Source organism: Sphingobium sp. DEHP117 (genome assembly GCF_030867385.1).
In the GTDB taxonomy this organism is placed as follows: Bacteria; Pseudomonadota; Alphaproteobacteria; order Sphingomonadales; family Sphingomonadaceae; genus Sphingobium.
Map to the genome: position 1 here is coordinate 222,011 of NZ_JAPFBJ010000004.1, position 55,505 is coordinate 277,515.

The following is a 55,505-nucleotide window of genomic DNA, read 5'->3' on the forward strand; positions in this document are numbered from 1 at the left end:
ACGAGTGCGCATGGCTGCCTGGTGGGGCAAGCGCAGTTGGCGGGCGGCCAAGGTTGACAGGTCTTGGGTCCATGAACCCGCGAAGCTTGAATTGACGAAACCGCCCTGCGTTTGCCGATGAACCTGTGCGGCGCCAGTCGCGCGTCCGCAACCCAAAAGCAGCGGACCGTGAAGCCCTTGAACGGGCTTGCCGCACCACTCCTCGCTTTTCGGTTTCCCTCGCGCCCATTTCATTTGGCCGCTCGGTGCGGTCCCGCGCCTATCGGCGCCGCCTGTCTGGTTCATCGGCGGGCGGTTCCGCCGAACTCAAGCCACGGAGAAATTCCATGAAGAACCTCGTCATCCTTGTCGGCCGCATCGCTGCCGCGCCCGAAACCCGCCATGCCGGCGACACCGAGATCACTGGCTTCACCCTCGTTACCGACCGCCCCAGGCTGGTCGATGGCAAGACGGTCAAGAACGAAGCCGGCTACACCGAGACCCTCGCCGAATTCCACCGCGTCACCGCCTTCAACGGCCTCGGCACCTCGGTCGCCAAGCACAAGAGGAAGGGCGATGTTGTCGAGGTCCAGGGTCGGCTGCACTACTCGAAGTGGACCGATCGCGAGGGCGTCGAACGCTACGCGGTCGAGATCGTCGCCGAGGAAGTCCTTTTCATCTGATCCCAACCGGGAGGCGGCAGCGCCGCCTCCCTTTTTGGCATGCCCTTGCCAGCGCCTAATCAGACATCCGAACTCCAGCGTGATGCGGTTCCGAATGGGCGAGGGTCTCAATCGCGCTCCCATGTCGGTTTCATACAATACCGACCAAAGGTGAGGGCCTAGCCGGACATCGCGACCCGAAGGGCCTGTGCAGCGATGTATTGGGTTCTTGACTTCAGGCGGCCTGGGTACCCCGGGCCGCCTTTTTTTCCGCCTTCTGCCGCCTGTGACACTTTGCCCGCGCGGTAGAGTGTCATATTTCTATTGTCGGGCCCGATTAATTTCAAAGGTCTGTTCGGCTGACCGGTCTGGCATAGTGGGACCAGGAAAACGGCCGTTAGTTCTCCCTGGCCAGCTCATCCGGGCAAAGTGTCACGCGCGACAAACGACATCTTGCAAACAAAAGGGGATTCACAAGATTCACCATTTGTGCTCAATACTGATCCATGGAGCGACAGAAACGAATTTCGGGAATTGGCAGCATTTATGCCCTGCTTGCGGAAGTGTCGCGCCGTCCGCGTTATGCTTTTCTCGTTCTACAGCTTGTAGCGGAAATCGCCGATGCGTGCGGCAAGGCCGGACCGATCGTCAGCAACGCGGGTGAACCCATGCTGCTGCGCGACTGGCTTTGCACCCAGCTTCTTCCCTTGAGCGAGCAGCAGGGGCGCCGCGCGGCGCTGCGCGCGCGCGTCGCCGCATCGCTTAAGGCTGAAATGACCGGCGACGCTGCCCGCGATAGCGCACGGATCGACGAGGCGGTCGAGGAACAGGTCCTTGCCGTGGGCCGTGCCAATGTCAGCCGCGCAATCTCCGATCTGGCGCGGGCTGGGCTTGTTACGCGCCATTATGCCGGTTACGCAACCAACCACAGCAACCGTGGCGGCGGGCGTCATGCGGTCTATGTGGTACGCCCTGAAGTGTTGCGCCTGCTACGCAGACCTTCGCCGCTGCAGGCAGCCATGGCGCTGCCGGCCACAAGACAAGGCGACCTGTTCGCCGCCTGACGGGCAGCTTGACAAATTGCCTGTATGCCGCATATATTGCCCGAACATCAGTCATTTGGTGAGGCAATATGGCAAGTGCGGCATTTCTGAGCGAAGTCTCCGGTGACAAGGGTGTCTCGGTCGACCGGCTATCGGCTGCGCTTCATATCACCAAATCGGAACTCGCGCTCGCTGCAGGTCTGTCGCGCGATGCCGTCTCGAAGGCGACCCGCAGCAACAGCGTCGCGACCCAGTCGCGCCTGCGCGAGATGAGCGAGATCATAAACCGGGTCATACCCTGGGCGGGCAGCGAACTTGCCGCCTATGCGTGGTACCGCTCGCAGCCGCTGCCCTCGTTCGGCGATGCTACGGCCGAAGAACTTGTGCGCCAGGGGCAGGGCGAGAGGGTTCGCGCCTATCTCGGCCGGATCGCGGCCGGCGGCTTCGCCTGATCCCAGGCCCGGATCTTGGGTTCAACGCTTCCGTTCAGCCGGTACGACGGACTGGTCTATCGTGCGCATCACCCGGCCTGGGCCTATGATCCGGAATCCGGCGAGGGCGCGCGGACCCATGGCGGCCGCTTCAACCGCGTTGGCACAGCCTGCTTTTATGCCGCGCTCAGCCTCAAGACCGCCTGGCTCGAGGCCCAGCAGGGTTTTGCGTTCAAGGCGCAGCCGCTGACACTCTGCAGCTATCGCGCCGAGCTTTCCGATATCCTTGATCTGACCGATCCCGACGTGCGTCAGGCTGCGGATATGACTCTGGCGCAGCTCGGCTGCCCATGGGAACAGCTTGCAGGCGAGCGCAAGCCGGTTCCGACCTGGGAGCTGGCCGACCGGCTGATTGCCCAGGGCTGCGCCGGGGTGATTGTGCCAAGTTTCGCTTCGCGGGCTTCGGCCGATGATCGCAACCTGGTGCTATGGTCGTGGAGCCGTATTGCGCCGCATCGTCTCGAGGTGATCGATGACGAGCAGCGATTGCCGCGCGATCAGTCGTCATGGCGCTAGTGTGGTGGATTTGAAATACGCCTCATTATAGCGGTTGGGCGGCGAGCGGATTTCAAATCCGTAAACCACACTAGAATCATATAGTTGCTAGTGACCCTGATGAATCTGAAGTTCGTTCAGCGCCAGCCTGACAGTGTAGCGAACTTCAGATTCGGATCACTAGCGCACACCGAACTCTCAGCCAAGCATACTGACCATGAAACTGAGGTGTTTTGCCGTTAACCCCGAACGCCCACGCTTCTGCGAAACGGGGGTTCGGGGGCAAAACCTATCTACTCTCTCATCTCGGTGGCTGAGCGAAATCAGCATCGCCAAAGTATGACGCCTGGGAGATTGGCAGCGGTCAAGGATCGCGGGTGCCCCCCAATTTTGCTGCGCACCCTCGTGCCTCAGGAGCTTCACAAAATCGGTTCCCCCCGCGCCCGCACGCGCGGCGGCGCCGCTGCGCTTGCGCCGTCCTCTGACCGCCTGACTCCGGCGTCCTTCCAGATGCATCTTTCATCAGCGTGATGAGAGAGATGTTCCTTTGGAGGATATCATGACGGACCGTTTTTCGAACTTTGCCGATCTCGCCGAATATTATGCGCGCGAAATAGCGACGCCCGACTATGCCACCGCGTTCATGGAGCAGACCGAGATGGCCAAGCTCTCGATCGAGCATGAACCGAGCGCAGTGGAAATGCCCGATCCCGACGAAGCGCAGGCCGCGATCGAGATGATGCTCGCGACCGTATTCGACCTCTTCCGCGACACCCGCATGGAAGACATGGCCTCCGAGGTCGCCTGGGGTATCGCCAACAGCTTCCATATTGTGGCGAAGCGCCTCGATGACCGTGAAGATTCAATGGCCAATCGTCTCAAAGAGAAGCTCCGCGAATATGATCCGAGCGAGGTCTACGCCACCGATCTCGAAGATCTCACCATGCAGGCGCGCAGCCTTGCCGAATGCCGCGACGCGATGGAGTGTATGCGTGACCACGCGGCCCGTATCTACCTTGCAGAAACCGGACGGCCCTTTTCGCCGGTGCGCGGTTCCATGGTCTCGTCCAAGACCAATGCCTCGATGATCGAAGCGCGCGACTATCTCGCGGCACAGAAGGCGCAGCGGCGTGAGAAGTTCGCACCCTCGGGTCCGGTCGTGCTGTTCTCGGGCGGGCAACAGTTCACCGACATTGCCCTCGTCGAAGACTATCTCGATGCGATTCACGAGCGTGTGCCCTCGATGGCGCTCGCAACCACAGCGCAGAACAAGGGAGCGGACGTGATCGCGGCGGCCTGGGCCTCGCGCCACAATGTGCCGGTGATCCTGTGCAAGCCCGATGCCTCGCGGGGTCCCTCGGCGCCCTATCAGCGCAATGCGCGGATGCTCGCCTTCAAGCCGGTCGAAGCTGTGGTGTGCAGCGGCGGCGGCATCCAGGCGAACCTTGCTGACCGGCTGCGAGAAGCGCGCATTCCCCTGCACATCGTGCGCGACGCGAGCGCCCAGAACGAGGCGGCCGCGGTCCGCACAAGGCAAGCGGCGCCAGGCGGTCAGCAGGCCGGCAAGCGCGTCGCCAACGGCGACGATCTTCCGCCCTTCTGAGCGGCAGACACCGCGTTCCAAACGTATCGAAGGGTGTCCGGCCTCACCGCCGGATGCCCTTCTTTTTTGTCGCTGGGACAGTTGCAACTGCCCGGCTCGCTCGCTGGACCATGGGGACGGCCGCTGGCCTGCCCGACTTCAGCCTTCGCATCGACCGGGCGCCAAAGACCCCTTGGGGCCACCCGGTGGTGCAGGCCAACAAAGGTTAAAACTCTCGCAGAATTCTTGAGCATGATGGCCGCCATTGGCCCGCGTCAAGAAGGGCGGTTCCCCCAATTTTTCCTGCACTGCGTTTTCGAAAAAATCGGCTCCCCCACCCCCGCTGGGGCGGCGGGCCGCGATGCGGCCCGTTCTGTGACCCGGTCCAAGCCCGGCCATCCTTCGAGTGACCTCTTCAATGATTTGAATGGAGGTTCCCATGAACTTGGCTGTATCGCAAATCGACATACCGACCTTCGATCCCGTAAGCTATGACGCCGCCGTGCGCGCCGCTTGCGCGCGGGCCCAGCATAGCTTCTTCGACAGCCATGTCATTGAGGATGAGGACGGCAGCTTCCTCGCCATCGATGAAGGCGACTATAATGCGCTGCCCCAGGACCTGATCGACCGGATCGTCTATACCGTCCCGGGGATGATGGCCGATGACTTCGACGAAGCGAACATCGCCCGCGCCGCGAGCTTCATGAGCGTGGTGATGGATCCCGACTTCGACGCCGATTGTCTGTTCTGACGCCTGCCCGGCCGGGGAGCTCTCCGCACGAGGGCTCTCCGGCCCCCTTTTTGCTTCGAAACAAAGCGCCGCCGGGGTATCGAACCCCGTCTGCGCTGGTCTCATGGGATCCGGCTCACTTAGCGATAAATGGATCGGGGTCGATATAAGGCTTCATGTCATCGCGGCGAAACCAGATCGCCCGTGAACAGCGCAGTGGCGATTGGCCGGTCACGAAGATGATCTGTTCGTCCGTTCGCATATCGGCCAGCAGCTCATTGGGCTCGATCAGCGCTTTCCGCTGATAATTGATCGACCTTGATCGGGTGCGGGACGATCCGCCAGACAGTGCGCCGCCGCGACTATTGGACCCGCGCGAAATCGAGAGCTGATCGATTTCTATGGTGTAGTGACCGCACATTTCCGAGATTGTTTTCGCGAGATCGGGATCGTTGATGGCCGAGAAAGACCGGTAGGACGTTGCCTCGAACCATTTGCTTTGGGCATTGCGGCCCCAGATGTCGAGGAGCTGGCCGAGCGACTGATATATCATCAACAGGGTAATGCCATATTTGCGTCCTTCATCGCGGGCGGTCTCGATGATCTTGAGCCGCCCCAGCGTGATCGCCTCATCGGTCAGGAACAGGACCTTGCCATTGGTCCGAGGATCGCCGTCATAAACGGAATTGAGCAGGGCGCCGTAGATCACGCGTATGAGCCCCGGGTGCGCGGACAGCGTCTTGAGATCGATGTTGATGAACACATCGGTGTTCCCGTTTCGTAACTCCTGGCTTTTGAAACCGTCCGACGAAACGAGATCCGCATAGCGCTCGAAGGAGAGCCAGCGCGTCGCTTTGGCGGCGTTGGAATAGACGCCGGAGAATGTATCGGATGCGAGATTGACAAACGGCCCGAGCTTGTCGCGGATGAAGCTCGAGGGCGTTGTGGCGTGGACATTTTTGATATGCTCGCGCAGCTTCTTTTCCGGCAGCGCCAGGAGCTGTCGCAGTGTGCGCAGGTTTCTTTGCAGTGCATCATATTCCGGACTGAGAGCGACATCGGCAAGCAGCGCGGTAATTAATTCGCGGCCCTGTTCCCTGAAAAACTCGTCCGAGCCGCTCGACATTTCAGCCTCATCGGCGACGATCCACTCCGCGATGAAAGCGATGTTTTCTTCCGGTTGTCCATTGTCATGAATCCAGTCGAGAACATTGAACGATGTTGCCGGGTCGTCCGGATCGATGACATGGATCACATGCCCCAGCGATCGGCGATAGCGCTTGACCATCGGAAAGACCTGTGTCGACGGGTCGAGAATAACGGTCGAGCTGAGCCAGGTGAGAAGGTTCGGAATGACGACGCCTGTGGTCTTGAAACTGCCCGGTCCTGCAAAAACCAATCCATGACCTGATCCGATCGATCCGTCGAACGTCAGTAGCGGTTGTTCATGGCCTTTGCCCCATGTCGAACGATCGGTCGGATCGAATGTTGGGGTGATGCTCCTGTCGAGATCGGGACGATAGCGCTCTCCCAAGACTATGGGGCCGCCTGGAGGAAAGAGCTTTGCCGCTCTTGCCAAATCCATCCATTCCGCGTCCCCATGATAGGCGTGGAATGATCGTTTGGGTGACAAGCGCCCACGCCTCGTCGGCGCGCGCTGTTGTTTGAGGATCAGATATAGTATCCCGGCCATCATCATCGAAAGTCCGATGCCGGTTAAAGCAAAGCTGTCGATATAGGGCAGGGCGGCTATGGGCCATGCTGCAGTCTTGAAATAAGGGTGGAGCCGTTCCAGCTCGGCACCAATAAGCAGAATTGCGTTCGTAAAAGTGCCGAAGATGACGCCATAGGCCAATGATGGAAAGGCGGGGGACTTCAATGCCGAACGCGCCATCACCATCGCGATCGACGTCGCCAATAACGGCGCCATCAATGGACACGAACGGATCAGGATGGGATTGGTTGAGCGGACCACAAGTCCCGGCCAGGCATAAGCGATACCCGCCATGGTCGCGATGGTGCAGATCATGGTGATAGCGATAAGCAGCACTCTGTTCATGATCCGAAACCTGCTTTTCCAACGGCGATCCATTTTTCCCGCGTTGCCGGATCGGCGCTGCTTTCTCTCGCCAACAGGAGCGCCCCCAGGATCAAAGCGGGATCTTCGTCAGAAAAGCCCGCCTTGATAACGAGGCTGCCGAAAATGATCTTTTGCCGCGTATCGGCACGCCGCTTGTCGGATGGATTGCTTCGCGCCTCAGTCATGAGACGACGCAGCTCTCGCCGCCGCTTTGCTACCTCCTGTTGAAGCGGAGCTTTCCTGAAATCGCGCAACCAATTCCCGGAATGCGTCGCGAAGGACCTTGTCGCTCAAATCCAGTTCGGCGAGCCCTGTCGCCACCGCGATTTTTCCGATGCGCTGGCCTGATGCTTCCAGCACCGCTTCCAGTTCTGCCCTGCGGGCCTCGATTTCAGCACGAATTTTTCCGACCCTGGAGAGGGCGGCGGCTTTTCTGACTTCGCTCATGAGACTGTCGATCCTTCCATTGCACAAGAATTTTCAGATCATGATTGATCTGCCGGAATTGTCAAATATGATAATTTCGTATAAAAGGAACGCCAGCCCTACTGAAGCGAAGCGTTTCGGAGGGCGCACTTATACATCGCTGCGCGATGTCATGCTTCTTAGGGGGTGCAAGAATGGAAGAAGCAGTTGCCGTTCACCGTGATCACGCCTGGATAAGCAGTCTGCAGTGGCTCAGACCGTCTCCCAGCTTGGTTGCGCGGCAGTGATTGAGCGCTCATGGCGATCTACCATTTCTCAGCGAAGATCATCAGCCGGGGGCGGGGCCAGTCCGCGCTGTGCGCTGCCGCCTATCGCCATGGCGCGGAAATGATGTTCGAACGCGAAGGGCGGATCGTTGCCTACACTGGCAAACACGAGGTTGTTCACACGGAATTTCTCATTCCCGATACTGCGCCGCACTGGGTTTCGGAATTATCATCGCTTTCGGCGAGCCAGGCTTCTGGAAAATTCTGGAACAGGGTCGAAAGTCATGAGCGGCGCAACGACGCGCAGCTCGCGCGCGAGATCGAGCTGGCGCTGCCAAAAGAATTGTCACGCGAGCAGAATATCGCGCTCCTGAAGGAATTTCTGATCGAGCATTATGTTTCAAGGGGCATGATTGCCGACGTCGCCTATCACGATCTTGAGCATAATCCGCACGCGCATATCATGCTGTCGCTCCGGCCGCTTCATGAGGACGGGTTTTCCTCTTCCCGTGTTCCGGTGCTGAGTGAAAATGGTCAGCCATTGCGCAGTGCTCCAAGCAAAAGCCATCCCAAGGGCCAGATCGTCTATGCCGACATTTTCGGCGGCGACTGGACGAAGAAGGACGCGCTTGCGGGTTGGCGCGAAAGCTGGGGGCAAGCCGTCAACTATGCGCTCGCCAAGGCGGGATTTGGACAGAGCATCGATCACCGCACTCTTGAGGCCCAGGGTATCGAGCTCGCCCCGTCTCGTCATCAGGGCCCCAATTGTCGCGGGATGGAAAGGCGCGGGCTGGAAGCGCCGCGCGTCGTCGTCGATCAGGAATTGCAGGTACAGAATATCGCGCGAATAGCGGCGAGGCCCGAATGCGTGCTGGAAGTTATCACGGCGCAGGAGAGCGTGTTCGATCGGCGCGATATGGCAAGGGCGCTGCACCGTTATGTTGATGATGCAGCCGCTTTCGGATCGCTACTCGCGCGGATCGAAACCTGCGCCGAGCTGGTTCCGATTGCGGCAGCCAGCTATAATGAGGCGGGCCAGGAAATAGCCGCCGCCCGCTACACCACGCGCGCAATGCTCGACCTTGAGCGAGCAATGCTGGCGAATGCCAGGGCGCTTGCCGAGCGAGGAGGCGAGGGCATAGTCGAGCTGCTTTGCGAGCAGAGTTTTGCGCGCAGCGCTGCAAACGGACTGGTGCTGAGCGATGAGCAGAAAGCCGCTGTCCGCTACATAACAGGCGAGAGCCAGCTCGCCCTTGTTGTGGGTAGGGCAGGGGCTGGCAAATCGACCATGTTGCGCGCGGCCCATCAATCCTGGGCGGCAGCGGGCAAAAGGGTATTTGGCGCCGCGCTCGCCGGGAAAGCGGTCCAGGGTCTACAAGAGTCGAGCGGCATCACGCAAGCACGCACCCTTGCCTCGTGGGAAGCGCGATGGGCGCGGGGGATAGACCGCCTGCAAAAAGGTGATGTGCTTGTCATCGACGAGGCCGGAATGATCGGCTCCCGCCAGCTCGCCTCGTTCCTCGGCATGGCGCGGGCGCAGGGCGTGAAGCTTGTTCTGGTCGGCGATCCCGAGCAGCTTCAACCCATCGCGGCGGGCGCTGCCTATCGCGCCGTCGCGGGCGCCGCGGGATATGTCGAGCTGACGGAAGTCCGGCGTCAGAAGAGCGCGTGGATGCGCGAGGCGACCATAGCTCTGGCGCTAGGACAGGTGGACAAAGCGTTCGAAGCCTATGGCAAGCATGGAGCAGTCCATAGCTATGCGCTCAAGGATCATGCGATCGAGGACATGGCGCGCCAATGGGTTGCGGACCATGTGATGGGGCATGAGGCTTTTATGCTGGCCCATTCGCGCAACGAGGTCGCGGCGCTTAACGAGAGGGCGCGGGCCATGCTCGTCGAAGGAGGCCATCTGGGCGCGGCGGCTACATACAAGGTGGCGGGGAGGCAAGTCATATTTGCGGTGCGCGAGCGCGTGCTCTTCCTACAGAATGACGCCGGCCTCAATGTCAAGAACGGGCAGTTCGGCACGGTGGTCAAGGCGAGAGATGGCAGGCTCGACATCGAGATCGTCGACCCCGATGGCGCCAAGCGTGTGGTCCGTGCGAGGGAGCAGATCTACAGCGCGCTCCAGCATGGCTACGCGACGACCGTTCACAAATCCCAGGGCATGACGGCCGCGCGCATCCATATGCTCGCGAGCCGGAGCTGGAATAGCAATCTCGCTTATGTCGGGCTGACCCGCCATAGCGAGCGCGCCGACATTTATTATGGCCGCAAAAGTTTCGCGGAAATGGGAGGGATCGCAACGGCGCTGGCGCGATCGGGGGCGAAGGGGATCAGCACCGATCATGAGGCGAGCGACCTTTACGCGCGGGCGGTCGACTATGGCGATCGGCGCGGCCATTTCACTCCGGCGGCCTGGGCGCAGAATATTGGCAGGATCATCGCCGCACAGCGGGCGAAACTTGCCACGATGGCCGAAGCCTTGAGCGCCATTATGTCGCGGTTCGACGCCATGGGCCGCCGGTCTGCCCCAGAGGCGAGCGTTCTGGAGCTGGCGCCGCTGGTGCCGGCAGTCACGACATGGACGCAGACACCGCAGGCTGTGGGCGCCGGCGAGGCGATGAAGAGCCGGCAGGTGACCAGGAAAGTTGCCGAGATCGAAAAGGCGGCACTGCGGATCTGGGCCGAACCCAAAGCGATAGTGCAAAAATTGCTGCCGCTTGGAAGCCTCCCGGACGCGCAATTCGCCAGGGAAATGGCGGCGCTGCCCATGCGCGTATCGGAGCTGGGGGCCTTGCGACGCGCTGGTCTGCTCAGTCGACCTAAACAGCCGGAGGTCGGCGATATTCGCAACCTCCTGGGCGAGATCGGTTCCTATAGAAAAACCGTGCAGGCCATGACAGCGAAACTGGCTGCCGTTGAGCAGGAGCGGCGTTCGGTGCTGGCGATTGCGGTTCCCGGCCTGTCGCCGTCTGCGCGCGCGCTGGTGGAAACACTCGCCGGCGTGCGCGCCCTTCACGGTGACGATGCATTGGACAGCGCCGTGCGCGCAGCAGCGCAAGCCCAGCCCCTTGAGGTGCAAGAGATTGCGCGGGCAGGGGAGGCGATCGCGCGCAGATTGGGTGGGATGAGCGCGCTCAATGATGAAGCCGGACGCCTCGAAAAACTCTGGTCTTTGAGGGGCGGATTTGATTCATTGCCTTTGCAGATGAGCGGAGGCGGTGATGGCGGGACAGCCGGGTTTCTTTGATCTTTCGGACCGATACGAGGCGCTGAGCGCAGCGGGTGATCCGCTGGAGCGTTTGGCGTCGGTGGTGGATTTTGAGGTTTTCCGCGGGCCATTGATCGCGGCGCTTCGGCGCGGTCGGCGGACCAAGGGCGGACGGCCGCCGTTTGATCCGGTGCTCATGTTCAAAATTCTGGTGTTGCAGGCGCTCTATTCACTGTCGGACGAAGCGACCGAGTTTCAGATCAAGGATCGACTCTCGTTCCAGCGGTTCCTGGGCCTCGGGCTTGACGGCACGGTGCCGGATGCCACGACGATCTGGTTGTTCCGGGAACGCCTGGTGAAAGCCAAGGCAATCGATCGGCTGTTTGCCCGCTTCGATGCTGCGCTGACCGACCGGGGCTATCTAGCGATGGGTGGCCAGATCATCGACGCGACAGTCGTGCCCGCACCCAAGCAACGTAACACCGAGGCGGAGAAGACGGCGATCAAGGAAGGTCGTGTGCCCGAGGACTGGAAGCCGGCCAAGGCCCGACAGAAAGATCGTGATGCGCGCTGGTCGATCAAATACAGCAAGGCCAAGGTCAAGGAGGGCGCCGATCCCGGAGCGGCCCAAAAGTCCAGGGGGCCTGTCGATCTCGCCATTCCCATGTTCGGCTACAAGAACCATATCGGCATCGACAAGGCACACGGCCTGATCCGCACCTGGGATGCGAGCGCCGCCAATGCCCATGACGGGGCGCGGCTGCCGGTTCTGGTAAGCAAGCAGAACACCGCCTCCGGCGTCTGGGCGGACACCGCCTACAGGTCCAAGAAGAACGAGACCTTCCTGGAAAAGGGTATGTTCAAGAGCCATATCCACCAGAAGCGGTTGCCGAGACGGCCGTTGCCCGAACACATAGCCAGAGCCAATGCCAGGCGCTCCAAGGTTCGCGCCCACGTCGAGCATGTGTTCGCCGGACAGAAGCATCGCATGGGTCTGGTCGTACGCACCATCGGCATCGCCCGCGCCCGCATCAAGATCGGCATGGCCAACCTCGCCTATAACTTCCAGCGTCTGATCTGGCTCGAAGGGAGAACTGCGCCCGCTTGATGCAAGAACGGCCCCAAAAGGGCCGGAAAGACACCAAAATCAGCAGAAAACCGACCAGGCAGGCCGCGCCGTCACGCCGCTGCCAACAGTCGCACAACAATCACACCAAAATCAGCCGGTTTTTCGAGGTGTCCAGCCTTCGCGCAAAAGGTACGATCAGTCGCAAGTGATGAAAAGCACCATAAGTCCCTACACGCGATGTTGCGGGAAATATCCGCGATATACCGCACTCAAAAGAGCATCAAAAGGCGTGAATCCGAAGATATTTCGATCACGCGGCAAGAGTATTTGAGCAAAAGGCCAAGGTTATAAGAAAAGGGTCATGAAATGGCGAATAGGTAATCATTGCGTATAAAGGTCAATGTATGAGCAATTCTGTCAGTCTTTCTCCCATAACGATACGGGAATTTTCTGAGCCTGATCGAGCGGCGGTGCAGGAGGCCGTTGTGCGCGCCGTGGAAGACGATCCGGAGCGCTTTTTGAAGCGCTATGTCGAGCATCCGGAATCGCATGAAGGCCGCTATATATCGGCCGATCTTTTCAAGGAAATGTTCGACGCGTTTGCCCAGAGCAAGGAAGCGCGCGGCCGCTATAACACGCCGGTTCATAATGCGGCGGCTGTGCTCTCGGCGGAGCAATTTCGCAAGGTAGTGCATGCGCCGCACTCTCCTGGTGAGCATGTTCTCTTTCTGACCGGCATACCTGGCGCGGGGAAAACCTCGACCATTGTGCGCAGCGGCGCGCTTCCCAGTGATGTTCGCCTGGTCTTCGAAGGCCAGATGAGCAACCCCAGAACCGGCCTCGAAAAGATCGGCATGGTGATCGATGCGGGCTTGAAGCCGCTCATCCTCGTCGTCCATCCAACGCCCGAAAATGCCCTCGACAACACGCTGCAGCGCTTCGTCGAATATGGCCGTGGTGCAGGATTGGGGATCATGGCGGCGATCCAGGGAAATCTGCCGGCCAGCCTCGAAGCAATTCACGCCCGATATGGCGACAGGATAGCGTTGGAGATCAAAGATGTTCGTGACAGAAATGCCGTCATTTCCTATAGTGGATGGGAGCATTTGCCCATTCTCCGATCGGAGGGAAGCCGTGACCAAATCTACGAACGTCTCGTCGCCGCCCTCAACGCGCAGCGCGAAGCCGGAGCCATCAGCCAGGCAGCCTATGACCAGGCCTTCGGACGCGTCCAGCCCGAGCCTGCGCTCCTGGCTGGACAGCATGGACAAGGGCATCGAGGAGATGCACCGGGACGAGAACATCCGCAAATCAGTGGCGAAGCGTCTCTCCTAACGCCTATTAAGCCGTTCATCCCTGGAGATGGGGAAGCCGTTAAACCGCTCATAGTGCCGGACCGCACACAGGCAGAGCGGATGGCCGGCGTCGTCGACAATGAAAATGTCGTTCGAAGCGCGATCGACATGAACGCGAAGCTTTGCGCGACATTCAAGCATCCTGACGTCGCGCTCGCTCTTGTGGAAAACGCGATCCGTACTGCGCCTCCCGGCTCGGAGCGGGCGCATGTAGAAGCGACGGCACTCAAACAGGTCCGATCACTTGAACTGCGGGGATCGGACCGTCTCCTCGATTTCCAGGGTCGTGCCGCGAGGAGCGCCGCCAGGCAGGAATTGCCGGGAGCAATCGACAGCATCAAACACCATACCCTGAGCGTTGAGCACCATGCGAAGCATGGCGATCGCGAGCATTTAAGCCTGCAAAAGCAATGTGCCGTTGCAATTCCCGACGCCTCCCCGGAGCTTCGCGCGCTGCTTGCAGCGCCTGACGCGCAGAGTTTTGCAGCAACCCTGCGCGCCGGCGACAAAGAGGAGATCCTTGGCAATGCCGAGTCACTCCTTGCCAGCATCGAAGCGCGCATAGGCAATGCGCGAAGCTCCGAGGATGGCGCCAGGATCGGCGTCAGCGAAGGCCAGTTGGCACATTTGCGCTCTTTGAAAAGCGCTCTGCATCGTGTCGAGCAGCGCGCCCAGACGATCGAGGAAAGCCCCTCGATCAACAAATCCGAGAAGGAGGGTCCGCGCCTTGTCCGGTAACGCAATGCCCTCTGACATGCCCCAGCGCAGGAAATATGTCATGGTCGCCGGCGTAGCCCTTTTTGCCGTCCTGGCGACCACCGCAATGGCCTGGTCGCAAGGCATCATGATCAATGAAACACCGAGCTTTCCGCAAGGTATCTATCAGAAATATCCACGGGAGGCCAGGGTGAGGCGAGGCCAGATGGTTGTCGCCTGCCCACCGGACGAACCGATATATCGTCTCGCATTACAACGCCATTATCTGAGGCCCGGATTGTGCCCCAGCGGCACGGAGCCGCTTATCAAGAAGGTGGTGGGGCTGCCGGGTGACAGCGTGACCGTTGGCAGCAAGGTCAGTGTGAACGGCGCCGTTATAGCCAACAGCAATGTTTATCCAACCGATGGCGACAATCGGCCGATGAAGGCGTGGAGCAGCGGAGAAGTGCCAGCGGGGCAGCTATTCCTTATGTCGGATTACAGGGAGGACAGTTTTGACAGCCGATATACAGGACCGCTCCCGGATCACGCCGTCGTTGCGTACATTAGGCCGCTATGGACGTACGATTGAGCTCAAATTATCGGCACTTTGCAGCAAATCCTGGTTCGCGCTGGGGCTTTTGCTGGCGGCTGTGTCCTGGTCGGGCGATATCCGGTTGATGCCTGTGGCGAGCTTGATGCCGCTCTTATGGTCGATCGCGCCCACACGTCCAAAAGCGACCCTCTTCGCGCTTGGCTATCACGCCGGCGCGAGCTGGTCGCTTATCGCCGGGATAGTGCGTGTTCTCGATACCGGCGCATTGAGCGCGATCGCCCTATGGCTCTTGGGCAGTGCCATGCCCGCCTCGGTCTATGGACTGCTGCACTCTCATGACAAAAAATCGCAGCCAGTTCGCTTTGCGCTGGCTATGATATTCTGTGCCTTCCCCCCGATCCTTACAGGCTGGGCCAATCCGATCACTATCGCAGGTCTGTGGTTCCCAGGTTTCGCATGGGCGGGCCTGTTGGCGACACTGATCATATTGGCTGCGCTCGCCAGCAAGATCGATCTGCCATTCAAGATTCTGGCGATCATCATGCTCACGATTTTTGGCGCACTCTCCTATCGTTCACCCGCTGCAATCAAACTCACCGGGCATATGACCCATGAAGATTACTCTTCAGGCGGGCTCGATGGCCACGAATATGAGCGGCTGCAAAGTGCAGCAAACCTGGTTGCCGCCGATCGAGCAGTCATACATGTCTTTCCCGAAGGCTATGCCGGTTTATGGGGGCGCGGCTCAGAGATATTCTGGCTTGATATGATGGACCAGGCCGATCCTCATGCGCTCGTCGTTATGGGCGCGTTCAGCCCTCTCCCTCATGGCGGCTATGAGAATATTGCCGTTGTTCTCGATCGCGGCCGTGCTCAGCTTATCAAGCAGCGTATGCCCGTTCCCTTGGGCATGTGGAAGCCTTGGAGCGCAGCAAGCGTGCCGGCCACATTTTTTCGCGGTTCAACTGTTGACACCAGCAAGGGCCGAATTGCTGTGCTGAATTGCTATGAGATTGTCGTTGTCTGGACGGTCCTCGATACGATGATCGACCACCCCAGCGTGCTGCTGGGCATCGGCAATGTCTGGTGGGGCAGAGGCACAAACATCGGACTTATCCAGTCCGAAATCCTGACCGCATGGGGGAGGTTATACAATGTACCGACCGCGCTCAGCCTCAATGAATAAACTGGGCTTAGCGGGTCCACTGCTTCTGATCTTATGGTTTAGGCCATTCTTGCGTCAACACGCCGTATTCCTCTGGATCGGTGGCGGCGGTGTTCGACAGCGACAGCGTGGAAGCACTGAGCGCAGGCCCAGATCGCCAACATTGCTGCAATCCGCTGGCTTGAACTTGATCGTCAAAACCGATCGTTCGTTCAGCCGAGTATAAACGTTTCGCCGCCAAGAAACGCGGCGGGTGCGGCAGCTGCTTCACCACCGATAACCATAGCCGGTGAGCCCAGCTCAAGCTGCAGCAATGCCTGGGCGTGGGACATCGCCCCAAGTCGGGCGAGTTGAGCGAGCATGAGCGCGGCGGTGGCCGCACCAACGAACGGTACGGAAACACTTGCGTCCGCAAGCGGAATAACACCACATTGACCGATTTCTCTTTCCAAGTCCGCATAGGCACCCTGGGACATCAGGCGCTCACGCTGCGACTGTTGCGGCTGGTCAAGCCATAGGTCCTCGATCGACGCGCCCGCCGGAATGGTTCGAATCTGCAGCGACTCAAAATCGCGGGTGCCGCGTCCTATTCCGGCATCGATCATATAATCGAAGCCGTGGGCGGCAAGAATGCGCCGGGGATGCACATCATCAAGACCGGCAAGCAGAATTGCCGGGTCATGATCGGTTCGGCGAATATCGCCCAAGTGCCGTCGCTCGATGAGCTCGGTTGTCCAGCCAGCATGGTCCAGCCAGGAGGCCGCGACGCGTACCTTGCGGCGACCGATATCGTTCGTATTCACGAGCAAGCTTGTCGGCTCGTTTTCGACACTGATCCATTGATCGTCTTGCAAGACGATATAGCGTTCACCCTGGAACGGCAGGGTAAGCAGTCCCCAGACAATAGCCTGCCCGAGATGGCCAAGCCCGACCAGCCAGAGCCGATTGGGAATGGTACATCGAGCCGGACCGACGCGGTCAGGCCTGACGATCTGGTCGGGTTCCCACAAGGAAACAATTTCATCGCGCGGCGGTGTGCCGTTCCGAACTTGGGCAAATATCTGCCGGATGGCGAGCCCGCCCGCGAACATGCCAGCGAGCGCAAGCGAGGCGCCGCCTGTCGGCTGGTGGAATGGGCGTGTGCCAGCAAGCCACCTATTCCACCAAGTGAAGACCTGCCAACCATGCCAGGGCACCGCATTGTCGATGCGAACGAGATGGGTCGTGCCGGGATCGATCGTCGCGACGACACTAGCGCCGAGCGCATTTGCGGCGGTGCCAAGTGTCGCTCCGACCAGCAACGGCTGGAGCAAGGGCGTGTGGAGACCATCGCCGGCGAGCTGGACACGGCCGAAGCATTTTCTGGCGGTCACCACCGAGGTTAGCGCAGCGCTTTGCCCGGCAGCAGTTCGCGCCGCCTCTGCGCCAATCACGACGCAAGGACGGACGGCGTCGAGCCGGGCCTCTGCCGCCGCGAAGGAAGCGGCGAGATTGGCATCGGTCAGCGCCTTGGTGACGCGTGAGCGGGCAAGATGGGGCGTCATTAGCCGTGCTCCAAGCGGAAGAAGCGGGATCCTGCGCTGGAATGATCCAGCCATCGGCCGTGGCCTGCAAACTCGTAAATGCCGATCGCGCCTGGTTCGACCGCCCCTGCCGCAAAGCCAGGCAAGATCATCGCGATATGTCCCGCGCGCGGCATCACCGGATTGGCCTGGTCGGACGGCGACTGGCGGCAGCTGCCGGGATGGACATGGATGTCCGCAACAACACCATAGCCGCGTTCGCGGCATAGTACCCAAAGACGCGGCAGCGCAGTCTGCCTTATCGTTACCTCGCCGGTTTCAAGTGCTCGCTCGTCGATGTCATCATAATAGATGAAGTCGAGAATGCGGTTGCCGCCATTGGGAAGAGGGATTCCGAGCAGATAGGCGCCGCTTTCGCGCGTCTGATCTTGCGTGCGTCGCGCCAGCTCGGCGACGCCTTACTGCCAGAGACTGCGCTGACACCGCAGCCTAGCATTACAGTTGCATATTGATTGAAACTCTGAATCAATAGGTCTCCATGGTAAGGAGGCCGTGGATGACAGGCGCATCAATTGAGACCACGCTGGAGCTATGGGCATCGTCGCTTCGCGACGTGAAGGCTCGTATGCGTGGCTTGTTCACGCAGGAACGAGTGGCAGTGTCAGCGAACCTTTTTCTGGATGGTTTGCTGGGCGACGAGCGCCGTAAGACGGGTTGGATGCGGGCTGAGGCGGCGGGTGATCCGGGTCCTTGGCGACAGCAGGCCATTTTGGGCCGGGGGCGCTGGGACGCGGGCGGGCTTCGCGACATTGTGCGGGATTATGTTGTCGAAAACCTCGGCACACAAGATGCAGTTCTGGTCATCGATGAGACCGGTTTTCTCAAGCAAGGCAAGGCATCCTGCGGTGTTGCGCGTCAATATACCGGTTCGGCTGGCAAGATCACGAACTGCCAGATTGGTGTGTTCGCCGCCTATGTGTCGGCACGGGGTCACGCCTTTATCGATCGGGCGCTCTATTTGCCCAAGAGTTGGACGGGTGCCCCGGCAAGGCTGATTGCCGCGCATGTTCCCGAGGCGGTCGCCTTCGCCACCAAGCCAGCTTTGGCGGTCGATATGATAGGGCGCGCGCTGGCAGCGGATGTGCCTTTTTCATGGGTGGCGGCCGATGCGGTGTACGGTGTTGGGGACATTGAAGGCGCGCTGCGCCGAGCCTGCAAAGGCTATGTTCTCGGGGTTAAATCCGATCACCATTTCGGCTCGTGGGCAGGAAAGCCCCTGGTTGCAGGCACTGCGGAAGAAATCGCCCGTGATCTTGCGCCCGATGCATGGCTGCGTCTGTCTGCTGGCGAGGGAACCAAGGGCGCGCGGCTTCATGACTGGGCTTACTGCGAACTCGCGGATCTCGAAGCTGATGAATATGATGAGACGAAATCGGGGCTTTGGACCCGGGGCCTTCTGATCCGCCGCAATATCAGCGACGGCGATCTCGCTTTCTTCACAACCTGGTGCCCGGCCGGGACGGGCATCCAGACGCTTGTTTCCGTCGAAGGTCATCGCTGGGCGATCGAAGACAGCTTCGAAACCGCCAAGAACGAACTCGGCCTTGATCACAACGAAACGCGATCATGGCATGGCTGGCATCGCCACGTCTCGCTCGTGATGCTCGCCTTCGCCATGATGGCGGTCATCCGGTATCGCGCCAACGACACGACGCCCCCAAAAAGGCTGAGAATGCCAACCATCAGGATCTGATCCGCTGGTCGATCCAGGAAGTCCGGCGGATCGCCAACAAACTGGCCCAGCGTCGTATCCAGCCCGCCACCATCATCGCTTGGTCATGCTGGAGACGAGCGCATCAGGCTGCCGCACGGCGCGCCCATATCAAATTAAAAATGCAACTGTAATGCTAGGCGGCGGCCCGGCGATCCAACCAAGAAGCCTGTTCAGAAACGAGCGCATAGAGCTCCTCCATGATAAAGGTGAGATCGCGGCGGGCGTGCCAAGCGAGGTCGGGCCGCAGCCGCGCCCAATTGTTGTGGTTAGCGGCGCCGCGCTGCCAGGGACGATAAATTCCGCCGTAGCCGGTGCCGCTTTCGTTCCAAGTTTTAAGTGCGTCAGTGACACTGGGGGCGGCATCGCCGGGCGGGTCGGGACGGCGTCCGGCCGTCGGATCCCACGCAGAAGCGCGTTCGGCGAAGATGTGCCTCAAGCGTGGCGCGATCGCCTTCGATCGGTTCTTCAGCCATTGGTGAAATCCTTGAGCGTGAGGTCGACCACCAGACAGTGGCTTCCCAGCGTCGTGAAGGAGCCGATCGTGCGATTGCGCGGCATCGGTTCTTCGGCACCCGGAAGGATCAGGTTGGCTTTTGGCGCGATCGCAGGATCGAGATTGTACCCGTGCTTGCCGACCGCCCACTGGAGCACTGTGAAGACCGTCGTGGACGGTGCGAAGCGATGGTCCTTTTCGTGATGTTCATAGCGCACTATGACATCGATCACGCGATGCGAATGGGCAAGCAAGCGTAGATGGCGCCGGTCGGGTAAATTGCAAGCCAGCGGTTCTTCGCGCTCGCGCTCGAAGATGTGCACGTTCGCATCAAGCTTAAGCTCGCCACGGATATGGCTGACCATGTCGGTGTCCCTGTGCAATGCGATTTCGATGATTTCCTCGGTACCTTCGCGCTCGATTTCGATGCGCACCAGTTCGTCTACTTCAATGTCACTCATTTTCTTCACTCCATAATCTCGTTCAATGAATCCGCTGAACGGCACTTAAAAAAAATTTAGCCGATGCGCTGGTACACGAATTCTACTCCACCGCTGTCAGCCACACTTTCACTTCGCATCAAAAACCCCTGCTCCCAGAGCTGCTTGAACTTGGTACTTGCATTCGCGATCGAAAAACCCGCCTTTTCGGCGAATTCGGCTGCCTTGGCCTGGTGACGTTCCAACGCGAATTGAAGCGCTTCGCGATTTCCCGGGCTAGGTTGCCCACCAACTATTTCGATCGATCCGTCGATCCAAACCGGCACCGGCACTTCCGCTCGCGCCGCTGCCAAATCGAGATCGAACAAAATGTCCCGATCGGTCACGTCGACAAGGCAAATACCCTTGGTCCCACGATAACGGCGCAACACCGCAACAATTGCTTCCGATGAAAAGGAAGCATCAATCTGTTTCACACCCTCCATCGACAGTTTAAACACCTGTTGAGCAGGCCTGTCTTCGATGAATGACACGATCTGCTGCTGGACAGCCCGCCCTTGCAGGCGGCCCCATCCGTTGTCGTCATTCATGAATTCCCGTAACCTGATAAGGCACCTGATTCCCGTTCAACGATATCATTTAATCAGAATTACCCGGTCTTGTCAAGCAAGTTTAAGGGCGAAGCTCAGATGTGTGCCCCACAGAAGCGGCAGCCCTGCGGTAGAATAGGCCATGTTCTGAGGATATTGATCGTTCGCGGGCTTGAGCAATGTCCGCTGGCGCGGCAGTCGAATGTCAAGCTCAGCCTGGAATTGGATCGCATGGGCGGCGCTCACCATTAAACCGTTGCCACGATCCTGATTATCGAGTCGCGAGATCCCCTTGCGGAACATCTCTACCAACAGGTCAACGTCGTTGAAATTGGCTGCAGGATCAGCCTTGGCTGCCAACGCCGGCCGCAAGCTTTCAATAATGCCGATACCACTGTCCGAGACTGCGATCCGCACCTCATTGCCGCGCTGATATCGTTGAAGCGCGGCATAGCCATCGAGGGGAGACTTGCTGTGCTCGGCGACGTTATTGATCAGCTCGCTGAAGATAGTGGAAACAGAGCTGTAGATTTGCGCAACGTCGCCCCGTGTTGCGCAGCTGTGCTGAACGGCGGCACCAAGCCTTGCAATCAAACTCATCTCAGCAGCAACCGTGCCGCTAAATCGTTCGATCTCCACCAGCGTGGCGTTGCCACCACGGTGGAGGGCCGCGCGAGAGAAAAGTGGGCGAGCGGGCGACACTTCGACCGAGCGCGGCAGATGCTCGAAGAACCCCATGCGATCAAGATAGCCGGTGTCCTCATGGCCGCCTTCGAAGACCAGCAGAATTCGCTTGGTCATGGCGACCACCTGATTGCAGAAGCTGAGCACGCGCAGGATCACATCGATTGTCATCTTGGTCCCTGCGGCGATGCGCACGACGACGGTCGTAAACGACGCACCCAGCGCATCGCCGCAGCGCTCAAAAGCGTCCTCGAATTTGCGCGGATTGATCCAGCCCTTTGGAAGAAGCAGCGTGCATTCAGAAGGGCGCAAGACGGTAGCCATCAGGCGATCTCCTCACCTGTCTTGGACATCGAGATCTTCTCGATTTCTGGATCGGGGGATCCTCGCCAGCTCATCCTGTAGACATCGCCCTGCGCGACAGATTGAACGGCGTGTGGGAAGAGCGCGGCTAAGCATGTGCCGCCCAAATGTCTGACCGATGGATAGATAATGCCGTTCAAACCTTTGGCGCGCGCTGCGTCAGCAAGGGCATTGCCCGCAGGATATCCGATCGCCTTATTTGGATTGAGTGCAGTGTGATCGGAGTGTGGGCGAAGATCCAGAAACTCGCCCGCAAAGCTTGCGTATAACTCGGCATAGTCGACTACAGCCTCGAATACGCCCGTGGCAGCCAGCATCTCGGTCAAATGGTATTGGACCTCAGCGAGGCTCGTTTCCAACTCGAATCCGGCATACCACGCGCCGCGGTCCGCGCTGTTAAATCGATTGGGTTCGCGTGGCTTGGCATAGGAGAAGGCCGCGTTGATGAAATTGGCATGTGGCACGCCATACACCAGTTCGTATGATTGGACTTCGCCCGCTCCCCGGGCTTGAGCGACCAGTCGATTGCTGGTGGCCCCCTCGATTTCAGCCAAGGCTCCAAGATCTTCGGCGTCGACCAGGCCCAGCAGGACTGACTCCCGAAGACGCGCTGTGGTGACCAGTCTTATGGTCCTCGACAACGCGTCACGGGTTATGGTCAGCCCATCCAGCATGCTACATTCCACCCCGAACAGCGTCGACGTAGCGGCGTGTCTCCAGCATCAGAGGAATACCGCCTTCGATCATAGCATCGACAGGGCTTTTCCGCTGAAAGATTGGCCCTCGGTTTGGCAGCTTTGGCCATCGATCCGCCATGGCATCCGCGAATAGCAGATGAAGGCCTTTATATACACCGATCGCAGCAGACGCGCGGGTGAGTTGGTCTTGGGAAAGCGGTTGATCCCAGACACCCCGTTTGATGCGGTCCCAAGTGCTGTCGCTCACGCCGAGGAGCGCAGCAGCCTCACTATTCGACAATCCCCACTGTTGGACGATTGAACGAAATGCTTTGAGCGCAACGCCAGAAAGTCGGGCTCTATCCTCGCCCTTCGAAAACGTCTGGACGTCAATGGGCGTAAGCGGAGCCTTTGCGCCGAACTTTATTACCTCTGCCATCGTCGTCTCCTTTCTCCCCACTTTCCCATACCATATATTCGTCAATTGGTGCGGTGTCAATCATCAAATGACGAATATATGGGACTGGACACGAAGTATAAGCCCAATGTTCGCATCCACGGTCAATTCCTGCCCTCATTTGTTCCATGGTTGCGAGTGTTAACTATCGCGCCTAGTGGGGAGCGATGCGCAAAGAAGACCTGACCGCGATCGTCACTGGGGTATTGGCAAGGGCGCCGGCGTGGGTGCGGCATGATCTTGGCGCGTCGGACAAGTTAGTGCGCGCGCGGGCGGAAGATGCGCTCGCAGCGATGATCACTTCGGCACTCGCAGGTTATGCGGACGGGACGCCCACGCGGTAAATTTGACTCCGCGCATCAAATGCCTCTTAAGAGCACAGTTTCCATTTCCATCTCTCAGCCTTCCGGAGTCTTCATTATGGACAAGTTTGACGCACGCCAGGCGACGCTCGATCTCGTCACCGCCTTTGTCAACAATAACAGCCTGAAGGCGCAGGAGCTGCCGTCCCTGCTGTCGGACGTCTACGGCGCGATTGCGGGATTTGGTGAAGTGAAGGTGGACAGTATCGCGTCGCAGGATGCTGCACCGGTAGAAGCGCCGCCGCAGCTTGAGGCAGTGCCTGCCGCCGCGCCGGCGCCCGGCGCCGAGAAGAGCAAAGACGAGCCTCAAGCCGCGGTGTCCGTTGAAGCGTCGCTTGCAGATCCCAACTACATCGTCTCGATGATCACCGGCGAGAGGCTGAAGACGCTGGCGCGGCATCTGAAGCGTCATGGTCTGGATGCCGAGCAATATCGCGCGCGCTACAATTTGCCCAACGACTATCCGATGGTGGCTCCGGCCTATTCGGAAGTACGGCGCGCTGTCGCCAAGAAGATGGCATTGGGAAGTGTGGGACGGGCAAAGCCTGCCAGCACTGCTTCCGCACCGCTGGTCGTCGTTCCCGCTGCTCCCATCGAGCAGGCATCCGTTGACGCCACAACAAAAGCCAGGAAGGCTCCGGTCCAAAAGGCAGCCGGAGCGAAGAAGCTCGCAAGCGACGGCAAGGTCGCCTCACGCAAGCAGGTCGCCAAGGCTGCCAAGCCGGATCAGGTTGATGTTGTTCCGTCAGTACTGAAAAAAGCCCGCACATCGGTACGCCAAGCGGCATCAGCCGTTCTGCAAAAGGATGAGGATGCAGTGGTGTCTCCTCCTCGGGCACGCCGCAGCAAGCTCACACCCGTATTTAATGGCTGACAGCGGCCCGGCTCATATCACCGGTACATTCGTGCTGACGGAAAATTGCATGATGCGGGATTTGCGGCATAAGGGGAAGCGGCCCCGGATGGTACTCGCGTCAATACCATGCTGGCCCAGATCGTAGCAGCCGGGCAAATTTAGAGACCAGCAATATGAGTGTCAGACCCGTTGATACTCGACAAATCGAGAGCGGTATCGGCGTTGTAAGGCGTCACTGCCGGCACATGTTCGGCTGGCAAGCTGTTTGAACCCATCTCATTCTGGGTGGCGGTTGGAGGTGTGGACCCGACCGCTCTCGACATAATGTGCTGAACATAATTCATGGTTTCGCGGTAAGGAGGGATGCCGCCATAACGATCAACGGCAGGCTCACCTGCGTTATAGGCTGCCAGCGCCAATTCGTAATTTTTATACCGTCCCATCAGATATTTGAAATGGTAGAGGCCAACGATGATGTTCTCGACCGGATCGTTGATATTGTGCATCTGATAGTGCGCCGCGAGGGACGGCATCAACTGCATAAGACCCGTCGCGCCCTTGGGTGAAACGATTGTCGGCCGCCATGCGCTCTCCTGGGAGACGATCGCAGCCGCCATGTCAGGATCCACCTGAAGCGATTGCGCCACAGCGCGGACAACAGGCTCAAAGACCGCCCGCTGATTAGGCGCGGGTGATCGGGCGACTGCGGAAGTCGCGCTGATGCTGAACAGGGCAGCAATGCCGACAAAACGCCGCATCACCGCCGCCGCGCCACGAGCTGCAACGGATAGTCGGGGAGGACAATATCCTTTTCCACGATGATGTTGAAGCGATAGCCGGGCCTGATCGTGAGCGTTGGCTGGAGGTCAAGCCCCTTGTCGATTACCCGCGTCGCAACGCGACCAAATTCCTGTGAAAATTCCTGCTGGGCCGCGTCCTCAACCCGGATTCCGCCATTCAATGTCTGATTGCTCGATCCACTGGCATAGCGTACTCCGGTTCCGAGAAGCGATGTCAGTATCGCCGCGCCGAACACCTTGCCCGTGTGGCTATTTTTTCGGTCCCTGAAACCCGCATAGCCCGCTTGATCCGAGCCAGACATGCCGCCCAGATTGAGGGTAAAGCCGTTCGGGAAAATGAGGTCGGTCCAAACGACCAGAACCCGGTTTTGTCCGTAGCCTATTGAACTGTCATAGCGACCAAAGAGCTTCGTCCCCTGTGGAATGAGCAAATGCTTTCCGGTCGTGCTGTCATAGACATGCTCGCTGACCTGGGCGATCAGGCGCCCCGGAAGATCGCTGTTCACGCCCGTTATCATGACGCTGGGAATGATGCTCCCGCGCTTGACTTCTCCTGGCGCTATGGGGGCCGACACCGAGTTTTCGAGATAGCCGTTGTCCGTATTGCCCTGAGATGCGAAAGCGCGCTTGGATATCTGCCCGTTGGGATCGTTCAAGCCCGCAAGACTGGCTGGGGTAATAGCCCCGGGGAGTGAGAGCGCACCCGAATTTGCGAGGGCGCTGATCGCATTAGGAGAGGCGCCAGCCTGCGCGAGCAAAGCCGCCAAGGGATTTTCTGCGCCCGGATTAGCGCCGGCAGTGCTGAAATGCACATCGGTCTCACCGCTCTGCGCCGCATCGACAAAGGCGCGATGCTGCTCAATTTGCTTCATCCGGTAAGCATATGCTGACTCCGCCCGATGACGCACATATTCCTGGTAGGGTGTTGGTTGAGGCGCACCACCACTTGATCCCGCATCCGCAATCTGCGTTGGCGGGCAGGGGGCGGACGCGGAATTGGCCGGACCTTGTGCCGGCACAGGAAGCGATGGGTTCACGGAGGACGCCGCCTTCACCGCTTGTTGCATCGTGGCAGGCGGGATGGCATTGCCACCACATGGGTCAAGCGGCGCCACTGGAGGATTATCCGGCAACGGTGCTTCCAGGACACCAGCAACCGGAGCGCCTTTTGACAAGGAGTCGGCGGCTTCACTCGCCGCTATTCTGCCTGTGCTCGCTATGCTTTGATCGGTTTGCACGGCATGTTGCCCGCGTTGCGAGATGCCATAGACCACAATTCCGCCGACAAGCATTCCGACGGTCGTCATCAAGATTATCGGATTCTTGTTCAACCTGCGGACAGAAGTAGGGTTGACCGAACCATATGGCTCAGGCGAGGGTGCTCCCTCTTCGATCGCAACATCCTTATCGATCATGTCAGATCCTTTATGCTTTTGCTGAGCGCCGTCGCTGCAATGGCCTTGTCACCATCGACCCTGAACCCGCGCGTCAGAACCATATGGCTGCTTGTGAGGCTCGCGATCACCAGGCCGTCAGACGAACGCACTAGCGCGACGTGAACGACGGGCGCGTTGCGCGAATTGCTCAGCGCGCAGCCCCCTGCCATCACCTGCTCTATAGCGGCTTGGCGGAGTGATCTTTTCACCTTCAGGCGGATCGGTGCAGGGCAAATTTCATATGGGTCAGCCTGCGATATCGTCATGCCGAAGATCTGTTGCTGAAGCGCAGGTTCGACAGGAGGGGGAGAGGCGAATATCCCCGATAGGAATGCGAGAAGCCAGGACATTACTGGTATCTCGCAATATCAATACGACTGCCTTTCCTGCCAACACCGGAGACGAGCGCCGCGCGATCGAACAGTTGATCGACGATGTAGCGATGATCGACGACGCGGTAATTGACCAGTTTCTCTTTTTTGTTTTCGTCCAATATGAGGAGGGCCGGCGCCTCACTGGAATCGAGCGCGCTTGGCATGTCGATGTAGGTTTTGAGGCCATCATTATAGACCCGCTCCGGCTTCCATCGTGATTTGCCCGTTATGCGGTAGCGGAAATCAAGACCGTCAGCGCGCCCGCCATAACTGCCCCTGGCACTATCGGATACCGGGTTGACCCGTGCCAGCTCCGCTGGCGATATCTGCGCCTCATCGGGGTAGATGAAACCGACGCGCGCCATATATGCGGCGGCATCGGATCTCAGCGCAATATGATAGACCCGGCGCGACGTCGTGATGATGAGCGACGTGTTCAAATTCGGTTCGACCGGCTTCACGATCAAATGAACTTTCTGATCGAGACCTTCTCCGCTTTTCGCCGCGCTGATCTTCCAGCGTACAATGTCGCCGACATTGACATTGGAGACCTGTTCGCCGGCCTGCAGCTCGATATCGCACACCTGGAGCGGTGCACATACAACCTGGGGTTGGCTCGCTCCGAAGAGGATATTGACCTTTCCATCGTCTCCTGGAGCAATGACACCGCTGTCGTTCTGCCAGAGCTGGCTATAGGATATGCCGCGTTTGGCGGGTAAATTGACCTCCTTGGTCGAACGCGCGGTAGCTGCGGAGGCCGCCAACAGCGCGGGAATTGCCACGGCACTATAGAGCGCTCGATTTTTGTTCATTTTACATACCCCGCATAGGAAATATTTGTGATGTAAAGTCCGAGTGGGTTCACCAATATGGTTTTGGGATCCGGGTGGGCGGCGAGCGCAATCTGCACTTCCCCGCGAAAATAATTGGTGGCCTGCGTTGTGCCGTCGCGATTATAGGTCGTTTCGGTCCATTCAATCCGATAGCTGCGGTCGCTGACGGGCAGGACGGTCTGGACCGAGACAGAAACCGTTTCCTGCTGCGCTTTCTCGAACGGGCTATTGCCTGGTTGCTGAAAATACTCGGATATCGTCCGCGTCGCCGGATCGGATTTCGCGAGATAGGCGTAGAGCTTGTCGACCATCGCGCGCTGCACGACGGCATCGGCCGAGACGCCACGAAAATTCTGGATGAAGTCCGCTATGAGGAGCTGAACGATCCGCTTGTCATAGCTGGTCGTGCTTTCGAGCGGGCCATTATAGGCGACCTGGCCGAGCTTGTTAACTTCGACGATATAGGGAACGACCTTGGTCTGGCTCGAAAGATATATGGCATAGAGCATGGTTGTTCCGGCCATGACGAGCGAAATGAGCGCGACAGATTGCCACATGCGCTTTGCGGAGACATATTCACCGAACCGCTCATTCCATTCTCTCCGGGCATCGAGAAAGGGATTGAGCTTTTGCGAAGATTTTGCGCGCGCGCGGTCGCTGACATCCTGTTTCACTGTCATGAGCCTTTGTTGAGGGGCGAAATATAAGGTTGAGGCGTCGAGCCTCCGCCGTTGCTACCGCCGCTATTGGAACCACCGCCGGGCTGTGCGTTAGCGGCCTTCGCCTGTGTCTGCAGATTCTGAAGCTTCGATAACGCCTGCCCGCCGATGCCACCGAAGGTTGATCCGGGAGTTTTCATCGCCTTGCCGGCGGCGGCGGTCGCAAGCGCTTTGACGGTAGCCATGGTGGAAAGACCCATGCCACGCGCCAGGCCCATGGCCGCGCCCGTAACGCCGCCGATCCCGCTGGGCGCAAACCCGCCGCTTGAGCGCGTCGTTCGCACAGCCTGAGCGGCCACAACTGAAGCCCTGGCGCTGGCAGCCCCCACAGCAGCAGCCGCAGCTCCCGTTATGCCCGCGGCATTGGCGATGCCGCTATTTCCTCCGAGAGACGCGCCCGCCATGACACCTTCGATGAGAGTAGGCAGGCGCTGAACGAGGAAGGCGAAGGTGACAGCAACGCCCAATAATATCAAGATTGCTTTCAGAAGCTGGGTTGGTCCCACGGAGCCGATGCCCGTAACCAGCGTGTTGATGACGGTGAAGCCAAGGCCGAGCGTGATTTTTAGCACGAAGAGCTTGGCGCCGATCGCGATGATCGAAACAATGTAGCGTCTGCCGATGTCATGCGACCACCGGAAGCCCAAAAAGCCCAGGATGATGACTCCAATATTGATGATGATGTTGGCCTCGATAATGACCAGCATATATTGCGCGGCAACCAGGCCCAGCGCGATCAGCACGATGATTGCGGCAATGATGATGGCAAGGCTGCCGGAGATGTCAGTCCAGGTGAGATTGGCTAGCGCTATGTCGACGATATTGAGGCCCTCATCGAGGATCGAGGCGGGTCCGCTTGGCACTGCCGAAGACGCGGCACCCGCCAAAATATTCCAGCTCGATATGATGTTGCCGCCAAAGCCGATCCCGTTCGAGACGATCCAGAAGCCGACGCCAATGAACATGATCCTTTTGACGATCTCGGCGACCAACTCTCTTATGTCGGCCTGATTGATCGCGCAGGTTATCATCGCCCAGGCAAATTCGATCCCTGCGAGAACGCCAAAAAGATGGGTGGCGAAGCTTTGCAGATTCGAGCCCATGCTCGAAGCCGCCGCCTGATATTGAGCGACAATCTGATCCAGGACGGCGGATTGCTGCACGGCCTGGGCAGAAGCGGGAGTAGCCAGCGCCAGGGACATAAGCGTCGTAACGGCCAAAAGCGCGCGCCGATTATGGCTGCTAGCCGCTGAGACAAACATTAATATGTCCGACCCGTATTGCGTTTCGTGTACTGATAATCAGGCCCCAGGACAATTTTGCCATCGCAGCCATAGGTTCCGGCAACACCCTTTACCGGATGCGCCATGGCGCTTCCCGGAGGACAGTCATATCCGGGATCAAGCGGATCGGTGATCGCTGCCGCGGCGGCAGGAGCGGCATTTCCGCCCGCCGCCGTCGAGGCGCTATTCGGTACCGTACTCGTGAAAATCGTCAATTTCACGATGACTATGACCAACAGGATGATCGTCGCGATGGCGCCGTATAGATAGGCCGGCTTCATCAGTAGACCACGCCTGTGTTGCGCTGCGTGCTACCCGGAGCGGTCAAGGCCTGGTTCTTGCCGGCATCGGCGTCCTGAACGGCGCTCACCTTGGCATTGAAGGCGGCTTGCATCGACATTTGCGCCATGACGAGCTGGCGCAGCTTCTGCAGTTGCTGGACTTGTTGCACCGCGATCTGGTTCGCTACCTGGAGCGACTTTTGCTGACCGTTCGAGGACATGCTCATATTTTCGAGCTGTTGCAGCGTGGCCTGCTCGTTTGCGAACTGACCTTCCTGCAACCCCGCTGTTTTCAGGACCGCGCCGATGGTGTCGGAATTGGTCTTGGACCAATCGGCATAGGCGGTCGCATAATTGGCCCGATTGAGCGGGCTGGCTTGATAGGCCGCGAAATCCTTGAAGCGCGCGGCGACGACCTGGTCCACATTCGCCAGATTATAGGCGAGGGAACGTCCCTGGCTGACCAGCGACCGCAGTGAATTCAGCTCCGAGGTGACATTTCCCCACACCTGTGCCGGCAATGAAGCCGTATTCTGAATCATGTTGTTGTAGGATTTCAGCGCATAGGAAATTTGCTGAATCTGGTTGTTGATCTGCGTGATCTGGTTCGCAACCTGCTGGATATTCTTGAGCTGGATTCCCGCCAGCTGCGCATTGTTCAAGAGCTGTGTGAACTCCGTTGCGCCGCCAAATCCGCCAACGCTTCCAGCAAATGCAACATCAGTGGAAATGGCACCTGGTATCAATGCGCTCGCCACGAGAGCAATTTTAATGAGCGATAAGGGCTTCATGATCGACGTTCCTTTCCTTGAGCCATTGATAGATCCAATCCTCCTTGAAGGTTTCGTGGAGGAGACGAATGCGGTTCAGCTCTTCTTTCGATGAAGCGCCCACAAAAGCGAGCGTCAGCGGCCCAAGCTCCATGTCGAACAGGCGGCGGCCTTCCGGCGTAACCATATAATATTCACGCTTACGCTGCGCGGTGGCGATGATTTCGATCTGCCTTTGGTTGAGGCCGAGCATCTCATATTGCTCGCGGACCTTGGCGTTCGATAAAATGCCGTCATTGGGCAGGAATATCTTGGTGGGGCAGGATTCGGACAATATCTCGATAATGCCGGAGCGCATCGCGTCCGCGACGCTCTGTGTCGCGAAAATGACCGAACAATTGGCGCGACGAAGGGTTCGAAGCCATTCAATGATCTTCGATTTGAAAACAGGATGGCCCAGAAATATCCATGCCTCGTCGAGGATGATGAGCGACGGGCGGCCCGTCAGTCGCTTCTCGATCCGGTTGAACAGATAGAGCAGAACCGGGATCACCTTGTCCTCGCCCATATTCATCAGGCGATCGAGCTCGAATGTCGAGAAATCCGCCATGTCGAGATTATCCTGCACCGCATCGAACAATTGTCCGTTCGCGGCTTCCAGGGTATAGGCCTGTAAAGCCTCGCGTATTTCCTTATTTTGTACGGTGTTCACGAAGTCGGTGATGGTGCGGCGCTTACCCGCGGCCAGCAACTGGATGGCGCGGGCTACCTCGGAACGGTGCGATATCGTGACCTCGACCTTGTTGAGCGTAAGGACGGCTTCAAGCCATTCCTGCGCCCAGGCTTTGCCATAGGCGGTGTCGATATCCTGCAACGGACAAAAGGCGAGATCGCTGTCTTCTTCTCCGATCCCATAATGCCTGCCACCTATGGCAAGCGTCAGCGGCAAAATGCTGCTGCCCTTGTCGAAGATGAAAATCTGCGATCCGCTATATCGGCGAAACTGTGCGGCGATGAGCGCGAGCAGCGTGGATTTACCGGAGCCGGTAGGGCCGAGGATCTGCGTATGCCCGACATCGTGTGAATGAATATTGAATCGCAATGGCGTGAAGCCGGAGGTCGCCACCTGCATCAAGGGCGGTGAGCCTGGCGGGAACATCGGATTGGGATTGTGATGCGCGCCTGCATAGACATCGTTCAGCGGGATGAGGTGACTGAGATTGAGTGAATGGATGAGGGGGCGGCGCACATTCGCAACAACATTGCCGGGTAACGAACCGATATAGGCATCGGCTGCGTTCAAGGTTTCGACCCGCGCGACAAATCCCAGATTGCCCAATGACCGGACAATTTTGCGCGCAGTGCGATCGAGCACATCCTGATTGCCGCCGTAGAGCACGACAACACTCGTATAATAGCCAAAAGCCACAAGATTGCTTGCTGCTTCGGCCTGTGCCTCGGCCGCGTCCAAACTCATATCGTCGGCGTCCTGATCGCGTTGGCCGTCCTGCTTGCCGAGGATCTGATCCATAAGCTTGCGCGCCTTGCCCGACCATTTGCGGCGCTGCCTGTCGAGCTGCGTGTTGGCGTCAACCGGGTCCAATGCAATGAACCGCGTGCTCCACCTGTAATGCGTGGAATGCTGATCGAGCTCGTTCAAAATGGCGGGCTCGGACCAGCTGGGGAAGCCCTCGATCGCAACGACGCTGATGCGCTGGTCATCAATGACCGGGGTTATGCCGGCAATAAATCGCCGCGAGAGAACAGCGTCCAGATACATCGGTATCGGCGGAAGGCTGACGGGCAAATTTTCACCTGTGATGCAGCAGCAAATATGCTGGAGCAAATGATCCCGATAAACCTGGCGTCCATGCTCATCCTCATAGACATCCGTCTGGAGGCGCTGCACCCGGATGATATTGCTGATCTGATCTTCGAATTCGGAGACCTTTGCCTTGAACTCAATCAGGGCCATGTCAGCGTAGGTTTGCCTGGCGGTCTCATCGTCAGCGTACATCCAGCGCTCAAGCTTCGAGCTATTTTCACCCGGCGGCATGAAGGTCAGCACGATGAAGTGCGTGCTTTCGAAATGCCGGCCATGGTTCTGAAACGCATGGCGCCTTTCATCGTCAATGGCTTGGGTAATTTTGTCCGGGAAATAGCTGCGTTCCGGCGCTGGATAGCCCGTCGAACTGGTTCTGTAGCTGTCTATGTGCAGCACCAGTCCGGTGCCGAGACGGACAAGAACATTGTTCACGCGCGCCGCGAGTAACGCCAGTTCCTCCGGTGTCGAGCTTTCCACGTCCGGGCCTTGATAGGTCCAGCCCGCCATCAGGCTGCCGTCCTTGTTCAATATGATGCCGTCATCAATCTCGGCGGCATAAGGCAGCAAATCGGCAAAGCCGGGGGAGGGCGAACGATATTTTTTGAGCCGGAGCATTTACAGCGTCCTCCACGGGCTCGATCGTGCGCAATAGGATAATCTGTATCGAATGTGCCTGAGATAGACGCGCCGCATATCGACATCGGCTTTTGCAAGCCGCCGATAGAGCGGCAATCCGACCAGGGCGAGAAGGAAGCCGACGAAGACTCCATACCAGGAGAGAACAACGCCGATGAGGATCGCGCATACGAGCAGGTGGGCGAGAACCAGCTCCCGGTCCCCGCCCATGATCAAATGGGGACGGGTCAGCGCGCGATGAATTTTGATGCGCACTTCACCGTCCCACATATTACGCTCCTATAATGGCAGGAGAGGCGACCCGGACTTTGCGTCGGAAGACCCAGCTACGGGTACGGCGTAGACAATATGCGCCGAGGATTGCGGCCAGCAGATATGTGCCGGTCGGATCGGACGGAGGCGCTGTTTTGCCGATTGTTGCGGCCGCACCAGCAAACAAGGTGGTGTAGGCCGTGCCGGCGAGAGCCATGATGCCGATCACGAGAACGATGTAGCAAAGGCGCTTGGCAAAGTCGCCGATCTCACCACCGAAAATGAGGGTCGCACCAGCGACGGTAATCGAAATCAGCGAGAGCGCACCAGCGACTGGACCGTTCAAGGATTGCTGCACAAGGCTCAATGGACCTTCCCAGGGGAGGGCGCCGGCGGTTGTCGTGGCGAATGCCGAGCTGGGTAGTAATGCCAGGCTTATGCCCGCTACCCAGCGCATCAATCTGTCATGCTGCATGCTGTTCTTCCCTTCGTGCGAATGATTTGGTCAGATAGCTGTCACCGTCGGAGTTCGTGACTTCGAGAATCTCGCTGATCCGGCGCGTGCCGTTGTCGTTGGTGATGAAAATCACCATGTCGACCGCTTCCCCGATCAGGCGGCGCATCGGCGATGCCGTGCTTTCGCCGATCAGGCTTTCAAGCCGATCGAGCGCGGCATGCGCACTATTTGCATGGATTGTGCCGATCCCGCCCGGATGGCCGGTGTTCCATGCCTTGAGGAGGGTCAGGGCTTCGCCGCCTCTCACCTCGCCGACAATGATGCGATCGGGGCGAAGCCGCATGGTCGAGCGGAGCAGTCGGTCCATCCCGACGTCATCGCTGGTGAGCATCTGGACCTTGTTGCGTGCCGAACATTGAATTTCGGCCGTATCCTCGATGATGACGATACGATGGTCAGGATGAATGAGGCTGATTTCCTGAATGAGGGCGTTCGCAAGCGTGGTCTTCCCCGACCCTGTGCCGCCTGCAATCATGATGTTGCGCCGTTCGGCAACGGCTGTCCGCAAGACCATGATGTCGCTGGTCGACATGATGCTGTTGCTCGCATAATCTTCGAGTGCAAACACCTTAGAGGCTTTGCGGCGGATCGTGAAAGTGGGACCAGCGACTATGGGAGGCAACAGGCCTTCGAAGCGGCTGCCATCAGTCGGCAACACCGCACTCACAATCGGCGATTGGCGTGTCACAACGGTATCTGCGAAGGCTGCAACGGTCGCTATCACGCGCGCGGGCGAGACATAGCCGTCCTCTTCGAGCTGGACCAGGCTCTTGCCCAAACGTTCGACCCATAAAGAGCCATCGGGATTGACCATCACTTCAACCACATCAGGCTCCTTGAGCGTCGCGCAGATGACTTCGCCCAACTCATCCTGCAGTTTTACCGAAATGCGCCGCCGGCTTTCGGCGGTGAGCTGCTCCATGGATGATGATGGTCCCGGCATAAGCCCCTCACGTCGAAGTCTTTGAGTCCGATATTATCATTAACACTAATTCCGATAATCGAGCAATGGCCGAATCTTAAGATTGCGTTAAGAATTTTTGCTCCGAAGGCGACGTATCGTTCGATAAGCAGGGCATAAGACCAGGCGCGGATAAGCCTTTGAAAACTAGATTTATTGATCTCCGCCTCGTCTGAAGCGCACGTCTGATTCAGTGAGCGGGCTGGCTCGCGCCGCCCGAAGATCAGGTGCAAATGGATCGAATGGCTTGGTTTTTGGGCAGCGTTTGCATACACAGGCCATCACGCAGCTGGTTGCGCGTTTGCGCTTGGATCAAGGATGGCAGGGCGGTGTGCCGACACGATTTTTGTTGATCGCGCAGGAATGCCAAAGCCCGTCACCGAAGGAGCAAATATCGGCCTCCTACGTCGACGGGGATATCATCGTTGAGTCGGGTCGAGGGGGCGTGCATCAACTGCTGAAGCAGCTTGCTCGTCAGGGCAACGCGCTGGCGAGCGGCGACACCATCAAGATTCATGACCTGTCCTGCCTGCCGGTCAATACCATGTCGCTCGTGCGGATTTTCCATAAACTGCTGCAAAAAGGCATAGCGATCGAAATTGGCAATGCGGCTCTTGTGATCTCGCCCGACGATGGCAAAAGCGAGCTAATGCGCCTCATTGCTCTGTTGGATCAGCACTGGAGGCATCTCCACGGCGTCAAATCGCATCCTCCGGACCAATCAAAGCCAGGCCCAAAGCCAAGACTCAATCCGGAGCAGTTGACCGACATACAAGCACGATTATCTCAACCTGGGGCTACCGTAAGCTCGGTTGCCCGTGACATGAATGTTCGCCGAACCACCCTGTTCGATTTCTTGCGGCGATACTCGTAAAAGCGATTTAACTCAGTAACTCGATTTCGGAAATTCCCAGTGCATGAGCGATGGCGACGATTTCGCTCAAGCTTATGTGCTGAGCCGTGCCTTTCGCAATATCGTCCAGCCGTTCGGGCGAAAGCGCGGAGATTTTTGCAACTTCCCTCAAATCGATGGTCTTATCCTTTATAAGGCTGTTGATGTTATTGCTAACGTTGTCGGTCAGACTTGCTAGATTCGGTTGGCCCGATATTTGGTTTTCCACTCAGCAAAGCTCCTCACCCAAAACATGCGTCAAGCACGAAAGCCCGTGCCCAATTCGCGTTCTTCTTTACGAATCAGCTTCAGATTATCGCGAGTGCTTCTGGTTCTCGATCAGGCTTTTGGTGCAGCGTAGCAGCAAATACTTCCGACCGATCACAGTTGGGGACACAGCACCCGCAATTATGGATCTTCTAATATCCCCCTAGGGAATCTGTCATACCACCAATGATATAGAGTCTCTCGCGGCGAGAGCAACTAGGATCGTGAAAGCAAGATCAATCCATTTTGGATAATAATGAAACTAATGGACTATCAACGGCTTGGGCGATAGTTTCCATTAGTTCTAAAGTGGGATTGGCACGTCCATTCTCAATATTGGACAGGTGCGCTATGGCAATCCCCGTCATTTGGGAAAGGGATCTTTGTGATATACTCAATTCTTTCCTGCGTCTCCGGCAGTTTTCACCAAAAATTATTGCCAGTTCCGAGGTTCGCTTCTCCAGATTGAAACTCTGCACCATATTGGATTCTTTCCTTACGACCCCATGCTATGTTTTGTAGGATGTTCGTTCCCTACTACAAATCGCGTGGCGTTAAAGATTTTTTTGTCCATGTTTGAGGGTCACTGGTCGTTCCGGGCCGGGACCCGCCGGCTCAGCAGCGGGCTACCTCGAGCGCGTTTCGGTATAGGCTGCGCGGCTTCTCCGGGACCGATGATCTCAGAGCTGTTTTGCCGGCGGCTATGGCCAGCGGGATCGAGTATTTGTTGTTCAAGTTTCGTCTCGAGCCCGACAAGGGGTGTAGGTTCGCCATATGGTCGCGATATGTTGGCGTTGACCTGCGCCTCCAGTGGTCATCTAACAAGCTTGATCTGCAACCCTGATGCCTCCACGCGCTCCCACGCGCGGTCGGCCGTCAGAGCGGGCAGGCCTTCTGCAATCGCAAGGGCCATGCAGGTGCGATCCCCGAGCCCGCAGCCATATTCCCGCGTGGCAGGGTACAGCGCCGCCGCCGCGATCGCGCCTTCCCGGTCATGTGACCGTATATCGAGATGAAGTGCGTCGAGCATTTCAATAGATGCGTCGGGGGAGATGCCGCGCCTGATCAATTCCTTGATCACTTCCTGGAGATTGACCGCCGAGATCACACCATCGCCGATATGGGCCGCAACCATATTAGCTCCGACTTCGTCACGGAGCAGGGCCAAGATCGCCGAGGCGTCGAACACAACAGACGGCATGATCAGGCCTGGTCCTCGCGCTCGGCTTCGGCACGACGCTCGGCAAGAAATTCATCGACCGAGGCATCGTGCGTGGCGTGACGTCGATAGAGCTCCTGGGCGTGCCCTATGCTCTGTCCTATTGACGTCAATCGGACTTCATCGCCTTCGAGCGAAAACACTACCGTGCCGCCGTCCGCCATACCCAAAGCTTCTCTCACCATTTTCGGAAGCACCAAACGACCATTTTGCGCCACTCTGGCATCGAACGCCTTCCCCATTTCCCACTCCTTCAATTCATTGAGGCATGAAGAGAATTATGCCATATAAGATTAATTGTCACAATGGATTTCATGCCAGTAAATTTGGCGTCGATAAGCGGCCAAACAGGCTTGACGGCATTTAGTGGGCGGGGAGTCGGAATGGCGAGGCGCAAACACGAGCTGCTGACCGTTGCTCCATGCGAGCGCGACCAACTGGCTCGGCTATCTTGGGGCTCTGCGTTTCAATGGCTGATCGCCCTTACCATTTCGCCCTGGACGGAGCCGGACGCTGTGTGTTCCAATCCTCGTAGAACGGCTTCAGTTCGGCAGGAAGTGCGGTCTCGAATGCCGCGTCCAGCGGGTAGTGCGGTATGGCGAGGGCAATCAGGTTGAGCAGGCCTTCACCCTGTTTCCGGTCCTTTGGGCGCTTGAGCGGATTGCGCTTCGTCTGGGCAGACATCCACAACTTGTGGAGCGCGAACCAGCGCGGATCGGGCGCTACAATGCGAGCAGGTGAACCATCGCGGCAGCCGACGACATGGTCAACAGGCCGACCGAGCAGGAGCCATTCCTGTTCGAGCAACGGGATCGGTCGTGGGCGGTCGGTGGTGTCGAGCGTGTCGGCGCGCGACGGTGCGACGAGCAGTTCGACCTCGTAAGCCTTGGAGTTTCGGGCTTGGAAGTCGCGCTCGCTGTTGATGGTGAAGGTGGGATCAACTGCTTTGAGCATGTCCCACACCGTCTTGCCGGTCAGGTCAGGCTCGCCAGCGACCCAGGCGAGATCGAAATCCTCGGTCTCGTCTGGCAACAGGACGAAAGCATTGGCCTCGATCATGTAGGCAGCAATCGCATTGGTCCCAACCACGAACAGGTGGGAACCAAGCAAATTGCGCCGATCGCATTCGCGCAAGATCGGGCCGGCGTCGCTCGACAGCAGCGGAAGCCTGAGCGCTCGGTACAGCGCCGCGCTTTCCGCGAGCGCAGTGCGCTGGTCTTCCAGCGCCTGTTTCAACGCCGACTTGCGGGCATGGTAGGTGGTGAACTCGGCTTCGCGCGCTGCATCCCAGCGTCCCATGCTCTTGCCGTTGCCGCCGCGGTCGAAGATCCTATAAAGATAGTCGTGTGGGCCGATGGTCTTGCGGCGCATGTCGTAGGGCATTGTCGCACGCTCGCGCTCGAGCGCCATCCAGGCTTCGTAGCGCTGGCGCAGGTTGACAAGCAGGCGCGACTGTTCGTCGCTGAAGGAGCGAAAGCCAGACATGCTATATTTATCCCACACGCCGGGCTATTTGTCAAAATGCGGGATAGTCCGATAACAAAGATTATGTTAAATCAGTAAGTGATTGGCCGGGCTCTGTTGCAAAAATCGTGAAGCTTGAGCATGCTTGGCGGAGATTGGACGGACGGAACGATGACGGATTTCAAGTGGCGCCATTTCCAGGGTGATGTGATCCTGTGGGCGGTGCGCTGGTATTGTCGCTATCCGATCAGCTATCGCGACCTTGAGGAAATGCTGGCGGAACGCGGCATTTCGGTCGACCATACGACGATCTATCGCTGGGTCCAGTGCTACGCCCCGGAGATGGAGAAGCGGCTGCGCTGGTTCTGGCGGCGTGGCTTTGATCCGAGCTGGCGCCTGGATGAAACCTACGTCAAGGTGCGGGGCAAGTGGACCTACCTGTACCGGGCAGTCGACAAGCGGGGCGACACGATCGATTTCTACCTGTCGCCGACCCGCAGCGCCAAGGCAGCGAAGCGGTTCCTGGGCAAGGCCCTGCGAGGCCTGAAGCACTGGGAAAAGCCTGCCACGCTCAATACCGACAAAGCGCCGAGCTATGGTGCAGCGATCACCGAATTGAAGCGCGAAGGAAAGCTGGACCGGGAGACGGCCCACCGGCAGGTGAAGTATCTCAATAACGTGATCGAGGCCGATCACGGAAAGCTCAAGATACTGATCAAGCCGGTGCGCGGTTTCAAATCGATCCCCACGGCCTATGCCACGATCAAGGGATTCGAAGTCATGCGAGCCCTGCGCAAAGGACAGGCTCGCCCCTGGTGCCTGCAGCCCGGCATCAGGGGCGAGGTGCGCCTTGTGGAGAGAGCTTTTGGCATTGGGCCCTCGGCGCTGACGGAGGCCATGGGCATGCTCAACCACCATTTCGCAGCAGCCGCCTGATCGGCGCAGAGCGACAGCCTACCTCTGACTGCCGCCAATCTTTGCAACAGAGCCGACGAGCCTATCTGACCCGCAATGAAGGCCACCTGCTCACGCTCCACCAGGCGGCGCACTTGCTCCAGGGTTTTCGGCGGGCTGTAGCCATCGTCGGCCAGCACCAGCTTGAGCTTGCGACCATTCAAGCCACCCTCAGCGTTTACCAGATCAAACCATGCAGACATGGCCTTGCCGACGGCGCCATAGCCTGCGGCCGGGCCGCTAAGCGGGAGGGTCGTGCCGATCTTGATCTCGCTGTCTGTTACGCCTTGGATGCCCGCGCCCTGCGCGCGGGTCAGACCAGAAACGCCCGTCAGCATGGCGCCGGAAAGCATGGTGATGAATTGTCTTTTCTGCATGATGTCTCCTGTTGTGGTTGGATGGGTCAGGTAAATTGATACGTCAGCGCGGCGCCATCCGAATGGCACCATCCACACGAATGGACTCGGCGTTCATGTAGCCGCAAGTGACGAGAAACTCGACGGTCTGCGCGAATTCATCGGGGTCACCCAACCGCTTGGGAAAGGGCACGCTGGCCGCCAGCGCCTGTTTGACGTTGTCTGGCAGGCTCAACAGCAAAGGTGTACCGAAGATCCCCGGCATGATGGTGTTGATCCGAATCCCTTCGTCCATCATGTCGCGCGCGATTGGAAGGGTCATACCCACGATTGCTGCCTTGCTGGCCGCATAGCTGGCCTGGCCGACTTGGCCGTCCTGCGCGGCGGCCGAAGCGGTGTTGACGATGGCGCCGCGGTCGCCATCGGCGAGCGGCGCGAGCGTCAACATACCCGCAGCTGACTTGGCGATGCAGCGGAAGGTGCCCACCAGGTTGATCTGAATGATGCGATTGAAACGATCTGCCGCGCATGGGCGGATTTCGCCGGTTTTCTTGTCGCGGCTGACAGTCTTGACGGCATCGGCAGTGCCGGCGCAGTTGACCAAAATGCGTTCCTGCCCGATCGCGGCGCGGGCCTTGGCGAAGGCTGCGTCCACCTGCTCCTCGGACATCACGTCCACATTGCAGTAAACGCCGCCAAGCTCGCTTGCCAAAGCCTGGCCGACGGCTTCGTTCATGTCGAAGATGGCGACTTTGACGCCGTGGCTCGCCAAGAGTCGGGCCGTGGCAGCTCCCAGACCGGAAGCCCCCCCGGTGATGACGGCAGAAATGTCGGAATTCAGTTTCATGGCTTTTCCTTGATAGAGGACAGACAGGCGTTAATGGCCAGTGAAATTGGGGGCACGCTTGCCCAAGAATGCCGCTTGCCCTTCCAGGTTGTCGGCCGAACGCAAAACGACGAAGAAATTGCGCTTCTCATGCTCCAGGCCCTGCGCGAGCGGAGTTTCAAAGCTGGCCAAGGCCGCGTCTTTCGCCAGAACCACGGCCAGTGGCGAATTGGCCGCAATCCGGCTGGCCATCGCCAACGCCGTCGGTAGGGCTTGGCCGTCGGCCGTCACTTCAGCGACGATGCCGAAGTCGCAGGCTTTGCGGGCGTCAATGAAATCGCCGGTCAGCAGCAGGGCCATCGCCTTGGACTTGCCGATGGCATGGATCAGGCGCTGGGTGCCACCGGCGCCAGGAATGGCGCCCAGCTTGACTTCCGGCACGCCGAACTTGGCGGACTCGCCGGCGATCACGATGTCGCAGGCCAGCGCCAGTTCCGTGCCGCCGCCCAGCGCGACCTTTTCGACCGCCGCAATGACGGGCTTAGGAAATCTCCCCAGTTCCGAAAAGAAGTCCCAGCCCGTCGGTCCGCGATCACCCATCAGTGGCGCGGCGCGCAGAACCTCGAACGCCGTGATGTCAACTCCTGCGCAAAACACTCCCTCGGCACCGGTGATGACGACGGCTCGCACAGCATCGTCGTCGCGCAGTTGCGCAAGCTGTGCGCGCAGGCCATCGAATACCGTGCGGTTCAAGCTGTTCTTCGCACGGGGGCGGTTGATGGTCAACGTGACAATGGCGCCTTCGCGGCTGACGAGCACTTCGCTGGATTCGCTCATGTTGGCCACGCTCATGCCAGTCGCTCGATGATGGTTGTATTGGCCGTGCCCGAGGCCTCGCAGATGGTTTGCAGGCCATAGCGGCCGCCCCGGCGCTCCAGCTCGCACAGCAGGTCGGTGAGCATGCGCGCGCCGGTGGAACCCAGCGGATGGCCGATCGCCACCGAGCCGCCGTTGACGTTGAGGCGATCATCCGGAATGCGGAATTCCTGCTGGAACATCAGCGGCACTCCGCCAAAGGCTTCGTTGACTTCAAACAGGTCAATGTCGGCCAGGCTCAGACACGATTCCTTCAGCGCCTTGCGGGTGGCATCGAGAACAGCGGTGAACTGGATGACGGGGTCGGCTGCCGCCACGGCAGTGCTGACGAAGCGCGCTCGCGGCACCAGGCCATGCTGTTTGGCATAGGCGCGGCTGGCGATCAGCAGCGCAGCGGCTCCATCGCTGATCTGCGACGAGTTGGCGGCCGTGGTGGCGCCGTCTGCGGAAAACACGGGCTTGAGCGTGGCCATCTTTTCGAGGTTGGGGTCCGCGCGCATGCCCTCATCGGCGGTGATGATCGGGCTGTCCGGGTCGGCCGGGTCCTCGTTCAGCCGCACCAGTTGATCTTGGACACGGCCGGCCTGCGATGCCGCGATGGCGCGCCGATGGCTGCGCACGGCGAAAGCGTCCAGGGCCTCGCGCGTGAGGCCGAAGCGCTTGTTCATCAACTCCGACGAGACGCCTTGCGGCAGCAGCGGGTTGTCCTGGTAGCGCGCCAGTTCGCGCGGGCTGTATTGCGAGCCCAGCGGCGCGCCGGGCTTGAACGAAGGTGGCATGGGAGCCTGCGACATCGACTCCACCCCGGCCCCGATAACCAGTTGGTAGGCACCAGCCTGGATACCGTGCACGGCAAAGCTGACCGCTTGCTGGCCGGAGCCGCATTGCCGGTCAACCGTCACAGCCGGGACGGATTCGGGCAGTCCCGCTGCCAATACGGCATGACGTCCCAGGTTGCCGTGCTGTTGATCCCACTGCAGCACGCAGCCAACGATCACATCGTCCAGATCTGCGGGGTTGACGCCGGAGCGCTCGACCAGTTGGCGTAGCGTCTCGCCCAGCAGATCGACGGGGTGCCATTTCTGCAGGCGCCCACCGCGTTTGCCCACCGGGGTGCGCAGAGCACCGACGATGACGGGTTCATGGTCATTCATGTTGTTCTCCTGTAGAAAAAGGTTGGCTCACTCTGCGTAGCGGCCCGCATGCTCGGCGCGTATGCGCTTCTTGTCGAGCTTGCCGACGCTGGTCTTGGGGATGGCTTCGACAAACAGGACCTGATCGGGCAACTGCCACTTTGCGAAGGCGCTGGATAGGTGTTCCTGCAGTTGTTCCTGGGTTGCCTGCTGGCCGGGCTTCAGCACCACCAGGGCCAGCGGCCTTTCCTGCCACTTCGCATGAGGAATGCCGACCACCGCGGCATCACGCACGGCGGAATGGCCCATGAGCAGGTTTTCCATGTCGATGGAAGAAATCCATTCGCCGCCGCTCTTGATCACGTCCTTGATGCGGTCAGTGACCTTGAGGTAGCCGTTCTCGTCCACCGTGCCGACATCGCCCGAGCGCCACCACCCGCCCACCAAGAAGCGATCACCAGAATCGGGCATGTCGTGGTAGCTGGTCGTGATCCAGGGGCCGCGCAGGCAAATCTCTCCGGCCGACTGGCCGTCGTGCGGCAGGTCCTGGTCGTTGGCATTTAGGATGCGGATGTCCACGCCAGTCAGGACCAGGCCCTGCTTGCGCTTGAGATTCCACCGCTCCTCCTGGGTCAAGCGGTTACTCAGCGTGGGCTTGAGACGGTTGACGGTCACCAGCGTAGTGGCTTCGGTGGCGCCGTAGGCGTGCACCACCTCAGCGCCCGTGAGGTTGTAGAAACCGATCATCATCGACAGCGGTGGCTCGGAGGCACCAGACAGCATGCGCATGCGGCCAAAGTCCGGCTTGACCGGCATCGTCTCGATGTACTGCAGCATCGGTTGGAAGATGGCCGGCGCGCCATTGGTGATGGTCACACCCTCGGCGATCATGGCGTCAACCAGCGGCTTGGTGTCTTCGGCAGCGTAGCGGCCAGGCAGCACGATCTTGTCGGCCAGCAGCGTGGCGGCCTGTGGCAGGCCCCAGCACTGCCCGTGGAACATGGGCGTGATGAGCATGACGCAGTCGTCCAGCGTCATGCCCAAATTAGTGGCCATGGCCGTGGAGTGCAAGTAGATGCCGCGGTGCGAGTAGTACACGCCCTTGGGCTTGCCTGTGGTGCCGGTGGTATAGCAGGCGCTGTAAGCCGAGGTTTCGTCAATCTCGGGCCAGTCGATCTTCGTGTCGGCAGCGGCCAGCAGGTCTTCATAGTGCAGCAGCGGCTTCAGCGTGGTCTTGATCTGGTCCAGCGGCTTGTCGGTCATGACGATCCAGCCCTTGATCTGGGGGGAGTTCGCTGCAACGGATTCGGCGATCGGCAGCAAGGACTCGTCCACGCAGACGTAAGACACCTTGCTGTGGCCAACCACATAGCCCAAGTCCTCAGCGCCTAGGCGCAGGTTCATCTGCAGCATGACCGCGCCCAGGCCGGGGATGGACCAGTACAGCTCGAAGTGGCGCCGACTATTCCAGTCTAGGATGCCGACCCGGTCGCCCGGCTCGACGCCTAGTGCGCGCAGTGCATTGGCACTGCGGCAGACGCGCGCGTAGCACTCGGCATAGGTGTAGCGATCCCAGCCACCATCGGGTGTGCGGTAGACGATCTCCTGGTCCCCGTGGGTGCGCGCGGCGTGCCGGATCAGCGTCGTAGTGTTGAGCTGGCGCTCGTTACCCGTGGTGGACGGGCATCCGCGAACGAGCTGGGTGGTAGCTGTCATTTCTTTGTCTCCTGAGTGGTTGCGTTGAGAGCCTGGAACCGTGGGGCCGGAGCCGCTTCGATGGCGCCGGAGGGGGTGGATTGGTAGATGCCCCTTGCCGCGTTGTGCGGATGCCGAACTGACTCGGCCAAGCTGAGCACAGGCGCAAAGCAGGCGTCGCTGCCTTCGAGCAATTCGCACCAGTGCGCCCGGGGCCTGCTGCGGATAAGGGCCACGATGCGCTCCTTCAGCGCTGGCCACTTCGCAGTTTCGTACTGCTCGGCAGGGTTGACGTCCGTCAGGCCCAGCTTTGACAGCAGCAGTGCGTGGAATGCGGGCTCTACCGCCGCGAGGCTGATGAAGCCGCCGTCGGCGCAGGCATACACGTCATAGAATGGCGAATCGTGAAACGGACTCGGCTGCGCGCCATCGATCTGCCCATTGGCGCGAATCCAGTGCACCAGCGTGCCCAGCATGGCCACGATGTCGACTATTGCCGCGTCCACGACCCTGCCTTGACCGGTGGCGCGCGAATCGACCAACGCACAGGCGACGCCAAAGGCAAGGCCCAGCGCCCCCGTCGCGTCCCCGAGTACCGAGGGCGGCACGATAGGCGCCTGCCCCCTCCGCGCAGACAGCGACAGCAAGCCCGTCAACGCGACATAGTTCAGGTCATGGCCAGCGGCCTGGGCGAGCGGGCCGTCCTGGCCCCAGCCCGTCATCCGGCCGTAGACCAACCGGGGGTTGCGCGCAGCGCATTCGGCGGGACCGAGGCCCAGCCGCTCCATCACACCTGGGCGATAGCCCTCGATCAGGGCGTCGGCCTGGGCGATCAGCGCCAGAGCGCGCACCTTGCCGTCGGCCGACTTCAGGTCTATGACCTCGACTGTCTTGCCGCGGTGTAGCGGATTCCTCGCCGCTCCGCCCAGCAGCTGCGCTCCAGCAGCCTGCTCGGCCCGTGTCAGCACGATCACCTCGGCGCCCATGTCGGCCAGCATCATGGCGGCCAGCGGGCCCGGCCCGAGGCCCTCGAACTCCACCACGCGGATGCCGTTTAGCGGCGTCCGCAGCGTGTGCGGCGCGTTCACAGCTTCCTCGCGATCAGTTCCTTCATGACCTCGTTCGCGCCGCCGTAGATCTTCTGCACGCGCGAGGCGGCGTACATGCGCGCGATCGGGTACTCGGCCATGAAGCCATAGCCGCCGAACAACTGCAAGCATTCGTCGGTCACACGGCACTGCTGTTCTGTGCACCACCACTTAGCCATGTACGCAGCCTCGTCGTCGAGCGTTCTGTCCAGCAGCCGCTGCGTGCAGTCGTTGACGAAGGTGCGCACCACGTGGGCGATGGTGGCCAGCTCGGCCAGCTTGTGGCGCGTGGTCTGCATGTCGAACAACGGCGCGCCGAAGATCTTGCGCTCCTTTGTGTATTCGATGGTCAGCTCCAGGGCTCGGTCGATGACGGCCGCCGCTGGCACCGCGATGGACATCCGCTCGTAGGGCAGCTGGCTCATCAACTGCTTGAATCCATGGCCTTCGACGCCCCCCAGCAACTGGTCAACCGGCACACGCACCTCGTCGAAGAAGAGTTCGGCCGTGTCCGACGCCGGCATGCCGATCTTTTCGAGTAGGCGGCCCACGCGAAACCCGGGTAGGTTTTCGGTCTCCACCACGATCAGCGACAAGCCCCGGCTCCCCGCTTCGCCGGTGCGCGCAACCACGATCAGCAGGTTGCAGGTGAAGCCATTGGTGATGAAGGTCTTGGCGCCGTCGATCACGTAGTGGTCGCCATCGCGACGCGCGCGGGTGGCGATGGCCTTGAGATCCGTTCCACAGCTTGGCTCGGTCATCGCGATGCCGGCCAGCATCTCGCCGTTGTTCAGCTTGGGCAGCCAGCGCTGCTTCTGTGCCTCGGTGCCGAAGTCCATGATGTAATGCGAGGCGATGCTGTGCACCGTGACGTTGTTGGGCATTTCGGCCTTGGTCAGCTCGTCCTGCACCACCAGTTGGTAGGCGATGCTGGCACTGGCGCCGCCGTAAGCCTCTGGCATTTCGGGCAGCAGAAAGCCCATTTCGCCGAAGGGCCGCCAGGTTTCGCGCGGGATGTAGCCCTGCTCGCGCCAGCCAGGCAACTTCGGCGCCATTTCGGCGGCGATGTAGCGGCGAACCTGGTCGCGAAAGGTCTCGATGTCGCTGTCCATCCAGGGTTGGCGGTGCAGTTGCGGCAGCATGGAAGCGCTCCTCAGAAAGTTGGTACGGTGAAGGTTTGAAAACTTGGCCAGCAATGTGGCCCCGGGTCATGCCCGCACATCCACAAGGGGGTAGCGAAGCGTCGAATCTCTGCGTTCTCAGGCTGTCTAGGGCATATGGTCGGTACTTAGCCCGTGCGCGTCTTGCCCGCCAGGGCTCTGTTGCAAAAATCGTGAAGCTTGAGCATGCTTGGCGGAGATTGGACGGACGGAACGATGACGGATTTCAAGTGGCGCCATTTCCAGGGTGATGTGATCCTGTGGGCGGTGCGCTGGTATTGTCGCTATCCGATCAGCTATCGCGACCTTGAGGAAATGCTGGCGGAACGCGGCATTTCGGTCGACCATACGACGATCTATCGCTGGGTCCAGTGCTACGCCCCGGAGATGGAGAAGCGGCTGCGCTGGTTCTGGCGGCGTGGCTTTGATCCGAGCTGGCGCCTGGATGAAACCTACGTCAAGGTGCGGGGCAAGTGGACCTACCTGTACCGGGCAGTCGACAAGCGGGGCGACACGATCGATTTCTACCTGTCGCCGACCCGCAGCGCCAAGGCAGCGAAGCGGTTCCTGGGCAAGGCCCTGCGAGGCCTGAAGCACTGGGAAAAGCCTGCCACGCTCAATACCGACAAAGCGCCGAGCTATGGTGCAGCGATCACCGAATTGAAGCGCGAAGGAAAGCTGGACCGGGAGACGGCCCACCGGCAGGTGAAGTATCTCAATAACGTGATCGAGGCCGATCACGGAAAGCTCAAGATACTGATCAAGCCGGTGCGCGGTTTCAAATCGATCCCCACGGCCTATGCCACGATCAAGGGATTCGAAGTCATGCGAGCCCTGCGCAAAGGACAGGCTCGCCCCTGGTGCCTGCAGCCCGGCATCAGGGGCGAGGTGCGCCTTGTGGAGAGAGCTTTTGGCATTGGGCCCTCGGCGCTGACGGAGGCCATGGGCATGCTCAACCACCATTTCGCAGCAGCCGCCTGATCGGCGCAGAGCGACAGCCTACCTCTGACTGCCGCCAATCTTTGCAACAGAGCCCGACCGCGTGCTTGCGCGTGTCGCCGGCGCCGACATTTCGCGCTTCTATGAACAGATTCATCGTGCCCATGGGATAGATTTGCGCACAGGCGTCGCGGTGGATCACATCATCGGTGAGGGCGCCGTCACCGGCGTGGCACTGGCGAATGGGGAGGTGATCCCAGCAGACATGGTGATCGTCGGAGTTGGCATTCTGCCGTCGATCGCGCCGCTCGTCGAAGCGAACGCCGAAGCGGACAACGGTATCGTCGTGGACGAGTATTGTCGCAGCAGCCTCGCCGACATCTACGCCGTCGGCGATTGCGCGGCGCATCGCAATCGCTTTGCCGGGGGCGCGCAGGTACGGGTCGAATCCGTACAAAATGCCAACGACCAGGCCACGACTGCGGCCAAACATATCGCTGGCGTTGCTGAACCGTATGCCGCGATACCCTGGTTCTGGTCGGACCAGTATGATCTCAAGCTGCAGACAGTAGGCCTTTCGATGGGCCACGATGACACGGTGCTGCGCGGCGCTCCCTCCGAATGTAGCTTCTCGGTGGTCTATCTGAAGGACGGCAAGGTGATCGCGCTCGACTGTGTCAATGCCGTGAAGGATTACGTCCAGGGTCGAAAACTGATTCTGGAAGGAGCAACTCCCGACAGAACTCTGCTCGCGGACCATAACGTGCCGCTTAAAAGTATCTAATGCAAGATCCAAACCGGTTATCAAGCGCGATGGTGACTGGAATGCGGGCTGGGTTTTGTAGTCCTGCGCGGCAAAAGGAAGAGTTGCAAAAGGTATTGCTGGCTTCCGATAAGCAAGCTAGCGTTCAAAACGCGCGTTCACCACCAATTTCAGTTCGATTGACCGAGGCGGGTAAGCTAACCGCTCTCAGCCGGTGCCGGTGAAAGAAGGTGCTGAGCCCAGTTGGCTTGCGGAACATAAAGGCGCCCAAGGAAGTTTCGTTGCTATAAGCGAAATGCGGCGCCCGCTTGAAGCGGGATTACCGATTAATCGTGATTTGAGAGCTTGGCTCACCACACGGCTATTTCGATCGTAGATTGCAATGGTTTGAAGGTGGATGCGCCGGGCCAGCTCGACGTCGTGAGGCCGGTAATAGCGGCGATTGCCCGCGCGCTGGAGTGGGCGCAGCGCCGGAAAGCGCGTTTCCCAATAGCGCAAGACGTGCTGCGGAACATTCAGTTCAGCGGAAAGTTCGCCGATCGTGAGAAAGGCACCGGATTGCTTGGTCATGCCCCCACTTTACCGGGCAGGCCGATCTCGTCAATCGGTCAGCGCGCGCTGCCGCCTATATCAGGCCTTGGCAACGTGCTCGCGCATGATCTGGCTCGGCCGGAAGGTCAGCACCCGGCGTGGCGTGATCGGCACCTCTATTCCGGTTTTTGGATTACGGCCGACCCGCGCAGACTTGTCACGCAGCACAAAGGTGCCGAACCCAGAAATCTTGACGTTCTCGCCGCGCGCGAGCGCCTCGCACATCATGTCAAGTATGGACTCGACAATCCTCGCAGACTCCGCGCGGGACAGCCCCACTCTGCCGTTCAGGCTTTCCGCCAGATCAGCGCGCGTCAGCGTTTCTCTACCCCCCATGATATGGTTCTTTCTCTTCTTCCCACCTAGAATTGCGCACTTGATTCCCCAAGCGGATGCCTTTTGCCCTGCATTCCCCAAGTGGCGTGGCGTTTGAGGTGAAGATCGCCTGTATCCGAGCGCTAGACAAGGATTTTCTGCCGCAAGCGGCACCTGCGGTCGCGCAGACTGCTGGATCTGGACGGATCAGACCGCGAAGCCGCTGTTTCCTTGCCCAGGGGCGGCGTTTTTCAGCGCAGCGGACAGATCTGTCCAGCCGCTTTCGTTCAGTTTGAGCGTGGATCGCGATCATGCGCATAGCGGTGGCGCTCGCAATCGGCGGATAGCGGCGAGGATGGCGCGTACCATCGTGCCGGTGACAGCGACCTCGGCCAGCTGGAAGGTGATGGTGCGGGCGTGACGGACCACACGTGCCCCGATCTTGATCAGCTTCAGTTGCAGGCTGGTCAACGACCAGTCGGCCATGGCCTCGGGCAGCTCGATGCAGCGCAAGAAGGTGGCCAGGTTGTACGCCAGGGCGTGCAGTTGCAGCCGCACCTCATTGTCGCGGAACTTCCGGCACGACAGCCGCGTCCAGCGAAAGGCGTATTTGCCCTCTTTGATGTGCTGCTCGGCGGTGCCGCGCTGGTTGTAGAACCGCACCACCCAGTCCGGCTCCATCGGCAGGTTGGTGACGATGAAGCCGACACGCGGGAACAGTTCGCCCGGATGCCATTCGATCTTGGCGATCACCCGGCGTTCCTTGTCCCAGGACGCCGCCTGATACTCGAATTCCTCGAAGAACCGCTTGACCTTGGTCAGTGACGGCCGCCCGACAGGGCGCGTTAGCCGATGCGCGATCTTGTCCTTGAGGACCGCGTTTGCGGGCAGCCGGATGGCGTAGAAGAACCGCGCTTCTTCCAATCGCTCATAGATCGCCGGGATCGCGTAGGCAGCATCGGCCCGGAAGAACCTGCCACCAAGGTCGCGCTCCGCGTAGCGCGCAATGACGGGGTCGAGAACATCACGCCAGCCATCGGCGCTGTGGACGTTGCCATGGCGCAGGGCGCAGCGTTCCAGCATCCCGAACTGGTTGAACAGAAAGTTGGGGTGATAGCAGCTACAGTCGAAATGGCCATTCCAGGCGGACCCTTCCTGGTCGCCATGGGTCGGGCTGACCGAGCTGTCCATGTCCAGAACGATGTACTTCAGCCCGTTACGGTCATGGAACCGGTCGATCCATTGCCCGTTCAGGTCGGCCAGCGCGGCACGGTTCCCGGCCAGAGCCAGCGTCTCGGTCTCGAACCGTCCCATCTGCGATGCCGAGGCCGCTTGTGCATCGACCGCTCTGCCGCCGACAACTTGGCGCATGACCGGATCGCAGGCGAGACGGTTGGCGTCGTTGACATCCTCGTATCCGGCCAGCCGCCCAAAGACTGATTGCCGGAACAGGCCGTCGAGCCGATGGACCGTGTTCTTGCCAGAGCGAGTATCGCGCAGCGCCGCTGACGCCAAATCGGACAACCCGAGCGCGTCATCAAGCTCGCGCATCACCAGAAGGCCGCCGTCGGAACTGAGCTGCGTGCCGCGAAATTCCAGCCGCACGCGAGGGTCGAAATCCACCCGATCTGCCCGTTGCAAGCCCGCACCCTCTGGGTGATCCATGAAACGCGCCCCTCGCAGCCTTCAACACCATGTTTTATATAGGAAATATAATGGTCAGGACAGCGAAATCAGCGCCTTACTTGGGAAATGTGGGTTGAAGCCCTCCTATCGATCGACTTTTAGTCCACGCTCATCTTGCGTGCAGTTCGACGCCCGCTGTAGACGTGCGGCGGGACACTCTCAGCGAAGAGTCAGCGCCATTGTCGGAAATGTGCATCAGCTAACGCGCTTTCAGCGAATGTTTCCGGCGGAGATCAAGCCAAACTATTCGATCATACCGTTGGTTTCGTGATGGATGGCGATGCTGCGCTCGAGCCACGAGTCTCCACTTTGGGGCGAGCGTAGTGGGACGCGGACAAACGCCCCCTAAAACAGAGACTTCTGGAGAAGAGTGAGGAACCGGAATCGGCAGGCGGCTTGTGAGCCCGACATCAAAGCGACCCTCGCGTCCGACAATACTCGACTCCGCCCGAACTTCAGCTGAACGGCTTTTGTTTGACAGGGCCGGCGAGGACAATGGTTCCTCTAACAGAGGCGCGGTCAGCCCGTGCCGGCACGGATGAAGAGCAACCAGGTCAAGGCTGGAGCGGTCAGGATCATCGCAAGTCCCCAAATCAGCATCGCGCGGAATAGAGCTGGCCGCTCTTCTTCAGGGGCGTTTGCAAGCGTGAGCGCTCCAACCGTAGAAAAGGGGGTTGAGTCCACCACGGTAGCCGAAATCGAAAGAGCGACTATCATGCCCGTGATACCGACCTCACCTTGTGAGAGAAGAGGCACTGCCAGCGGGATGAGAACACCAAGCAGCCCGGCGCTGGAGCCCACGGCTGAGGATACCGCCCCCACCATGCAAAGCAGGAACGCTACAAGCAGGGGGGCGCCCGCCTCGGCGATCCCTCCTCCGATCTCAGTTATGGTACCAAACCTCTGCAATGCGCTAACGAACGTCACCACGCCGCAAATGAGGAGGACCACTGACCAAACGATCCGGCGATCTGCGAGGGCTACACGGCTCGGAAAGCAAAGGTGCAGGAAGGAAGCTGCGAGCAGGGCCAAGAATCCGATATCTATGTCGTAAATCAACGCGCCAGTCCCCACTCCCAAGATGGCGGCTAACGTAACCATCTGATCGGGTCGGAGGGCAACGTCCTCTGAAGCAACCAAGGCTTCCGTAGAACCAGCCGGCCCAACCTCCTCCTGCTCCCTTGCCAACAAGACCGCGGACGCGCCGAGGTCCGCGACGACAGGTGCGGGTCCAACGGCAACAACAGCCCGTCTGCGCAAGAGCAGGGCGGGTCCTCCGAAAAGGAGGTAGATGACCACGGCGAGGGCAATGTTGTACGCCGCATTACTAAAGAACAACTGAGCCGACGAGAAGTGTAGTCCACCTACCTCAGCGGCCGCCTTGACTATAATAGCCAGCCCGTTCAGCGGCGAGAAATTCCCGAGCGCCGAGCCATGCATGAGCATCAACGCCGACATTCGGCGATCGATATGATAGCGTTCTCCGAGATTAAGACACAGCGGCGCTAGCATGGCCACAGCCGCCGGACCGAGCGCCCCGGCTGCGCTCGGGATGGCAGCTACGCCGAAGATGAGCCATGGGACGGCCCCCGGCCGGTCTCCCAACAGCTGCGCAGCTCGCTCAACAAGCCATTGAATGGTCCCATTTGAGGAGGCTATTCCAAATAAATAGGTCACCCCAACCAGCAATACGAACAGGTCGGCCGGGAACCCGGATAGCAGCTCGCGGCTATTTTCTCCGGCAACCAGGCTTCCCACCAAGTATGTCGCAACCAGGCACAGGACGCCTAAGTTAACCGGCCTCAAGGTCCCCACAACAAAGACCAGTACGAGCGCCGCAATGCCAATAACATGGATCGACACGCAAGATTCTCCTTGTGAGGTACCAAGACATGGCGCCGAAATCCACGCGGCCAACCAACTTCTGAACCATCTACTCCGCCGTACTTCCTAACGGCATCAAATGACCGAGGCGTTATTAATAACCTCTGCCTCGGGACTCCTCAAGACCGTCGTCGTAAAAGCTGACTCTGGTCCGTGTCCTTTCCAACCCCTCCGGAGAGAACACGTTGTCTTCCGCCGCAAATACCGGATCGTGCATATTGTGCGTGATGGGACATTTCGACGCCTTCGTTCTAATTCGGTTATCGCAATCTGCGTGCCTTAGAAAGCGCGGGCGCCCGGATCGGACGCCCGCGCCGTTATCGATAAATACCGTCAGTTGTTGGGCGCCCAAATGCGGGCGTATTGTCCCTGCCTATACGGATTATAGTCCATAAAGCGAGCCGTCGTATCGGTATCGAGCGCGGCAGCGCGCTTATTAAGCTCAGCCGGAGTTGTACCCGGCCATTTGCCGGTATCGAGCCGCTTCATCATGGTATCGATGGCTTCCAGCTGTTCAGCCGTGCTGAAATTGCAGTGGCCGGTCGAATTGACATAGGCGGTCCGCACCAAGTCTTCCTTCCCATGCCTTTTTACCTCGGCTTCGTAACCTTCCACAAGGCTGGGCGGAATCTGGTAGTCGTCTACCATGTGGAGGCGGAGAACCGGAATCTTCGGATTGCCGTCGGTAGTCCGGCCCGGCTGTTTCCAGAAGTCCAGCGCATATGGCGAGGCTTTGATTCTCGGAGCACCGTTAACCTTGGCGATGTCGGCGTCCAAATCAGCACCAGCCTTTTTATAAAGTGCACGAACGGCAGCCTTGAGGTGCGGATTCCCCATCTCAAATACTTTCGCATAATCTACATTGTCATTCCACGATAGCTGCTGTCCATACGCCGCATTCTCGAACATGACACGGGCTTCGCCGCCCGGGCTGGAGGTGATCATATCCGCCGAGTAGTATATACTCTTTTGTAGTTCTTCCGGATTATTCAAATCCGGGCGTGTTACCTTGTCGCTCATCCACGCTGGCCATTGGCCGATCGTAAAGGCAAGCACTAGTTGGGCGCGGCCTTGCGGCGACTCCTGCGCTATCCTGACCGCCTTGCGCCATGCCGCCGGCACGTCACCTTCCAATCCATGAGCACTGGCATGCGACGAACCATCATTAGGCATGCCCGTAATCGCAAGATCTTCCATGTTGCCGCCTGCCGCGACGTAGCCCGGTCCAATCAGCGCCTTGAGAGCGAACCAGCCGTCAAAGAAGGAGTTCATAAGCCAAACGGGCGTGTGCGCAGCCAGCGCAACGGAACCATCGATACGATCCGAAAAGTCCTCGGACACGGCGAGTGTAACATGTCCTCCGCCCGAGCACCCCATCTGGATGACGCGCTTGGGCTTACCGAAATTTGCATCCACTTTGTCGAGAACCAAGTCGAGATTTGAGATCTCACGCCTCGGATCATATTGGTACATCCGCATGACATGCCGCGCCGTACCTGCCAGAGCATATCCCCGATTCAATATAGCGTCCTTCGGGTTCGTCGGCGACTCTGGGGTCCAACTAATCCCGAGCGAGCTCGCGATGTCGAGATCACGGATCAAGACGCCGTTCCAATTATTCGGCACCCGTATGATATACGAAGTGCCGTCCGGAAGAGTTCCCCGCTCCTCTTTATACGCCGCACCGGTCACTACCGAGTCAGATTGAGCAATAGCTGGCATGGTGGTTAAATGGCCGATGACAACTGACGCCATCATGATCGAAAGCCAGCCCCGCATCTTGCCTCGATGGCACCGAGACCGTAATTGGTTTGCACGAATTTGCCCGCTATTTCTCATTCCGCTTCTCCTATAAAGCTGCCTCATTTTGGTCATGAGGGCACAATTACCCGGCGGTTCCTCATGCCGATCTGTATATGAATGAAAGGGCTCTGTTGCAAAGATTGGCGGCAGTCAGAGGTAGGCTGTCGCTCTGCGCCGATCAGGCGGCTGCTGCGAAATGGTGGTTGAGCATGCCCATGGCCTCCGTCAGCGCCGAGGGCCCAATGCCAAAAGCTCTCTCCACAAGGCGCACCTCGCCCCTGATGCCGGGCTGCAGGCACCAGGGGCGAGCCTGTCCTTTGCGCAGGGCTCGCATGACTTCGAATCCCTTGATCGTGGCATAGGCCGTGGGGATCGATTTGAAACCGCGCACCGGCTTGATCAGTATCTTGAGCTTTCCGTGATCGGCCTCGATCACGTTATTGAGATACTTCACCTGCCGGTGGGCCGTCTCCCGGTCCAGCTTTCCTTCGCGCTTCAATTCGGTGATCGCTGCACCATAGCTCGGCGCTTTGTCGGTATTGAGCGTGGCAGGCTTTTCCCAGTGCTTCAGGCCTCGCAGGGCCTTGCCCAGGAACCGCTTCGCTGCCTTGGCGCTGCGGGTCGGCGACAGGTAGAAATCGATCGTGTCGCCCCGCTTGTCGACTGCCCGGTACAGGTAGGTCCACTTGCCCCGCACCTTGACGTAGGTTTCATCCAGGCGCCAGCTCGGATCAAAGCCACGCCGCCAGAACCAGCGCAGCCGCTTCTCCATCTCCGGGGCGTAGCACTGGACCCAGCGATAGATCGTCGTATGGTCGACCGAAATGCCGCGTTCCGCCAGCATTTCCTCAAGGTCGCGATAGCTGATCGGATAGCGAC

Annotated in this window: 57 protein-coding genes and 2 pseudogenes; 19 read left to right on the forward strand and 40 right to left on the reverse strand. The window is 59.3% G+C overall.

The features are described from left to right. Positions 1–326 precede the first annotated feature (326 nt). From OOT33_RS17155 to OOT33_RS17180, 6 genes are all read left to right on the forward strand, one after another. Positions 327–662: a single-stranded DNA-binding protein gene (locus OOT33_RS17155; RefSeq protein WP_307751110.1), complete on the forward strand. Its 336-nt coding sequence runs from the start codon at positions 327–329 to the stop codon at positions 660–662. A 485-nt stretch (positions 663–1,147) separates the two neighbouring features. Continuing rightward, positions 1,148–1,705 (forward strand): hypothetical protein, encoded by a 558-nt coding sequence (locus OOT33_RS17160; protein ID WP_307751111.1) that lies wholly within the window; start codon positions 1,148–1,150, stop codon positions 1,703–1,705. Positions 1,706–1,773: 68 nt separating this feature from the next. Beyond that, entirely contained in the window at positions 1,774–2,136 is a 363-nt protein-coding gene (locus OOT33_RS17165) for an antitoxin Xre/MbcA/ParS toxin-binding domain-containing protein (protein WP_307751113.1), read from the forward strand. 15 nt (positions 2,137–2,151) lie between these two features. Further along, a complete protein-coding gene (locus tag OOT33_RS17170; RefSeq protein ID WP_307751115.1) occupies positions 2,152–2,691 on the forward strand; it encodes an RES domain-containing protein in 540 nt (179 codons plus the stop codon). Positions 2,692–3,229: 538 nt separating this feature from the next. Beyond that, positions 3,230–4,273: an SLOG family protein gene (locus OOT33_RS17175; RefSeq protein WP_307751117.1), complete on the forward strand. Its 1,044-nt coding sequence runs from the start codon at positions 3,230–3,232 to the stop codon at positions 4,271–4,273. Between the two features lie 418 nt (positions 4,274–4,691). Further along, positions 4,692–5,003: a hypothetical protein gene (locus tag OOT33_RS17180; RefSeq protein ID WP_307751118.1), complete on the forward strand. Its 312-nt coding sequence runs from the start codon at positions 4,692–4,694 to the stop codon at positions 5,001–5,003. 115 nt (positions 5,004–5,118) lie between these two features. Here the strand turns inward: OOT33_RS17180 and OOT33_RS17185 are convergent, their stop codons facing one another. From OOT33_RS17185 to OOT33_RS17195, 3 genes are read right to left on the reverse strand one after another with little or no spacing between them, the layout of a single operon-like run. Beyond that, positions 5,119–7,041: a type IV secretory system conjugative DNA transfer family protein gene (locus tag OOT33_RS17185; protein WP_307751119.1), complete on the reverse strand. Its 1,923-nt coding sequence runs from the start codon at positions 7,039–7,041 to the stop codon at positions 5,119–5,121. Further along, positions 7,038–7,247: a conjugal transfer protein TraD gene (locus OOT33_RS17190; RefSeq protein WP_307751122.1), complete on the reverse strand. Its 210-nt coding sequence runs from the start codon at positions 7,245–7,247 to the stop codon at positions 7,038–7,040. The genes OOT33_RS17185 and OOT33_RS17190 overlap by 4 nt, the downstream gene beginning before the upstream one ends. Then, positions 7,240–7,509: a TraC family protein gene (locus OOT33_RS17195; RefSeq protein WP_307751124.1), complete on the reverse strand. Its 270-nt coding sequence runs from the start codon at positions 7,507–7,509 to the stop codon at positions 7,240–7,242. Before OOT33_RS17195 ends, OOT33_RS17190 begins: the two co-directional genes overlap by 8 nt. A gap of 276 nt (positions 7,510–7,785) precedes the next feature. Between OOT33_RS17195 and traA the strand changes: the two genes are divergently transcribed. The 5 genes from traA (at position 7,786) to OOT33_RS17220 (ending at position 15,830) form a co-directional block, all read left to right on the forward strand. Next, the gene (traA, locus tag OOT33_RS17200) at positions 7,786–11,007 is read left to right on the forward strand and encodes a Ti-type conjugative transfer relaxase TraA (protein ID WP_307751125.1); all 3,222 of its coding nucleotides are present in this window, start codon (positions 7,786–7,788) and stop codon (positions 11,005–11,007) included. Then, positions 10,982–12,076, forward strand: a complete 1,095-nt coding sequence (locus OOT33_RS17205; RefSeq protein WP_307751127.1) for an IS5 family transposase — start codon at positions 10,982–10,984, stop codon at positions 12,074–12,076. Before traA ends, OOT33_RS17205 begins: the two co-directional genes overlap by 26 nt. Before the next feature lie 365 nt (positions 12,077–12,441). Then, positions 12,442–14,130, forward strand: coding sequence for a hypothetical protein (locus OOT33_RS17210; RefSeq protein WP_307751129.1), 1,689 nt, complete (start codon positions 12,442–12,444; stop codon positions 14,128–14,130). 40 nt (positions 14,131–14,170) lie between these two features. Next, on the forward strand, positions 14,171–14,680 hold the full coding sequence (traF, locus tag OOT33_RS17215; protein WP_307751130.1) for a conjugative transfer signal peptidase TraF: 510 nt from the start codon (positions 14,171–14,173) through the stop codon (positions 14,678–14,680). Positions 14,681–14,945: 265 nt separating this feature from the next. Further along, positions 14,946–15,830: a nitrilase-related carbon-nitrogen hydrolase gene (locus tag OOT33_RS17220; protein WP_307751132.1), complete on the forward strand. Its 885-nt coding sequence runs from the start codon at positions 14,946–14,948 to the stop codon at positions 15,828–15,830. Positions 15,831–16,021: 191 nt separating this feature from the next. Here the strand turns inward: OOT33_RS17220 and OOT33_RS17225 are convergent, their stop codons facing one another. Beyond that, positions 16,022–17,182 (reverse strand): hypothetical protein, encoded by a 1,161-nt coding sequence (locus OOT33_RS17225; RefSeq protein ID WP_307751133.1) that lies wholly within the window; start codon positions 17,180–17,182, stop codon positions 16,022–16,024. A gap of 212 nt (positions 17,183–17,394) precedes the next feature. Between OOT33_RS17225 and OOT33_RS17230 the strand changes: the two genes are divergently transcribed. Together OOT33_RS17230 and OOT33_RS17235 are read left to right on the forward strand one after the other, a co-directional pair. Next, a complete protein-coding gene (locus OOT33_RS17230; protein ID WP_307751134.1) occupies positions 17,395–17,601 on the forward strand; it encodes a hypothetical protein in 207 nt (68 codons plus the stop codon). A gap of 269 nt (positions 17,602–17,870) precedes the next feature. Further along, positions 17,871–19,085 (forward strand): IS701 family transposase, encoded by a 1,215-nt coding sequence (locus tag OOT33_RS17235; protein WP_307751135.1) that lies wholly within the window; start codon positions 17,871–17,873, stop codon positions 19,083–19,085. A 154-nt stretch (positions 19,086–19,239) separates the two neighbouring features. Here the strand turns inward: OOT33_RS17235 and OOT33_RS17240 are convergent, their stop codons facing one another. The 6 genes from OOT33_RS17240 to OOT33_RS17265 all read right to left on the reverse strand — a co-directional run bounded on the left by OOT33_RS17240 (position 19,240) and on the right by OOT33_RS17265 (position 22,792). Further along, on the reverse strand, positions 19,240–19,542 hold the full coding sequence (locus OOT33_RS17240; RefSeq protein WP_307751136.1) for a hypothetical protein: 303 nt from the start codon (positions 19,540–19,542) through the stop codon (positions 19,240–19,242). A gap of 29 nt (positions 19,543–19,571) precedes the next feature. Then, positions 19,572–20,060, reverse strand: a complete 489-nt coding sequence (locus OOT33_RS17245) for a hypothetical protein (RefSeq protein WP_307751137.1) — start codon at positions 20,058–20,060, stop codon at positions 19,572–19,574. A gap of 56 nt (positions 20,061–20,116) precedes the next feature. Beyond that, positions 20,117–20,629: a hypothetical protein gene (locus tag OOT33_RS17250; protein WP_307751138.1), complete on the reverse strand. Its 513-nt coding sequence runs from the start codon at positions 20,627–20,629 to the stop codon at positions 20,117–20,119. Positions 20,630–20,701: 72 nt separating this feature from the next. Then, on the reverse strand, positions 20,702–21,637 hold the full coding sequence (locus OOT33_RS17255) for a hypothetical protein (protein ID WP_307751139.1): 936 nt from the start codon (positions 21,635–21,637) through the stop codon (positions 20,702–20,704). Further along, positions 21,637–22,350: an RES domain-containing protein gene (locus OOT33_RS17260; protein ID WP_307751140.1), complete on the reverse strand. Its 714-nt coding sequence runs from the start codon at positions 22,348–22,350 to the stop codon at positions 21,637–21,639. The genes OOT33_RS17255 and OOT33_RS17260 overlap by 1 nt, the downstream gene beginning before the upstream one ends. A 1-nt stretch (position 22,351) precedes the next feature. Beyond that, the gene (locus OOT33_RS17265) at positions 22,352–22,792 is read right to left on the reverse strand and encodes a helix-turn-helix transcriptional regulator (RefSeq protein ID WP_307751141.1); all 441 of its coding nucleotides are present in this window, start codon (positions 22,790–22,792) and stop codon (positions 22,352–22,354) included. A gap of 185 nt (positions 22,793–22,977) precedes the next feature. Between OOT33_RS17265 and OOT33_RS17270 the strand changes: the two genes are divergently transcribed. Both OOT33_RS17270 and OOT33_RS17275 read left to right on the forward strand, forming a co-directional pair. Next, complete coding sequence (locus OOT33_RS17270) at positions 22,978–23,154, forward strand: DUF6771 family protein (protein ID WP_307751142.1); 177 nt, start codon at positions 22,978–22,980, stop codon at positions 23,152–23,154. Positions 23,155–23,230: 76 nt separating this feature from the next. Continuing rightward, a complete protein-coding gene (locus tag OOT33_RS17275; RefSeq protein WP_307751143.1) occupies positions 23,231–24,046 on the forward strand; it encodes a MucR family transcriptional regulator in 816 nt (271 codons plus the stop codon). A gap of 140 nt (positions 24,047–24,186) precedes the next feature. Here OOT33_RS17275 and OOT33_RS17280 read toward each other — a convergent pair whose 3' ends face one another. The 12 genes from OOT33_RS17280 to trbB all read right to left on the reverse strand — a co-directional run bounded on the left by OOT33_RS17280 (position 24,187) and on the right by trbB (position 34,676). Beyond that, positions 24,187–24,786, reverse strand: coding sequence for a transglycosylase SLT domain-containing protein (locus OOT33_RS17280; protein ID WP_307751144.1), 600 nt, complete (start codon positions 24,784–24,786; stop codon positions 24,187–24,189). Next, the gene (locus tag OOT33_RS17285; RefSeq protein WP_307751146.1) at positions 24,786–25,700 is read right to left on the reverse strand and encodes a TrbI/VirB10 family protein; all 915 of its coding nucleotides are present in this window, start codon (positions 25,698–25,700) and stop codon (positions 24,786–24,788) included. Before OOT33_RS17285 ends, OOT33_RS17280 begins: the two co-directional genes overlap by 1 nt. Before the next feature lie 539 nt (positions 25,701–26,239). Continuing rightward, on the reverse strand, positions 26,240–26,434 hold the full coding sequence (locus OOT33_RS17290) for a hypothetical protein (RefSeq protein WP_307751148.1): 195 nt from the start codon (positions 26,432–26,434) through the stop codon (positions 26,240–26,242). Between the two features lie 179 nt (positions 26,435–26,613). Beyond that, entirely contained in the window at positions 26,614–27,450 is an 837-nt protein-coding gene (gene trbG / locus OOT33_RS17295) for a P-type conjugative transfer protein TrbG (protein ID WP_307751149.1), read from the reverse strand. After that, positions 27,447–28,145 carry a VirB8/TrbF family protein gene (locus OOT33_RS17300; protein WP_307751150.1) on the reverse strand — a complete coding sequence of 233 codons (699 nt, stop codon included), beginning with the start codon at positions 28,143–28,145 and terminating at the stop codon, positions 27,447–27,449. The genes trbG and OOT33_RS17300 overlap by 4 nt, the downstream gene beginning before the upstream one ends. Positions 28,146–28,147: 2 nt before the next feature. Next, positions 28,148–29,410, reverse strand: coding sequence for a P-type conjugative transfer protein TrbL (gene trbL / locus OOT33_RS17305; RefSeq protein WP_307751152.1), 1,263 nt, complete (start codon positions 29,408–29,410; stop codon positions 28,148–28,150). A 41-nt stretch (positions 29,411–29,451) separates the two neighbouring features. Then, on the reverse strand, positions 29,452–29,754 hold the full coding sequence (locus OOT33_RS17310; protein WP_307751153.1) for a hypothetical protein: 303 nt from the start codon (positions 29,752–29,754) through the stop codon (positions 29,452–29,454). After that, a complete protein-coding gene (trbJ, locus tag OOT33_RS17315; protein WP_307751154.1) occupies positions 29,754–30,545 on the reverse strand; it encodes a P-type conjugative transfer protein TrbJ in 792 nt (263 codons plus the stop codon). Before trbJ ends, OOT33_RS17310 begins: the two co-directional genes overlap by 1 nt. Next, the gene (locus tag OOT33_RS17320; RefSeq protein ID WP_307751155.1) at positions 30,523–32,964 is read right to left on the reverse strand and encodes a conjugal transfer protein TrbE; all 2,442 of its coding nucleotides are present in this window, start codon (positions 32,962–32,964) and stop codon (positions 30,523–30,525) included. The genes trbJ and OOT33_RS17320 overlap by 23 nt, the downstream gene beginning before the upstream one ends. Further along, positions 32,965–33,255: a conjugal transfer protein TrbD gene (trbD, locus tag OOT33_RS17325; RefSeq protein WP_307751156.1), complete on the reverse strand. Its 291-nt coding sequence runs from the start codon at positions 33,253–33,255 to the stop codon at positions 32,965–32,967. It abuts the gene before it with no gap. A 1-nt stretch (position 33,256) separates the two neighbouring features. Then, positions 33,257–33,712: a TrbC/VirB2 family protein gene (locus OOT33_RS17330; RefSeq protein ID WP_307751158.1), complete on the reverse strand. Its 456-nt coding sequence runs from the start codon at positions 33,710–33,712 to the stop codon at positions 33,257–33,259. After that, positions 33,702–34,676 (reverse strand): P-type conjugative transfer ATPase TrbB, encoded by a 975-nt coding sequence (gene trbB, locus OOT33_RS17335; RefSeq protein WP_307751160.1) that lies wholly within the window; start codon positions 34,674–34,676, stop codon positions 33,702–33,704. The genes OOT33_RS17330 and trbB overlap by 11 nt, the downstream gene beginning before the upstream one ends. 286 nt (positions 34,677–34,962) lie before the next feature. Here trbB and OOT33_RS17340 point away from each other — a divergent pair, with 286 nt between their 5' ends. Continuing rightward, positions 34,963–35,589 carry a Hin recombinase gene (locus OOT33_RS17340; RefSeq protein WP_307751161.1) on the forward strand — a complete coding sequence of 209 codons (627 nt, stop codon included), beginning with the start codon at positions 34,963–34,965 and terminating at the stop codon, positions 35,587–35,589. Between the two features lie 7 nt (positions 35,590–35,596). On the opposite strand, the gene OOT33_RS17345 is transcribed toward OOT33_RS17340, so the two are convergent. The 5 genes from OOT33_RS17345 to OOT33_RS17365 all read right to left on the reverse strand — a co-directional run bounded on the left by OOT33_RS17345 (position 35,597) and on the right by OOT33_RS17365 (position 38,578). Beyond that, on the reverse strand, positions 35,597–35,836 hold the full coding sequence (locus tag OOT33_RS17345; RefSeq protein ID WP_307751163.1) for a helix-turn-helix domain-containing protein: 240 nt from the start codon (positions 35,834–35,836) through the stop codon (positions 35,597–35,599). A gap of 274 nt (positions 35,837–36,110) precedes the next feature. Beyond that, positions 36,111–36,356 carry a helix-turn-helix domain-containing protein gene (locus OOT33_RS17350; RefSeq protein WP_307751164.1) on the reverse strand — a complete coding sequence of 82 codons (246 nt, stop codon included), beginning with the start codon at positions 36,354–36,356 and terminating at the stop codon, positions 36,111–36,113. A 332-nt stretch (positions 36,357–36,688) separates the two neighbouring features. Beyond that, positions 36,689–37,063, reverse strand: coding sequence for a PIN domain-containing protein (locus OOT33_RS17355; protein ID WP_307751165.1), 375 nt, complete (start codon positions 37,061–37,063; stop codon positions 36,689–36,691). A gap of 14 nt (positions 37,064–37,077) precedes the next feature. Further along, a complete protein-coding gene (locus tag OOT33_RS17360) occupies positions 37,078–37,335 on the reverse strand; it encodes an AbrB/MazE/SpoVT family DNA-binding domain-containing protein (RefSeq protein ID WP_307751167.1) in 258 nt (85 codons plus the stop codon). A gap of 241 nt (positions 37,336–37,576) precedes the next feature. After that, positions 37,577–38,578 carry a GSU2403 family nucleotidyltransferase fold protein gene (locus tag OOT33_RS17365; protein WP_307751169.1) on the reverse strand — a complete coding sequence of 334 codons (1,002 nt, stop codon included), beginning with the start codon at positions 38,576–38,578 and terminating at the stop codon, positions 37,577–37,579. A gap of 150 nt (positions 38,579–38,728) precedes the next feature. On the opposite strand from OOT33_RS17365, the gene OOT33_RS17370 reads away from it, so the two are divergent. Continuing rightward, on the forward strand, positions 38,729–39,493 hold the full coding sequence (locus OOT33_RS17370) for an IS6-like element IS6100 family transposase (protein ID WP_001389365.1): 765 nt from the start codon (positions 38,729–38,731) through the stop codon (positions 39,491–39,493). Between the two features lie 65 nt (positions 39,494–39,558). Here the strand turns inward: OOT33_RS17370 and OOT33_RS17375 are convergent. From OOT33_RS17375 to OOT33_RS17405, 7 genes and pseudogenes are all read right to left on the reverse strand, one after another. Then, a pseudogene (locus OOT33_RS17375) lies at positions 39,559–39,960 on the reverse strand (ABC transporter substrate-binding protein); the annotation flags it as partial. Beyond that, on the reverse strand, positions 39,932–40,714 hold the full coding sequence (locus OOT33_RS17380; RefSeq protein ID WP_156843226.1) for an SDR family NAD(P)-dependent oxidoreductase: 783 nt from the start codon (positions 40,712–40,714) through the stop codon (positions 39,932–39,934). The pseudogene OOT33_RS17375 and the gene OOT33_RS17380, both read right to left, overlap by 29 nt. A 30-nt stretch (positions 40,715–40,744) precedes the next feature. Next, positions 40,745–41,545: an enoyl-CoA hydratase/isomerase family protein gene (locus OOT33_RS17385; RefSeq protein ID WP_156843225.1), complete on the reverse strand. Its 801-nt coding sequence runs from the start codon at positions 41,543–41,545 to the stop codon at positions 40,745–40,747. Further along, positions 41,542–42,723 carry a thiolase family protein gene (locus tag OOT33_RS17390; protein WP_017503626.1) on the reverse strand — a complete coding sequence of 394 codons (1,182 nt, stop codon included), beginning with the start codon at positions 42,721–42,723 and terminating at the stop codon, positions 41,542–41,544. Before OOT33_RS17390 ends, OOT33_RS17385 begins: the two co-directional genes overlap by 4 nt. Before the next feature lie 27 nt (positions 42,724–42,750). Continuing rightward, the gene (locus OOT33_RS17395; RefSeq protein WP_150426984.1) at positions 42,751–44,418 is read right to left on the reverse strand and encodes a long-chain-fatty-acid--CoA ligase; all 1,668 of its coding nucleotides are present in this window, start codon (positions 44,416–44,418) and stop codon (positions 42,751–42,753) included. Further along, the gene (locus OOT33_RS17400; protein WP_017503624.1) at positions 44,415–45,485 is read right to left on the reverse strand and encodes a CaiB/BaiF CoA-transferase family protein; all 1,071 of its coding nucleotides are present in this window, start codon (positions 45,483–45,485) and stop codon (positions 44,415–44,417) included. The genes OOT33_RS17395 and OOT33_RS17400 overlap by 4 nt, the downstream gene beginning before the upstream one ends. Next, complete coding sequence (locus tag OOT33_RS17405) at positions 45,482–46,627, reverse strand: acyl-CoA dehydrogenase family protein (RefSeq protein ID WP_017503623.1); 1,146 nt, start codon at positions 46,625–46,627, stop codon at positions 45,482–45,484. Before OOT33_RS17405 ends, OOT33_RS17400 begins: the two co-directional genes overlap by 4 nt. A gap of 234 nt (positions 46,628–46,861) precedes the next feature. On the opposite strand from OOT33_RS17405, the gene OOT33_RS17410 reads away from it, so the two are divergent. Continuing rightward, a complete protein-coding gene (locus OOT33_RS17410) occupies positions 46,862–47,626 on the forward strand; it encodes an IS6-like element IS6100 family transposase (protein WP_001389365.1) in 765 nt (254 codons plus the stop codon). Positions 47,627–47,681: 55 nt separating this feature from the next. Next, positions 47,682–48,368 (forward strand): annotated as a pseudogene (locus tag OOT33_RS17415) (NAD(P)/FAD-dependent oxidoreductase); the annotation flags it as partial. Between the two features lie 186 nt (positions 48,369–48,554). Here OOT33_RS17415 and OOT33_RS17420 read toward each other — a convergent pair. From OOT33_RS17420 to OOT33_RS17445, 6 genes are all read right to left on the reverse strand, one after another. Beyond that, on the reverse strand, positions 48,555–48,917 hold the full coding sequence (locus OOT33_RS17420; protein WP_307751176.1) for a MerR family transcriptional regulator: 363 nt from the start codon (positions 48,915–48,917) through the stop codon (positions 48,555–48,557). A 60-nt stretch (positions 48,918–48,977) separates the two neighbouring features. Then, on the reverse strand, positions 48,978–49,274 hold the full coding sequence (locus tag OOT33_RS17425; protein ID WP_307747996.1) for an integration host factor subunit alpha: 297 nt from the start codon (positions 49,272–49,274) through the stop codon (positions 48,978–48,980). A 288-nt stretch (positions 49,275–49,562) separates the two neighbouring features. After that, the gene (locus OOT33_RS17430; protein WP_006473457.1) at positions 49,563–50,918 is read right to left on the reverse strand and encodes an IS1380-like element IS1247 family transposase; all 1,356 of its coding nucleotides are present in this window, start codon (positions 50,916–50,918) and stop codon (positions 49,563–49,565) included. A gap of 540 nt (positions 50,919–51,458) precedes the next feature. After that, positions 51,459–52,802, reverse strand: a complete 1,344-nt coding sequence (locus OOT33_RS17435) for an SLC13 family permease (protein WP_156843184.1) — start codon at positions 52,800–52,802, stop codon at positions 51,459–51,461. A gap of 354 nt (positions 52,803–53,156) precedes the next feature. After that, a complete protein-coding gene (locus OOT33_RS17440) occupies positions 53,157–54,602 on the reverse strand; it encodes a hypothetical protein (RefSeq protein WP_307751178.1) in 1,446 nt (481 codons plus the stop codon). Positions 54,603–54,804: 202 nt separating this feature from the next. After that, a partial coding sequence (locus OOT33_RS17445) for an IS6-like element IS6100 family transposase (protein WP_146303630.1) occupies positions 54,805–55,505 on the reverse strand: 701 nt, incomplete at its 5' end.

What these genes read in the sequence shown, in the direction of transcription:
- OOT33_RS17290 (WP_307751148.1), bottom strand. Translation starts at nt 26,434, where the DNA reads ATGGCAGGGGGCTGCGCGCTGAGCAATTCGCGCAACGCGCCCGTCGTT.
- traF (WP_307751130.1), top strand. Translation starts at nt 14,171, where the DNA reads ATGGTCGCCGGCGTAGCCCTTTTTGCCGTCCTGGCGACCACCGCAATG.
- trbG (WP_307751149.1), bottom strand. Translation starts at nt 27,450, where the DNA reads ATGAACAAAAATCGAGCGCTCTATAGTGCCGTGGCAATTCCCGCGCTG.
- OOT33_RS17160 (WP_307751111.1), top strand. Translation starts at nt 1,148, where the DNA reads ATGGAGCGACAGAAACGAATTTCGGGAATTGGCAGCATTTATGCCCTG.
- OOT33_RS17245 (WP_307751137.1), bottom strand. Translation starts at nt 20,060, where the DNA reads ATGAGTGACATTGAAGTAGACGAACTGGTGCGCATCGAAATCGAGCGC.
- OOT33_RS17360 (WP_307751167.1), bottom strand. Translation starts at nt 37,335, where the DNA reads ATGGGGAAGGCGTTCGATGCCAGAGTGGCGCAAAATGGTCGTTTGGTG.
- OOT33_RS17275 (WP_307751143.1), top strand. Translation starts at nt 23,231, where the DNA reads ATGGACAAGTTTGACGCACGCCAGGCGACGCTCGATCTCGTCACCGCC.
- trbD (WP_307751156.1), bottom strand. Translation starts at nt 33,255, where the DNA reads ATGTGGGACGGTGAAGTGCGCATCAAAATTCATCGCGCGCTGACCCGT.
- OOT33_RS17285 (WP_307751146.1), bottom strand. Translation starts at nt 25,700, where the DNA reads ATGAAGCAAATTGAGCAGCATCGCGCCTTTGTCGATGCGGCGCAGAGC.
- OOT33_RS17405 (WP_017503623.1), bottom strand. Translation starts at nt 46,627, where the DNA reads ATGCTGCCGCAACTGCACCGCCAACCCTGGATGGACAGCGACATCGAG.
- trbJ (WP_307751154.1), bottom strand. Translation starts at nt 30,545, where the DNA reads ATGAAGCCCTTATCGCTCATTAAAATTGCTCTCGTGGCGAGCGCATTG.
- OOT33_RS17270 (WP_307751142.1), top strand. Translation starts at nt 22,978, where the DNA reads ATGCGCAAAGAAGACCTGACCGCGATCGTCACTGGGGTATTGGCAAGG.
- OOT33_RS17410 (WP_001389365.1), top strand. Translation starts at nt 46,862, where the DNA reads ATGACGGATTTCAAGTGGCGCCATTTCCAGGGTGATGTGATCCTGTGG.
- OOT33_RS17180 (WP_307751118.1), top strand. Translation starts at nt 4,692, where the DNA reads ATGAACTTGGCTGTATCGCAAATCGACATACCGACCTTCGATCCCGTA.
- trbB (WP_307751160.1), bottom strand. Translation starts at nt 34,676, where the DNA reads ATGGAGCAGCTCACCGCCGAAAGCCGGCGGCGCATTTCGGTAAAACTG.
- OOT33_RS17330 (WP_307751158.1), bottom strand. Translation starts at nt 33,712, where the DNA reads ATGCAGCATGACAGATTGATGCGCTGGGTAGCGGGCATAAGCCTGGCA.
- OOT33_RS17320 (WP_307751155.1), bottom strand. Translation starts at nt 32,964, where the DNA reads ATGCTCCGGCTCAAAAAATATCGTTCGCCCTCCCCCGGCTTTGCCGAT.
- OOT33_RS17230 (WP_307751134.1), top strand. Translation starts at nt 17,395, where the DNA reads ATGATCCAGCCATCGGCCGTGGCCTGCAAACTCGTAAATGCCGATCGC.
- OOT33_RS17280 (WP_307751144.1), bottom strand. Translation starts at nt 24,786, where the DNA reads ATGCGGCGTTTTGTCGGCATTGCTGCCCTGTTCAGCATCAGCGCGACT.
- OOT33_RS17260 (WP_307751140.1), bottom strand. Translation starts at nt 22,350, where the DNA reads ATGCTGGATGGGCTGACCATAACCCGTGACGCGTTGTCGAGGACCATA.
- OOT33_RS17220 (WP_307751132.1), top strand. Translation starts at nt 14,946, where the DNA reads ATGCCCGCCTCGGTCTATGGACTGCTGCACTCTCATGACAAAAAATCG.
- OOT33_RS17165 (WP_307751113.1), top strand. Translation starts at nt 1,774, where the DNA reads ATGGCAAGTGCGGCATTTCTGAGCGAAGTCTCCGGTGACAAGGGTGTC.
- traA (WP_307751125.1), top strand. Translation starts at nt 7,786, where the DNA reads ATGGCGATCTACCATTTCTCAGCGAAGATCATCAGCCGGGGGCGGGGC.
- OOT33_RS17395 (WP_150426984.1), bottom strand. Translation starts at nt 44,418, where the DNA reads ATGACAGCTACCACCCAGCTCGTTCGCGGATGCCCGTCCACCACGGGT.
- OOT33_RS17210 (WP_307751129.1), top strand. Translation starts at nt 12,442, where the DNA reads ATGAGCAATTCTGTCAGTCTTTCTCCCATAACGATACGGGAATTTTCT.
- OOT33_RS17255 (WP_307751139.1), bottom strand. Translation starts at nt 21,637, where the DNA reads ATGGCTACCGTCTTGCGCCCTTCTGAATGCACGCTGCTTCTTCCAAAG.
- OOT33_RS17195 (WP_307751124.1), bottom strand. Translation starts at nt 7,509, where the DNA reads ATGAGCGAAGTCAGAAAAGCCGCCGCCCTCTCCAGGGTCGGAAAAATT.
- OOT33_RS17350 (WP_307751164.1), bottom strand. Translation starts at nt 36,356, where the DNA reads ATGGTGCAGAGTTTCAATCTGGAGAAGCGAACCTCGGAACTGGCAATA.
- OOT33_RS17425 (WP_307747996.1), bottom strand. Translation starts at nt 49,274, where the DNA reads ATGGGGGGTAGAGAAACGCTGACGCGCGCTGATCTGGCGGAAAGCCTG.
- OOT33_RS17385 (WP_156843225.1), bottom strand. Translation starts at nt 41,545, where the DNA reads ATGAGCGTGGCCAACATGAGCGAATCCAGCGAAGTGCTCGTCAGCCGC.
- OOT33_RS17155 (WP_307751110.1), top strand. Translation starts at nt 327, where the DNA reads ATGAAGAACCTCGTCATCCTTGTCGGCCGCATCGCTGCCGCGCCCGAA.
- OOT33_RS17365 (WP_307751169.1), bottom strand. Translation starts at nt 38,578, where the DNA reads ATGTCTGGCTTTCGCTCCTTCAGCGACGAACAGTCGCGCCTGCTTGTC.
- OOT33_RS17310 (WP_307751153.1), bottom strand. Translation starts at nt 29,754, where the DNA reads ATGAAGCCGGCCTATCTATACGGCGCCATCGCGACGATCATCCTGTTG.
- OOT33_RS17175 (WP_307751117.1), top strand. Translation starts at nt 3,230, where the DNA reads ATGACGGACCGTTTTTCGAACTTTGCCGATCTCGCCGAATATTATGCG.
- OOT33_RS17190 (WP_307751122.1), bottom strand. Translation starts at nt 7,247, where the DNA reads ATGACTGAGGCGCGAAGCAATCCATCCGACAAGCGGCGTGCCGATACG.
- OOT33_RS17390 (WP_017503626.1), bottom strand. Translation starts at nt 42,723, where the DNA reads ATGAATGACCATGAACCCGTCATCGTCGGTGCTCTGCGCACCCCGGTG.
- OOT33_RS17440 (WP_307751178.1), bottom strand. Translation starts at nt 54,602, where the DNA reads ATGCGGGGCTGGCTTTCGATCATGATGGCGTCAGTTGTCATCGGCCAT.
- OOT33_RS17205 (WP_307751127.1), top strand. Translation starts at nt 10,982, where the DNA reads ATGGCGGGACAGCCGGGTTTCTTTGATCTTTCGGACCGATACGAGGCG.
- OOT33_RS17265 (WP_307751141.1), bottom strand. Translation starts at nt 22,792, where the DNA reads ATGGCAGAGGTAATAAAGTTCGGCGCAAAGGCTCCGCTTACGCCCATT.
- OOT33_RS17370 (WP_001389365.1), top strand. Translation starts at nt 38,729, where the DNA reads ATGACGGATTTCAAGTGGCGCCATTTCCAGGGTGATGTGATCCTGTGG.
- OOT33_RS17250 (WP_307751138.1), bottom strand. Translation starts at nt 20,629, where the DNA reads ATGAATGACGACAACGGATGGGGCCGCCTGCAAGGGCGGGCTGTCCAG.
- OOT33_RS17185 (WP_307751119.1), bottom strand. Translation starts at nt 7,041, where the DNA reads ATGAACAGAGTGCTGCTTATCGCTATCACCATGATCTGCACCATCGCG.
- OOT33_RS17420 (WP_307751176.1), bottom strand. Translation starts at nt 48,917, where the DNA reads ATGACCAAGCAATCCGGTGCCTTTCTCACGATCGGCGAACTTTCCGCT.
- OOT33_RS17380 (WP_156843226.1), bottom strand. Translation starts at nt 40,714, where the DNA reads ATGAAACTGAATTCCGACATTTCTGCCGTCATCACCGGGGGGGCTTCC.
- OOT33_RS17430 (WP_006473457.1), bottom strand. Translation starts at nt 50,918, where the DNA reads ATGGATCACCCAGAGGGTGCGGGCTTGCAACGGGCAGATCGGGTGGAT.
- OOT33_RS17235 (WP_307751135.1), top strand. Translation starts at nt 17,871, where the DNA reads ATGGTAAGGAGGCCGTGGATGACAGGCGCATCAATTGAGACCACGCTG.